Genomic DNA, 57,671 nt, shown 5'->3' on the forward strand with positions numbered 1-57,671 from the left:
TTTTAATATACCAGAGTTAAGGCATATTGTTCAAATCTTCTAGGGGGCTAAAAAGAAACCACAGAGGCACAGAGAACACTGAGAAAAGATAGATAAGGTAAAAGCCCTCCCAGTGTCCTCTGCCTACTCTGTGCTCTCTGTGTTCAACGTTCCCTCTAAAAATTATAAATTGCTCAGTATAGCAAAAAAAATGAAATATTTAAAAGCACGAAGGACACAAAGAGGGATGATAGTAAAAAATTCTTTGTGACCTTTGTGCTTCGTTTTATAATTCCTAAAACCAATAACTTTATTATCGATATTCTTTGTAATATTTTACAATTTCATCACTATAACTGCCATCAGGCTTATAAACGACAAGAGGCGGCAAGATTGTAAGACCCGGATTTGCCCCTTTAACCCCTTCTACTAATAACATGGTAGGCTTTTTGTCGATACTGCTGTATACTAACTGCAATAACTTAGGTTCAATACCAGCTTGACTCATCGCAGTTAAAATCTCAGCCATACGTTCCGGTAAGTGAACCATTGCGAAGCGCCCACGACGATATTTTAGCAAATACCGTGCAGCGTCGACCACATCTTTCAGAGTAGCTGTAACTTCATGCTTTGCTCTAGCCACATTGTCATTCGGACTCATATAACCAACACCTACTGGACGATAGGGAGGATTCGACACTACCAAATCATACCCTTCTGAGGGCAATATATCTTTTATCTTACACAAGTCTCCTTGTATAATCTTTACTTTCTCATCCAACTGATTCAAAAGAACACTGCGTGCTGCCATATCCGCCATAGCCTGACTTAATTCTAAGCCGGTTACATGATCCGCACCCCTTGCCGTTAGAAGAAGGGCGATCACACCTGTTCCTGTTCCCAAATCCACAGCCTTAGCACCTGGTCTCACGGTGACAAAATGAGATAACAATATTGCATCTAAGGAAAAACAAAATTCTTTTTCATGCTGAATCACTTTCAACTGACCAATCAGCAAATCATCGATACGTTCTTCCACGCCAATTACCACTTGATTACCCATTTATATCCTTTTCCACTACTTCTTCCCATGGAATAATAACAGTATTACCATTTGTCAGCAGAATCGTTGCATTCTTCTTCCCCTGATTTACAAATGTAACTTTTCCTTCTCCATCTACAGTTATGACTTCCCGCCCTACCACTGGTGCAGGAATTTTCTTGCAGCAAGGTGCATAGGAATCATTCTCATATTTTAAGCAGCACATTAATCGCCCGCATATGCCAGAAATTTTGGTAGGATTCAATGAAAGCTTCTGATCTTTAGCCATTCTAATAGACACTGGTTCAAAATCTCCGAGAAACGTCGAGCAGCATAAAGGTCTGCCGCAGCAACCAATTCCCCCCATCATTTTCGCTTCATCCCGAACCCCAATTTGCCTAAGCTCTATTCGAGTACGAAATACAGCTGCCAAATCTTTTACTAGATCCCTAAAATCAATACGACCTTCTGCCGTGAAATAAAAAATTATTTTATTAACATCAAAGGTATACTCTACATCCACTAACTTCATATTTAAGTTATGAGCTTTGATCTTCTGCTCACAAGTAGAGAAGGCTTCTTTTTGCTTTTCTCTATTTTCTTCCACTTTAGCGCCATCTTCGGCAGTGGCTTTACGCTGTACGGTTTTTAATGGTGCTACAATAGCATCCTCTCCTACCTGACGCGGTCCAATAACAACTTCTCCATATTCTAACCCTCTGGCAGTTTCAACAATTACAAAATCTCCTGCCACCAGGACAATTTCACCAGGTGCAAAATAATATACCTTGCCAGCTTTTTTAAAACGTACTCCGACTACTGTCTCCACCTTCAAACCTCCCTTGCTAAGTCATATATTCTTATCAATAACGCTTCACTCGTAAGCCTTGTATTTGCATTGGCCAGCAGAGCCCGTCTAGCTGTCTCCACTGCCCTAATGGCTGTTACTAGCCGTCTTTCACTCCACATGTCCGCTACTTCACACAATTCTTCTGCAACATCTATATTAAATAACAATCGCTTGCCCTGTCCAGTAACAAGCAATAGTATATCACGCAAGATATAAGTTACATACTTTATAAATTCCAAAATATCATTACGTTCCATTTTTTCCAATACTCCAGCTGAATGCCAGACTGCTTCCAGTTTGGAATCCATTAGTTTTTGGATCATCTCCAGAGCCTGATTACGCAGGGCAAGACCTTCAGGTTCCAAAAGAGCAAGAGCAATTCCCATTCGGCCGCCGCTTAAGCGGGCTGCTACTTCCGATGTTTCTGGCAAATAACCTTTAGCCATTAAATCCTGAGCCAATAGCTCGTCTGCTAAAGGCTGAAAAGCAATCACCATGCATCGAGATATAATCGTAGTAAGCAGCATTTGTTTATTCGCTGCTAATAAAAGAAAAACAATTTCTCCAGGAGGGTCTTCTAGAACTTTTAGCAAACTATTGGCAGCTTGAGTCGTCATGAGCTCAGCACCATCAATTATGCAGACGCGACGCTGTCCACTAAAAGATGCCATTGACAATTCCTGCTGCAACATTCGAATTTGTTCAATCTTAATATTGGTCCCATCAGGGGCAATGTGGAGAAAATCGGGATGACTGCCATAGGATATTTGCCGACAAGAATGGCAACGACCACAAGGGCGCTCTTCTTGATCGCTGCATAATAAAGCTGCCGCAACGACATTCGCCACCAGGTTTTTACCAATGCCTTTAGGTCCCGCAAATAAAACAGCATGAGGCATGCGTCTGCTGCTCTCCATATGACGCAGCATGGTTACCTGATCTTTATGCCCAATGATATCGGTCCACTTCATCGTTGCACCTCTATGTATACAGATCGACTAGCATGCCACGAATCGCATCTTGTTTCGCCAGAATATCCAATTGACGTTCTTCTCCCAGGCGTACATCTTCTGTCAGACTATCTAAGGTAGCATCTACCTTTTTGATGATTGTATACACCTTCTGCCTCCCATGGCGATCCCACCCTTGCTGCGATTGCAATGTATACATACGTCCTACAGCTTCACCGACAAATTGCCTTATGACTTCCCGATATTTCTTGAGTTCAGCATAGGTTGGCACTTCACCTAAACGCTTACCGCGTTTATCTATTTCCGCCAATAATTGATTTAACCTCTCACGGGATTGCCCATCTTGGCTTTTAAGTAAATCAGAGGAAAAATGACTTAAGGATTTTTCCGCCTTGCTCCCCCCATCCCGTTCCACTAGTGAAGGTATTTGGGTAGCTCCTAAATTATTTATTTTCATGTAGGTCACTGCCTTTCAAGCTATAATATACACTAGCTTTACTATAATACTCTCATAAAGAAAAGATCTGCTCTTTGCTGGAGTGCTAACTCTATTTGAGCAGTATCACCCGAGCTTACGAACTTCATCATTAGACAAACATAGGATTGCATCTAAATTATAATTGTTTTCCAGCAAATAATCAATTTATGCTTTTAACTTGAGAAATTATCTTTCCCATATTTACGTGACTCATCTTACTTCGGAGCCAAATATCCATCACTTTTGACTCAACTTACGAAGCTCGCGGAATAAGAATATGCCAGTTAACAAAGCAGCCGAGAAATCTGCTATCGGACTTGCCAGCCAAACCCCATGTAAACCGAGAAGCCTTGGCAATAGCAATATTAAGGGAATTAAGATAATTAATTGCCGCGACATACTAAGTACAATGGCATAACTGGCTTTACCTACTGCCTGAAAATAATTAGCACCAATAATTTGAAAACCAATGACCGGAAGCATAAACAAATTAATCCGCATTGCCTCAGACCCTAACAAAATCAGCTCAGGATTATCATTAAACAGCATAATAATCTGCTTATCAAAAATCTGAATGAGTAAGAAGCCGACTGTCGAAAATAAAGTTGCAACACCGATTGCTATTTTTAAAGCTTTCATAACCCGATCATAATTCCCTGCTCCATAATTATAACCAATGATTGGCTGAAGCCCTTGGCTAATCCCAAAAATGGGCATTAACATGAGCATGCCCATTCGATTGATAATTCCAATGGAAGCGACTGCCAATTCTCCACTATACCGTAATAACGTATAATTAAACAAAACCGTGGTTAAACTTGAAGCAATCTGCATTAAAAAAGGTGACATTCCAATCTCGAAAATACTACGAACAATCCTTTTATCTAAGGGAAAATTCTTTTTTCGGAGCCTTAATACACTTTTCCCCCGCAAAAAATAGACTAACACCCATATTGCTGATACCCCTTGGGATAGCACTGTTGCTAAGGCCGACCCACCAATTCCTAAGTGGAAAGTAAATATGAACAAAGGGTTTAACACAATATTTAATCCTGCAGAGATGAGTGTAGTAGACATGGCCATTTGAGGGTTGCCCTCAGCACGTACTATATTATTCAAACCAAAACCAATATACATAAATGGACTGCCAAGGACAATAATTCTTGTAAACTCTCTGGCATAAGGCAGCACATCTGGTTCTGCGCCTAACATCATTAAGATCGGATCTAGAAACAACAAGACCGATCCCGTAAAAGCTACCGATAATATCATGGAAAGAGTAAAGGCGTTCCCTAATATTTTTTCCGCTTGCTGCTGCTTCTTCTCTCCCATTCTCAAAGAAACAACTGCAGCAGCCCCTACTCCTACCAACATCCCAAAACCCATTAATACAATCATAATTGGAAAGGCTATAGTAACTGCCGTAAGACCAATTTCACCTACGCCACGCCCTACAAATATACTATCGATAACATTATAAAAAGCATTAACTACCATCCCGGTAATTGCCGGCAAGGAAAATCTCCACAATAGAGTTGATATCTTTTCTTCTCCTAAAGAATGCGCGCGGTCCATGGTACCTCCAAATTCTGTCATTCATCCTGTTCATTATAACACTAGCTTTCCCCATTATAAAATAATGGTCTCCATATTAAAAAATTTCTACCTTTTTTAACCGCAGAGATGCAGAGAGCACAGAGAAAAAATAAATAGGATTAGAAATTCCTCTCAGCGCGCTCTGTGCCTCTGCGGTTACGTCATTATTTTCTTCTTTTCGCTAAAACCGTACTTTCTATTTTTTGTAAAAAAGGTAGAAACTATATAATTTAATAGTTCCTACCTTTTATATTAACCATCCATTACTCTAATTAGTCGCGTTTTTTTTACTTTGACGACAAATTTCTAATAGTTGAGCACAAGCTTCATCCAATTGCCCATCATAATTCCTTACAATATAATCACAGTTGGCAGCGCATTTAGAATCTAATACTACCTGCGCCATAATTTTTTTGCGCTTTTCACTATCGATTTCAATTGGCAAGCGTTTTTCCAGCTGATACATGGGACAATCAATAAATACGGTAACTGCAAATGGAATGCGATGTTTAATTTGTTGAGCTCCATTCCAGTCGAGAGTAACTACACAATCTTTGGTTTTCGCAATTTCCACTTCTTCCCGACTCAGTCCAAAAAAGCTATTTTTATAAAGCACACTTTCCACTAAATCCACTTTTTTGAAATCTTCTTTTTTGACGAAATAATAGGCATCTTCAGACTCACCAGTTTTTTTAAGACGAGTAGTGTGGGACCTCAGCCTATGCATTCCACTCTGTCCCATTTTCTTTTCTATCGTGCTTTTTCCCGATCCAGTTGGACCAAGCAGAACAATCAGCATCCGAATTCCCCCCATGCAAAATCCATTATTTTCTAAATGTTTGATATAGTAATTACATTGTACATATATTATCGATAATCCTGCATGTTTTCATTAATATACGCAATTTTTAGAAAATTAGATAATAAAAAACTACGTGCCCTTTAAAACATATAAAACGAAAAGGAACCACAAAGGCGCAAAGTACACAAAGGGTTAAAGAATTCTATTTTATATTCTTTGTGTTCTCCTTTGTGTGCCGCATCAGCGGCATTGTGCCTTTGTGGTTCATAAATTTTATGTACTTGCTAGTATATTTTGTACCGATTGATAGACGTCTTCATGAATTTCGTCCACTGTCTTTAATCGTGTATGATGAATGCAGGATATCTTACACCAATTATACTTATCGGCGATCGCACAATAGTTACTATAGCAGTTCTCTAAATACTGCTCATCTCGTTCATGGATATCAGGAGTTTGCTGCCCGTTAATTTTAGCACGTTCTTCCCTAAGAATTTTGCTATACATTGGCGGCATATCTAGAAAAATCACACCATCTGGAATCGGTAAACCGAATTTTACAAACTCTAAGTCCCAGAGCCAATCTAAAAAAACATCCTTTTCTTCCTGTACATGAATTTTTACAGCTTGATGCACCATATTGGACGTAGTATAACGATCGGCAATGATAATTCCACCCTGTTTATAAAAATTACCCCAATCTTGCTTGTAGGATGCATAACGATCTACTGCATAGAAGCTGGAAGCAGCATAAGGGTTTACCGAATCAGGACTATTGCCAAAATCACCATTAAGATACATTTTTATTAGTGCTGACGAACTACTTTTATAGTCCGGAAAGCTCACTTTGCGTACTGTTCTTTTTTCTTCTTTCAAACGATTATATAGTTTTTCTGTCTGTGTTGCTTTGCCACTGCCATCTCCAGCTTCAATAATAATTAATTTACCATTCATTTAATCCACCACTTTAATTGTTTTTAATGTATAGTCTTCTGGTCCAGACACATGCATGCCACTTTGCTGAAGCAGTTGACAATAATCGATAATTTCTTGAGTTATCCGTTCTCCCGGACATACCACAGGGATACCAGGAGGATAAAAGGTGACAATTTCAGCACAAATCATTCCTGCAGAATGAGCAAAAGGTACCATGCAGGTGTTGCCGAATAAAGCCTCACGAGGAGATAAAACACCTTGAGGCGCTACTGGATAAGGTGCATTAATGCAGCGTTCTAGTAAGGAAAAGTCATAAGACTTTGCATATTTTTCTGCCATATCCCGAAGAGCTGCCACCAACAGATGCACTTCTTGTTCTCGATCCCCTAAGGTAATTAAAAAAAGAAGATTATATAAATCAGAAAGCTCAACTTGTATTTTATATTGATGACGCAAAATCCGCTCTGCCTCAGGGCCTGTTAATCCCAGCCCTTTAACCGTAACTGTAACTTTCGTTGGATCTAAATCAAATATTCCCGGATCACCCTTTTTCTCCGAACCAAAACAATATAAACCAGGTATTTTATTAATTTCCTGCCTTGTCCAATTGGCTAAGTCAATGGATCGTTCAATGAGTTTTGGCCCTTCTAAAGCCATTTGCATACGAGCTACATCTAAGGATACCAACATAATGTAGTTAGGGCTGGTAGACTGAGTCAACTGCAGCATTGCTTTTAGATGAGGTACACGAATACGCCCCTCCCGACAATGAACTAAGGAGCATTGGGTCAATGCGCCAATAATCTTATGAGTACTCTGCGCACAAATATCAGCCCCAGCATCCAAAGCTTGTATTGGCAGACGATTGCTAAAACACAGATGAGGACCATGAGCTTCATCTACCAGTACCACCATGTTATGTTTATGAACAAGATTTACAATCTTTTTTAAATCTACAGCAACCCCATAATAATTAGGATTAATAATGAGTACTCCTTTAGCATCTGGATGCTGCAGCACTGTATTCTCTACCGTTTCTGGCGTAACTCCCATAGCCAGCCCTAAGTCATTATCAACTTCTGGCTGCATGAAGATTGGAATCGCCCCACTTAAAATAATCCCACCAATAATAGAACGGTGAGCATTACGCGGCACAATAATTTTTTCTCCTGGACCCGCAACAGCTAATATCATTGCATAAATTCCGCCCGTTGTACCATTGATAACAAAAAAACTATGATCGGCACCATAAAGCTGTGCCGCCAGCTCCTGAGCATCCTTTATACAGCCATAGGGTTCGTGAAAATCATCTAATTCTTCCATTAAAGCCAAATCCAAGGCTAGGGTACCTCTGCCTATTATTCTTTCTAATGTATGATGCATTCCTTTACCTTGCTTATGCCCTGGAGTATGAAAAGGAATCACTTCCTCTTTTACATAATGCTGCATTGCAGCCAGTAAAGGTGTATCTGTTTGCCTCAAACGCAACCCTATCGCCTCCTTTTATAATAGGTAAAACCTGCCGCGAATCTTTACCTATTATGCCCTATTTAAAGAGAATCATAATACAAATACTACTATGTGGTTTTAACCGATCCTATGGAGCATTTTATCTTGATACATATTTTTATCAGCCTCTTTGAACAGCTCTTTACGATCTACATCTGGCCCAATATGCAGAGCCCAGCCTATAGATAAGCGTACAATGGTGCCATTTAAGTTCTTCCGGCAACGCTGTACTTTTTCGTTAATTCGTTGACATACGTCTTGCATAATTTCTTGATCCGCGCCAGGCAGCAATACTACGAATTCATCACCGCCAATCCGAGCAACCGTATCACCTGGACGACAAGCCTGCTTTAACGCCGTCGCTGCGGCGACAATCAATGCATCTCCAAAAGCATGTCCTAGGGTGTCATTCACAACCTTTAATTCATCAACGTCACAAACAATAACCCCGACAGACGGGTATGCTCCACTCGAAATTCTTTGAAATTCTTCTTCAAAATAGGTACGATTGTAAAGGCCAGTCAGGGAATCATGCATACTTACATATCTGAGCTTTTCCTCTACTAATTTACGCTCACCAATTTCTTCCTGTGCTAGTTTATATAAAATGGCATTATCATAAGCAATAGAAGCCAGACCAATAAAACGCTCTAATAAGAACTTTTGTTCCTGGCTACATCCCCAGGCCGAATCATCAAAATAAATATATACTACACCAACCACTTTTTTGTCAGAGAACAAAGGCATCCCAATAAATACTCCATAGTATACCATACCATGACTATTGATGCGCTTTGCCCAATTTTGATAATCATTCACTATCACGGTCTCACCCGTGCGAAATACTTCCCCAATAATTCCTTCGTCTTTGTGCTGAACCGCGCCGATATTATTTTCATCAAGCCCGATAGCAAATTTAAGTTCAACTTGAGAATTATTTTCTTTTAAAAGAAACAAGCTGCCACTGGCGTTAGGAAATAAACTTACCGCATGGGTAACAATCATGGCTAATACATCATCTAAATCTAAACGATTCAACAACTGCAACGAAACTTCATTCAAAGCCAATAAATATTGATTTTGTAAACTAATTTGCACATCCATTGCCTTGCGATCTGTAATATCAATCATGATGCCAAGAATCGAATTTACTTCATGATCTTCATCATATACAATTGCCGCAGACAATCTGGCCCAAAAGACAGTCCGGTCTTTACGAATACAACGTCTTTCCACATGATATTCAAGCTTTTCTTCATTGACCATTTTCCGCAGTCCTTCTGCACTTCTTAGCCAATCCTCAGGGTGTGTCACCTGCTTTAAACCAATTTTATGTAATTCTTCCAAAGAATAGCCGAGCATATCCACTAACCTCTGATTCCCATAAATGCAATTACCATGTTCATCTAGAATCCCAATACCGACTACCGCATTATTTAAAATGCCCCGCAGCTTTTCTTCACTTTTGCCCAAGGCAATTTCCGCCTGCCTTGCTTGCAGAATTCTTTTGATGCGATATTTCAAAACATTCCAATACACAGGCTTGGTTAAATACTCACCAGCACCTGCTGCAAAGGCTCGCTCCACCGCCTCTTCATTGTCGTAGGCAGTAATGAGGATAATCGGAGTCTTACTTCTTCTTTTCTGCTCCTGCAAATATTCACACACAGCATAGCCATCCATTTCTGGCATTATACCATCCAGAATGACTAAGTCAGGATTCACCTCATCAAACATCGCAATTGCCTCTTTGCCATTCACGGCTTCATAAACCTGATAGCCCCAAGACACAAGGTTATTGCGTAACATTCGGCGTTCTAATTTGCTATCCTCGGCAATAAGAATTTTAAATTGTTGATTCATTGCATCCATCCCTTGTGATAATATACTCCTCTACGGATATCTTTATTGACTCCCCGCTCTTATCATGCAATAACTCAATATACACAGCTTTTAATTGCTATAATATAACAAATCTCTATATAAATCCACTATAATCCTACAACAATGAGGATAAATTAATCTCTTTGAAAATTCTTTGAAAAATAAGATCCAAATACACCTTTTTCCTCAGCATCAGATCTGCAGCATTGCTAAAATAATAGAGATATACCCAAGAAAATTCCATTTCTTTTTTTGGAAACTTCAGGTATATCCTCTATTATTTAAATACTACTTTTATAATGACTTTTGTGCCTACCCCAATTTCGGACTTTATTGTTAGCTCACCATTTAACAGATGAATTCGCTCCCGCATCCCCAGTAAACCAAAACTTTCGTTACCAAAATTATCTGCTGTATTAAAACCCTTACCATCATCAGCAATGGTTGCTAAGAAGGTATCCCTACGAAATTCCATAGCAATAGATATCGTCTGAGCCTGGGCATGTTTCTCAATATTTGTAATTGCTTCTTGAAAAATTCTAAAGACACCAATTTCCACATAAGAATCTAAGCGCCGTTCTTCACCTAATATCCTAACATCGGAAATCATACCGCTGCGCTCTTTTACCGTATCTAAAAACCGCTTCACCGTAGGTACTAAACCCAAATCATCTAATGTCATTGGACGTAAATCAAAAATAATTTTTCTCGTTTCTTTCAAGCAAAGACGTACTTGTGCACGAAGATCTGTCAGTTCTTTTTTTGCACGCAGCACATCAATATCAATCAATCGCTCACAAACTTCCGCTCGAAACACAATATTTGCCATAGCTTGAGCTGGTCCATCATGAATTTCTCGTGACACTCTGCGGCGTTCTTCTTCCTGGGCTTTGATAATTTTGGCACCAAACACTTGACTCTGCTGCAAGGATTCAATTTTCACTACTACATTGCCCATTTCGTCGCCTAAATACCCTAGAACTGCTCCTACCTGTGTTGTTAATCCTTCTGCCTTAGACACCGTATCTTTTAAAGAGCGTAAACGAAGCTCTAACTCATCACGCTGCTGACGTAAACTTTGTTCCTGAGCGCGAGCTACCGCTAATTCAACTTGTAAGTTTCTCGCATCTTCATATACTGCTTTAATATCATCTTCTGAATATACGCTGAAATTACGGCTGACTTCCATTAACTTGATCCTAGAACGCCGCTCTTTCTTTTCTAAATCATCCACTGTAAAAATGATAGCAACTGTCTCCTGCTTTGTACGTTCTACATCCTTTTTTATATTTTCAACTTCATTACGAGCCGCCTCATAAATATCAAAAATTTGTGTCTTTCCTTGCTCTACAGCATCAATTGTAGTTTTGACAATCCTATCAAGATCACTAATATCAATATTTTTCATACAACCACCTTAACAATTCCTAAATAGTATGGATTAATCTACTTCGCCAATATAGAATTTTTTACCTGCAGATCATTGCCTAATATTTAAATTGATTTTATCAAAAAAAATGCTGATACTTCCTTTAAAACATAAAAAAATCGAACCACAAAGACGCAAAGGACACAAAGGGTTTATTTAAAACTTATTTTTGTGCTCTCCTTTGTGTGCCGCAGCAGCGGCATTGTGCCTTTGTGGTTCATAAAACCTTATGTTTTTTCACCTGCAAAACTTATATCTCCCTAATATTAAGAAAACTTGGCTTTCACCAAGTTTTTATAAAAACAAGTTCTAGTGTATTGCGCGTTTTTTTACTTTTCCACCCATTACATCATGAACCTCATTAATCGTTACAAAAGCATTTTCATCAATCTCTTGAATAATGATTTTCAGTTTGGCAATCTCCAAACGAGTAATAACAGAGTAAAGGACTTGCTTAGACTCACCCGTATAGGCACCCTGACCATGTAAAATGGTAACTCCACGCCCCAGCCGCGCCATCAGCACTTCGGCTATTTCATGGGGATGATCACTAACGATCATGACACCCTTTGACTCATCCAAACCCTCGATCGTAATATCTATTAATTTATAAGCAACAAAATAGGCAATTAAAGAGTACATGGCTTTATCCCAACTAAAAACTAGCCCTGCGCTTCCAATAATGAATATATTGAAGAACATAATAATTTCGCCTACAGAAAAACCTGTACGTTTATCTAATATAATGGCAACAATTTCAGTGCCATCTAAAGAACCGCCATAACGAATAATGAGTCCTACACCAATTCCAAGGATAATTCCCCCAAAGATGGCTGCTAAAAACACATCATTTGTAAAGCCTGGAATGGGCAGCAAAATACTTACCCAGATCGACAGAGAAGTCAAGGCAAACAAGGTTGATACCGCAAAGTTTTTTCCAATCTGCATATACCCTAAATAGATGAAGGGAAAATTCAATATGAAGATAAATAATCCTAACGGCCATCCCGTTAAATGACTTGCCATAATGGAGATACCAATTACTCCACCATCAATAATTTGATTGGGAACCAAAAAAACCTCTAACCCTACTGCTGCTAAAATGGAACCAATAAACATGAATACATACCTTCGAATATACTCTTTCGTTGAAATTTTCTTTCCCGGCATATAATTCCTCCCTTTTATGTATAAATTTATATCATTTTACTAAGAATATAATACTTTGTCAAATTTGAGAAAAAATGGATTTTCCTTAATTTTTATTTAACCGCGTTAAAAAATAACGCATTTTAAACCGCAAAGAAAATGAAAAACAGGTCGTTAAAACACATTAAAAGAATTGAACCACAAAGGGCGCAAAGGGATTTATTTTTTGTTCTTCTTTGTGTGCCGCCGGCAGCGGCATTGCGCCTTTGTGGTTCATAAAATCTTATACTTTCTATATATGATGCAAAGATGCAGAAAACCTTAGGTTTTCTGCATCTTTTGTATCATGTATTTACTTTTAGATTGTCTTTTACTTCTTCCCATACTAGGATTCGAGTCTTAGCAAAACCATTAAACTCAGTAGCCGACGCTGAGGTATAAGCCCCGCAAGTTGGCACTAATATCAGATCATCCATCTCTAAGCTAGGAATCCATTTATCCTGAAACAAAATGTCCAAGGAATCACAGCTTGGTCCTGCAAACGTAGCAGGTACCTTGTCACCACTTTTAAAGGTTTCTAATTCAAAATCCCAATGATCAAAAATAACTCCTGAAAAAGTGCCATATAATCCATCATCCAGGAAATACCATTGTTTCCCATTGCGCTTTTGGGTACCAATCACACGAGTAATTAAATTCGCAACTGTTCCGCAGATAAAACGCCCAGGTTCAGCCCAAATTTCCGTATCAGGAAAGTAGTGGGTAATGGCTTTATTAATCGTTTGCAGCATAGCAATAACATCAATTGTATTACTATCAATGACTGGGATAGGGAAACCGCCTCCGATGTCTAGGATGCGCAAATCAAAACCTGCTTCTTTTGCCTGATCATACAAACGGCGGAATATTTCTAATGACTCTACATAGGCATCGGCACTAGAAGATTGACTGCCCACATGAAAGCATAAGCCAGCCACATCAAGACCTTGCTGACGAGCCAAGGTAAGAAGAGGCAGTACTTCGTCAGGATGAGCACCAAATTTCTTATTTAGATCGACCAAGGCATTAGGATTGTCCACTCTAACCCGAAGCAGCACAGTTCCACCAGGTATTGCCTTGGCCATTTTACTTATTTCACTTTCACTATCAAAGGTAAATTTATATACACCGATTTGCTTGGCTACCTTAAGTCCGCTTGCCGTCTTCACTGGATTGGCATATACCATACGTTCTGCTGGAATGCCCATATCCGTTAAAAATTGCATTTCTCCATCTGACGCTACATCAAAATACGAACCCAGTTCAGCCAATTTCCGGATAATTGCTTCATGAGGATTGGCTTTTACCGCGTAATGCATTTTCACTCCCGGTAAATAACTCGCCAAAAAAGAATAATTACGTTCTACTTGTTCCGTTGACACCAATAACAACGGGGTATCATATTGTTGTGCCAAACTTTCAACAGCTGCTTGCGTTAATTTAAAATAACTATTCATATCCCTCTCCCATCCTATTTGTTATTTCGTTGAAACTCTTCTTGGCTAGTTGCAGCAAGAAAAGTAACTATATGATTGTACCATACAGTAGCAAAAGTGCAATAAGAAAATATACAAATTTACAAAATACTTATCCCGCTATCGTGAGCCTAAAAAAATAAAAACTTATGCCTTCTTTGAATTATAAAAACTCCCACATTTTTTGTGGAAGTTTATTTATCAGACATTAAACGATAGCCAACACCTGATTCTGTAATAATGTATTTAGGCTGGGACGGATTGGGTTCTACCTTACGCCTGAGCTGCCCAATATATACTCTAATATAATGCGTATCCTCATGATAGGCTGTACCCCAAACGGCTTTTAATAATTGTTTATGTGTCAGTACCCTGCCAATATTTTGAGCCAAGACTTTTAATATTTCATACTCTGTAGGTGTCAGTTTTATTTCTTTACCACCACAGGTTACACTACGCGACACCAAATCAATTTTTAAGTCACCGCAAAAAATTACGGAAGAAGCTTCAGTGGTTACCCCATGGCGCAGAGCGACGCGTAAGCGAGCAAGTAACTCTCCCATGCTGAAAGGTTTAGTGACATAATCATCTGCCCCTGCATCCAGGGCGGCAATTTTTTCATTTTCCTGATCCCGAGCACTTAAAATAATAATAGGTACCTTTGACCATTCGCGAATGATCTCAACCACAGCTTTTCCATCCATATCTGGCAATCCTAAATCCAAAAGAATCAAATCAGGTTTAAATACAGCCGTTCGATTAATCCCATCTTTTCCATTATGACATTCATCAATCTCATAGCCATAAGCAGATAAGGATACTTTTAGCAGCCTCCTAATCTGAGGTTCATCATCAATAACTAAAACTCGTGCCCCTTTTTCCACCCTTCTATCACCTGCCTTATGTAAACTAAGAAAATACTGACGCATCCTGTAAAATATAACATAATCGAACCACAAAGGCACAAAGGACACAAAGGGTTTTATTTATATTTTTGAGGGTTCTCCTTAGTGTGCCGCAGTAGCGGCATTGTGTCTTTGTGGTTCATAAATCTTTCACCTACAAAACTTATACTTTAAAAGTAAATCTATACCATATGCATTGGTGGCTGCTCTTCCCATGGGAGGATGAAGGTCATAACCGTACCGCCTCCTGGTCGATTCTCAGCTTGTATTGTCCCACCATGGGCTTCGATAATTCCCTTACATATTGACAAACCTAATCCTGTACCATTAACGGTCTTAAGTTGCTCTACTCGATAAAATTTATCAAAAATTCGCATTAAATTTTCTGTTGGAATGCCGATTCCCCGATCAGCTATTGATACCTGTATGACGCTTGTATCTTGACTGGCAGTAATAACAATTTCACTACCTTGTGCAGAATATTTACAAGCATTATCCAGCAAATTGACTACGACTTGTTCAAGAAGCACACAATCAGCTTTTATCATGGGTAAATCTGGTGCTATATTCACAAGTAACGCTCTTCCCTTAATGCATTCTCCGACTCGCCTAAGAGCCGATCCAGTAATATCTTCGATATCACACCAATCTTTTTTAAGCTGCATCATACCGCTTTCTAATCTGGCAGTATCCAAAAGATTGACGACCAAACGGTTCATGCGATCGGCTCCTTCTTTCACCGTTTCTAACAATTCTTTTTTATCATTCTCGGAGTAAACACCTTCTGTATCCATTAAACCAGATATAGCACCAATAATAGAGGACAAGGGTGTCCGCAATTCATGGGAGATGGAATTAAACAACGCAGTACGCAACTGATCTGATTCAGCCAGCAATGCTGCTTGCCTAGCTTGTTCCGCTAATTTTACTCTTTCAACGGCAATCGCTGCTAATCCTGCCCAAGCTTCCATTAATCGCTTTTGGGGAGAAGTGAGTATTTCCTCATGAATTTCAATACCTAAAACACCAACCGTATTTTGACTTGTTGTTAAGGGCAAATACATATACCTGCCCCCTGGCAATGTATCTGTACAATGTCCGGCAATCTCACCATGCTCAAATGCCCAGACCGCTACTGCTTTTTCGCCAGCATCCTCGCCGATTTTTCCAGGTCCAGCCTCCGCAGCTAGCACTAATTTTTCATCCTGGGGTAAAAATACGGCTACTGATTTATCTAAAGTTTGCCACACCTGCTCTGCTAAAATACCTACGATTACGCCAATATCTACAATGGCTGCAATTTCACGGCTAAAAGAGTACAATGCTCCCGTCGTTTTTTCTCGCTGCCTAGCTAAGGTTACTTCCACACGCAGTTTCTCAGTCTGTCCTCCAATGATAAAGGAAACCAAGAGAAAAAGAGGTAAACTCCACATATAAGGAAGGTCCGATATACTAAAAGTAAAAATTGGCGAAATAAAGAAAAAATCAAAGAAAAGCACACTGCATAAAGCCGTCACATAGGATGGACCTTTCCCCCACCATACTGCAGATAAGAGTACCGGCAACAAATACAGCAGCATAAAATGCATTGGTTCAAGATAATGGCGCCACCACCAATTCCCTGCCGTCATTAAGATAATCATCAATAACCCCGCTATATAATGCCACCAATGAATTGCTTTTGTTGGAGCTATGGTTTTAACTTTAGGCTCATCCTTTACCTCGGTATTCCCCTGGATAACATGTATGTTAATACCCCCGCTATAGCGAATAAGTTTATCAACCACTGCGCCACCATGTAACCACTCCCACAGACGCCCTCGCAATGGTTTGCCAACCACCAAATGAGTTACATTATGCTGGCGTGTCATCCTTAGAATTTCCTCTGTTAAGTCTTTGCCCGCTATACTGATGGTCTTTGCACCTAATTCTTCAGCTAAACGCATATTACGAAAAATGCGATCCCGTTCTCCTTCACTAGTGCTTGACCGTCTTGGTGTATCAATATGTACAGCTAGCAGCTCCGCCTGCAAACCACGAGCTAGTCGCCGAGCTGCCCGAATCAGTTGGGCAGAAAAGGGACTAGCGCTCACACAAACCATTACTCGCTCACCTGCTGGCCAAGGTCCAGGAATATCATGTTCCTGCATGTACTCATTTAATTCTTTATCCACCCTGTAGGCTGTAAAGCGCAAAGACAATTCTCGCAATGCATTAATATTTCCTGGACGGAAGAATTTATGCAATGCCAATTCTGCCTGATGAGGCATATATATTTTACCTTCCTTCAAGCGCTTAATAAGTTCATTGGGTGGAATATCAATCAATTGTACTTGGTCTGCCTGTTCGACAATACGATCAGGCACTGTTTCCCTTACTTTTACACCGGTAATTTGCGCTACAATATCATTTAGTGTTTCAATATGCTGAATATTTAGCGTTGTTGATACATCAATACCAGCGTTTAATATTTCTTCTACATCCTGAAATCTACGGACATGGCGAGAACCAGCCACATTGGTATGGGCTAGTTCATCCACTAACACTACTTTGGGTCTTCGTACCAAAATAGCATCAATATCCATTTCATGCAAATTCCTACCTCGATAATCAATTTCCTTTGCTGGCAAACGAGGTAAACCCTCCACCATTTTTTCCGTTTCTTGGCGTTTATGAGTCTCTACCCAGCCAATCACAACATCCACACCAGAGGCCAACATCTCATGGGCAGCCTCGAGCATGGTGTAGGTTTTACCAACACCTGCAGCCGCTCCTAAAAACACTGTTAGTTTACCTCTAGTTTCTTTATTTAGCTTCGCCAGCAATACATCCGGATCTGGACGTTTTTTTTCTTTACTTTCGTCAGGCATGTCATTGCCTCCATTATATTAATCACACTAAATTAATTGAACCACAAAGACACAAAGTACACAAAGAAAAATAAAGTGGTGCTAATAAATTAATACTTTATCTCCCCTTTGTGTGCGCATAGCGGCATTGCGTCTTGGTGGTTATTTCTTATTATTTACTTGCCAACCGATCCAGTGCCATATTAAGAGCTAAAACATTCACCCTTTCTGCACCTAAAAAACCTAACTGTCTTACCTGCACATGACTAGTCACAAGTCTTCTTACCTCATTTTCCGATATACCCCGTTCATTAGCAATACGATTAACCTGCAAATAGGCTGCTTCTGGTGATATATCTGGATCAAGACCACTAGCAGATGCCATAACCAGGTCAGAGGGTATAAAGACACTTTCCTCTAGTTGATTTTCACTACGTACTTTTTCAATATTATCTTTTACTGTATCCACTAACTTTTTACTCGTTGGTCCTAAGTTTGATCCTGATGATCCAGCAGCATCATATCCGTCTGTACCCGCTGAGGATGGACGGCTATGAAAATATTTTGCTGTTGTAAAGTTCTGCCCCAATAGTATCGAGCCAGTTGGTTTGTCATTAACATAAACCAATGAACCATTGGCCTGCTCAGGAAAAATGGCCTGTGCTACTCCTGTCATAGCCAAAGGATACGCTATACCAGTAACCACCGTCAATAGGATTAGTAAGCGCAAAGCACTTATTATTTGTTTCCACACAATACTTCAACTTCCTTTCGATATATTTCCTGTAATTCTTCACTTACCCGCCCTACTACCTTTATATGATTACCGCCTATATTACGGACAATTAACATTTCTCCTTTTTCAGTATATAAAATACTACATCCCTCAACTAGTTCTGTCAGACTCACTTTAAAAGCAGATGCCAAACGAACTAATACATCTGTACCAGGACGCCATTTATTTTCTTCATAATAATGAATCGCCATAGGGGAAATATCGATTGCCTCAGCTAAATCCTCAGGTGATAGATTTCTTTCTAGGCGGAACATGCGTATTGTATCTCCTAACATCTTTCCTCCTCCAATTCTATACTAAATGCAATGCAACCAGCAATATATCAATCAGCTTAATACCAAGGAAAGGTGCTACTAAGCCACCAAGACCGTAGATAATTAAGTTTCGACGTAAGATTATATCTGCACCTAAAGGTTGATACGCTACACCACGCAGTGCTAAAGGAACCAGAGCAATAATAATCAGAGCGTTAAAGATTACAGCGCTTAAAATAGCACTCTCTGGCGTAGATAATCTCATAATATTAAATACACCGAATGCTGGATAGGCAACAGAAAACAGTGCTGGAATGATGGCAAAATACTTAGCAACATCATTCGCAATACTAAACGTAGTCAAGGAACCTCTTGTCATCAATAGCTGCTTACCAATTTCCACTATTTCAATCAGCTTTGTGGGGTTACTATCAAGATCTACCATGTTACCAGCTTCTTTCGCTGCCTGTGTGCCGCTATTCATAGCCACTCCCACATCTGCTTGGGCCAAAGCCGGAGCATCATTAGTGCCATCGCCAGTCATAGCTACCAGCATGCCTTTCTCCTGATACTCTCGAATCAGAGCCAACTTCCCTTCAGGAGTAGCTTCAGCCATAAAATCATCCACACCAGCTTCCGCAGCAATAGCAGCAGCCGTTAAAGGATTATCCCCTGTAATCATGACGGTTTTAATACCCATTTGTCTAAGCTCTTTAAACCGTTCTTTAATGCCGCCTTTAATTACGTCTTTTAAGTGAATGGCCCCGAGCACCTTAGAACCTTCAGCTACTACTAAAGGCGTACCACCACTTTTAGCAATACCCTCGCAAGCAAACTTAACATTTTCAGGCAATTCACTCCCCTTTTCTCGTACATATTTTTGAATTGCATCTACAGAACCTTTACGTATTACCTTATCTTTTAGATTTACCCCACTCATACGTGTATGAGCACTAAAAGGAATAAATTCAGCTTCTAATTTTGTTAAATCACGTTCACGTAAATTATATTTTTGTTTAGCCAGCACCACGATACTGCGACCTTCTGGTGTTTCATCCGCTAAGGAAGCAATCTGCGCTACATCGGCTAACGCCTCCATAGAAACACCTGCTGCGGGAATAAATTCAGTCGCCATACGGTTACCCAAGGTAATCGTACCTGTTTTATCCAGCAATAGCACATCTACGTCTCCAGCCGCTTCTACCGCTCTTCCAGACATGGCTAATACATTACGTTTCAATAGACGATCCATACCAGCGATGCCAATAGCACTTAATAAACCGCCGATTGTAGTCGGAATCAAACATACAAGCAAAGCCACTAGAACAGTAATGGAGATACTGACTCCTGAGTAATTGGCATAAGGATATAATGTCGCCACAGCTACTAAGAAAACAATGGTTAAGCCAACCAATAAAATAGTTAAAGCAATTTCATTGGGAGTTTTCTGACGTTTTGCCCCTTCGACCAATGAAATCATACGATCTAGAAAGGTCTCCCCTGGATTAGCAGTTACTGCAACCTTAATCCAGTCCGATAATACTCGAGTGCCCCCTGTAACGGAGGATTTATCGCCCCCCGACTCACGAATGACAGGAGCGGATTCACCTGTTACCGCACTTTCATCCACTGTCGCCATTCCTTCAATAACCTCTCCGTCACTGGGAATCAGATCACCAGGCTCCACCAATACGATATCGCCTTTTCTTAAGCTGGCAGCCTCAACCACCTGGGGTTTGTCATGGATTATTTTTTTTGCCTGCGTCTGTGTACGAGTCTGCCTTAGCGCCTGAGCCTGAGCTTTCCCCCGACCTTCTGCGATCGCCTCGGCAAAATTGGCAAACAATACCGTAAACCAAAGCCATACTGTGATTTGCAAGGCAAAAGTTGTATTCCCTGCACTTCCCTGAAACGCATCTCGCAAAACAAATCCAGTTGTTAACAAAGAGCCAATCAATACAATAAACATGACTGGATTTCTCACCTGCACTTTGGGATTCAATTTATATAAGGCTTCCCAGCAGGCCGTTATCAGAATTTTTTTATTAAAACCATTTGAATTTGTACCCATAGCTTTTTCCTCCTTGTTAAAAAGTCATACCTTGCAGCATCAATAAATGTTCAATAATGGGTCCTAGGGACAGTGCGGGCAAAAAGGTCAGCGCTCCTACCATGACGATAATTCCAGCTAACAATAGAACAAACAATGGTCCTGTTGTTGGAAAAGTCCCAGGTCCGGGAGGTGATACTCTTTTTTCTGCCAAGCTACCAGCAATGGCTAAGACGGGTATAATCACGCCAAACCGTCCTATTAAAACACCCACGGCTATCATCAGATTGTAATATAAGGTATTGGCACTTAAACCTGCAAAAGCACTACCATTATTACCTGCAGCAGAAGCAAAGGCATATAATATCTCACTTAAACCATGAGGGCCAGTATTGTTAAGACCAGCAAGACCTGCATCAGTAATAACAGAAATAGCGCTGCCAAATAACACCGTTACCGCAGGGATCAAAATAGCGATGATTGCCATCTTCATTTCATTTGCTTCAATTTTTTTACCTAAATACTCAGGTGTACGACCAACCATCAATCCTACTACAAAGACAGTCAGCATAACAAACATCATCATGCCATAAAGACCTGCACCAACACCACCGATTACGACTTCCCCTAACATCATCTGCAACATTGGTACCATGCCACCTAGAGGTGTGAGGCTATCATGCATGGTATTTACTGCCCCACAAGAGGCTGCTGTTGTCACGGCAGCAAATAAGGCGGAACCGTTTGTGCCAAAGCGCATATCCTTGCCTTCCATGTTCGTTGGTTCACTCACTCCTACCTGACCTACTATTGGATTGCCATATATTTCGCTCACATAGAGTCCACCAAGAGTTACAACAAATAGCAATAGCATTGCTGCCAGTATTGCATATCCCTGACGCCGATCCTTAACCATATTCCCAAACATAAATACCAATCCTGTAGGAATAAGAAAAATGCTCAATGCCTGAACTAGATTCGTGAAAGGAGTCGGATTTTCAAAAGGATGAGCCGAATTAGTATTGAAAAATCCACCGCCATTAGTACCTAATTCTTTAATAGCTTCCTGGGAAGCTACAGGTCCCATAGCAATTGTCTGTTGTCCCCCTTCTAAGGTATCCACTGTTACATAAGGTGAAAGATTTTGTATTACGCCCTGCTGCATAAACACCATGCTAACTACAATGGATAAGGGCAGCAAAATCCAGAATATACTTCGTACCATATCAGACCAGAAATTACCGATATGTTTTGTATTCTTACGAGTTAAACCTCGTACTAGCGCAACTGCAACTGCCATACCTGTTGCTGCAGAAAGAAAATTTTGTACTGTCAGCGCTGCCATCTGTGTGAAATAACTCATTGTGGTTTCGCCACTATAAGCCTGCCAATTGGTATTTGTCATAAAGCTAGCTGCTGTATTAAAAGCTAAATCAAAAGGCACTGCAGCCAAACCTTCAGGATTCCATGGCAGTATAGCCTGCAATTCCTGTATAGCTACTACAGCAGCCATACCTAATATGTTAAAGATTAAGAGCCCGCCAGCATACTGCCTCCAATTCATCTCCTGGGCAGCATCAATTCCGGCTAAACGATATAACATATTCGCTACTGGCAAAAAGATTTTATCAAAAACGGTGCTCTCACCGCTATATACTTTTGCCATATACCTTCCCAAAGGCCAAGCCATGAGAAGCAGCAATGCAAAGAATACAATAAATAGTAATACATCTGTGATCATGTCTAAAACTCCTCCGGTTTCAATAATGCATAAATTAAATACACGAGTAGACCAATTGATGTTAAGCCAGCTACCCATAAATCTATCATCTGTACTAGCCTCCTACCTCCAAATTCCTTACACACCTATTGTAACTCCAATTATGGTAAATATGCCGTCAATAAAAGCCCCAGGAATGTAAAGAAAATGTAAAGATTCAATCTGATGATTTCTTAGAATTAAAATAACTTTAACCTTTCGATTTATGTTGTCTGTGATATGATATATCTATATTTTTCTATGAGGTGTACATGATGAACATAATGGAATGTAAAAATATTCAATTAATCAAGAATAACCAAACCATACTTCATGATATTTCTTTTTCTATAGAAGCTGGAGATAGCATCGGCATCATTGGGCCTTCTGGTTCGGGAAAGTCCTCTCTATTTCGCCTTTTGAATTTGCTAATAAGTCCAACCCAAGGTGAAATCCTCTATAAAAATAGAAATATCCGCGACTATGCGCCTATGGAACTGCGGCGTAGCGTTAGTTATATATTGCAAAAAACCTATTTATTTGGTACAACCGTACAAGAAAATTTGCTCTATCCTTACCAGCTGCTTAATCAAAAACCAGATTTTCATGTAATACGAAATTATTTAGACAAAGCAAACCTATCCATAAACACCTTAGAAAAGAAAAACACCGCCCTCTCGGGCGGTGAACAGCAACGTATTGCGCTAATTCGTTCCTTACTAATAAAACCGGAAATTATATTATTGGATGAAGTAACAGCAGCCCTCGATGAAGAAAATACTCTCCTAATTGAAAAACTAGTTACCGACGAGCAAGAGGCTCATCACCTAACCCTATTATTCGTTACCCACAATACCTCACAAGCTAAACGCCTAGCCAAAAAAATCCTTTATCTTGACGCAGGAGCAATTGATTTTTGGGGTACTGCAGCCGACTATTTTTCACTAAAAGGAGAACGAGATGAGTAATCTATCTCTTATATTAACCTTTAGTTTAGTACTACTATCCCTCGCCTTGTCCTACAAAGAAAAACTCGGTCTAGAAAAAGATATGCTAATTGCCAGCACACGAGCTGTTATCCAGCTCACCATTATTGGTTTTATTCTACACTTCGTTTTTGCTCTTGATAATTCACTAATCACAACAATTATTCTGCTAATTATGGTTTATAATGCCTCCACCGTAGCTGCAAAACGTGGGGAAGGAATTGAGCAAGCCACTCTTATTTCCTTTGCTGCCATCCTTAGCGGTCTTGTTATCACTTTAGGAGGATTAATTGGCTTTCAGGCTATTCCCTATGAACCTAGTCAAGTCATCCCCATCAGCGGAATGGTAGTAGGCAATTCCATGGTAGCAACTAGTCTTTTATTTAAAAGCCTACTGACCAATTTTCAAAACAAAAAAGAGGAAGTGGAAGTTAAGCTATGCCTAGGTGCTCCACCAAAAGAAGCTTCCATTAATCTAATACGAGACAGCATTAAGACAGCTATGTTGCCTACTTTTGATTCCATGAAAACCCTGGGTATCGTCCAATTACCAGGCATGATGACAGGACTTATACTAGCTGGCATAGCCCCTGAGTCTGCCATAAAGTATCAAATCATGGTAGCCTTTATGCTAGCGGGTGCAGTAAGTGTCTCTTCCTTCGTAGCCAGTTATTGGGCTTATCGTAGCTTCTTCAATAAACTAGCACAACTAAAAGAGATATAGTACTTCGAACTTTACTATCCTCTCGCATCAGAGGGGATAGTTTTATTTATGCCACAAAACATCTGGACGAATCTCCGTAATACTCTTACAGCCTGTTAATATCATAGCAGCCTTTAATTCACTAGTGTATTTCTCGATAATGGTTTTTACTCCTTCTGTACCCCCACCATAGGCACCCATAATCAATGGGCGGCCAACTAAAACTCCATCTGCCCCTAATGCCAACATTTTTAATACATCAGCACCCGAACGTACTCCGCCATCAGCTAATATTGTGATTTTACCCTTTACAGCCTTAGCAATTTCCGGCAATACGTCTGCCGCACCAGGTGTATGATCTAATACCCTGCCTCCATGATTCGAAACTACAATCGCCTTAGCCCCCACTTCCACGCATTTGATAGCTTCATCTACAGTCATAATACCCTTGACAATAAAGGGCAGCGCTGTAGATTGTATCAATTCCGTAAGTTGTTCTTTTGTTTTCGGTCCAACAGGTTGACCTTTCAAAGCCATGGTAATAAGACCTGCTCCGTCAAGATCCGTTCCTAATGCTATAGCACCAGCTTTCTCAGCTAATTTAAAAAGTTCAATAATTTCCTTATTATCTACACGAGGTTTTATAATTGCAATACCTTGACCAGCTTTACGAATGGATGCTAAACCATCCTCATACATACTAGGATTAGCCGGATCGCCAATCCAGCCGATAGTTCCTGCCAGATGACTGCCTTCTACAAGAGCAGAAACCATATCAAATTCCGCCAATGCCTCACCTGCATTAAGCACCGCACCGGTAATCGGTGCTCCCATGATAGGAGTTTTGAGCTGCTGACCAAACATTTCAACTGTTGTGTCAGGTTGCAAAGCATCATGTATGACCCGCATGTTCAATTTCAAACTAGCAAGAGCCCGCACATTTTCAGTAAAGGCCCCACCTGTACCTGTCCCCCCCATGCCGGGAACTTCTCCTGCACAAGCCCGTCCATTACAAACCGGACACACTCGGCATTTACCAATCATCTGTTTCCTTGCAGTTTCTCTTACTTCTCTCATATCCACAAAGATTCCCCCTACTTATAAATTATCTTACTTTATCCTATAAAAACTATAGTACATCAAATTTTTCGCAGAAACAAACATAAAATTAAAACAGGTGAACCGCGAAGATGCGAAGGTTATAGAGAATAAATATAATATTCCTTCGTGTATCTTTGCGACCTTCGCGGTTCATTGCTTTTTTATATAACGCTATACATTCATACCACAAAAATAGGAGGGTCGTCTCAAAGTGAAAATTTGAGACGGCCCTCCTTGCTGCTCATCTTAAGACAGATGCATTAACTTTTAAAGTGAGAAATAGAACGTTGCAGTTCTTCAGCTAACTTTGCCAATACCTGGCTGGAAGAAGCAATCTCTTCTATTGATGCGGATTGCTCCTCCGTTGCTGCCGATGCGGTTTGGGTTCGACTAGCATTTTCCTTGCTAATAGCAGCAATATTTCCTATGGAGACAACAATCTGCTGGCTCTTGTCAACAATTTGTTGGGTGAATGCTGAAATGTCCTGCATCTGGGAAGAAACTTGATCTACTGAACCAGCAATTTCGTTAAAAGACCGTCCTGCTAGATTGACCACTGTATTGCCTTTTTGCACTTCTTGTGCTCCAATCCGCATAGCCTGCACTGCTTCATTAGTATCTCCCTGAATTTCATGAATGAGATGCCCAATCTCTTTGGTAGCATGCTGGGACTGTTCAGCCAGTTTTCGTACTTCTTCGGCAACAACAGCAAAACCTCTGCCGTGTTCTCCTGCCCTTGCGGCTTCAATTGCAGCATTGAGAGCAAGAAGATTGGTTTGACCCGCAATACTGGCAATGGCATCGACAATCTGCCCAATTTCCTGGGAGTGCCCTCCTAATTTAGCAATAACTTCTGCCGATTTGCCCGTAGACTGTTCCACTTGCAGCATTTGATTAATAGCAGCCTCAATAGCTTCGCTCCCTGATTTCGCAGAAATAGCAGCCTGCTGGGCATTTAACGATACCTGATTCGTTTTAACAGCAACCTGCCCAATACTGGCAGCTAACTGCTCAATACCCGCTATGTTTTCATTCACAATCATGACTTGCTCATCCGATCCCTGGGCTACCTCCATAATAGAGGTGGCAACCTGATTAACGGCATGAGCAGATTCTTCAGCACTAGCCGTCAATTCTTCTGCCGAAGCAGCAACTTGCTCTGCATTCGATTGTACACCGGTAACCATAGAACGCAAAGTTGTTATCATCTTGTCAAAGGCCCGAATTAAATGACCAACTTCATCTGCAGACGTAACATTCGCAGCAAAATTCAAATCACCGCTTACCATATGCTCTGTCATTTGAATGATCGGTTTCGTTATGGTACGTGCCATATAAAGACCTAATAGAATACCAATACTAATTGCAATAGCTGAAGCGATTAGTATGCCAATCATAATGTTCTTCGCCAGCTCCTGAGCCTGCTGTTTTTGATCAGCTGCCTTTTCCAAAGTAAATGTTACCAACTGGTTAAAAGCGGTTTCCAATTCTTTGCGAGTCTTTCGACCATCTCCAAATGACATTTGCTTCGCTTCTTCTACATGTCCAGCTGAATAAAGATCCATTACAAAATAATTGCTTTGCGTAAAACGAGTGTGTGCTGCATCGATTTTACTTAATAACTCTCGTTGCTCTTTTGTCGTGATCAGTCCTTGCAGCAATACAATGCGTTTTTTTATATTGTCCGATTTTTCGCCGATTTCCTTGCGAAATTCCTGACTGCCAGTTAACAAGAATCCGCGTTCATCATTGGCTTGCCCAGTAAAATAATATTGTATCTCCCGCAAATGAATCACCGTAACGTCTGATTGGTTTGTAATTGTCTCATAGGCAGATTGTAAATTCTTAAATCCGTAAATGGAAGATATGGTTACGGCAATAACTAAACATGATAAAACAGTATATCCTATAATTAATTTTGTTTTGATCTTCACGGAATTCTCCTCTTATTAAGATTCTTACTTGCATGAATGACGTAATGTTCTTATAATAACTCATTCATTTTTAAGATTCAATGTGAAATGTACTTTTTTCATTCTATTTTAACAACACATTACAACATACCAGCTATACTTGAAATTTAATCAGAAGATAATCATCAAAATAAGTAAATCCTAAAGAAGTATAAGCTCGTACTGCGGAAAAATTATTTTTACGTACGATTAACGTAGGTGTCTTTCCGCGCAATATAATATTTTGACATAATTTAGATACAAGTGCCTTGCAATATCCTTTTCCCCGTTCTTCCTCTACGGTATAAACACCACCAATCTGATTAATTTCATCCGTAGCCGCTTGGATATATGCCTGGGCAACCATCTTATCTTTTGCCATAAGAAATAAAAATTCTTCCTCAATGGCACGCTGCTCCACAAACGCTTCGACTTCTTTCAGACTATATTGTTGATGAAAACCTTGCCAGTAGGCATCCTTTACAAAATCTACTACACGGTGATGATCGAGCTCATTTACTTCGGCAAAACTGCTATCTCCTAACTGAAAAGGCGTTAAGCTCTTATTTACAAAATAACTGCTCTCCTGATACATTAACGTGTTTTTATCTCCGGAAATGATATCATACAAAGGCTTGACAAACTTCTTCATACCGATTAAAACCTCTAGGGGACGCTGTATCATAATCTGGGCAAAGGGCTCAATCACTTCCTCCTCATGAAATAAAGGTATACAGCTGCCCATGTTATAAAAAGGCAATATCCCTACTAAATGACCCTTTGAAAAATAGCCGTAATAATCGCCGCATCTTCTCTGGTCTTTACGATTGTCCAAGCCAAATTCCATCACATTTCCTATGATAAAAGCAGCCGCTATACTATCTTGCTTTAAAAATTGAATTACCTCATCTGTATCCTTTTCCCTAAGTAATGAAATCATCATAATACCTCCTTAATAGGCTATCCCTTTAAGAAAATTCCGTAATAGAATTTTATATTCCTGCTAACGTTACATGATCAGCTCATAAAACAAAAGGTTTTCCTTTGGTTACGTTTTGAGGACCCATGGATTCTTTATTTACCTTTATCCGGAGTCAAGAAAAATGCTGCCACCTTATGGTGACAGCAAAATATCCAGGATTATCGAAAGTCTCGCTATTTTACGATACCGATCTCTTCGTCTGTCAAATAACAGGCTGGATCTGATTCCCAAAAATCACCTGTGGCAGCTTCCGCGCGGGCACGGAAATTGCCATTACAGACATTTAGCCATTTACAAATACCACAGCGGCCTTTTAATAATGCTTTGCGATCCTTTAACCCTGCAAGAATAGGATTGGACTCATCTGTCCAGATATCGCCAATTGCTCGATCACGAACATTTCCAAAGGTATAATTCTGGGTAAATTGATCCGAATGAACATTGCCTAAAGGATCTACATTGCCAAAGGCTATGCCTGAGCGATTGCCGCCATTGCGCATCATCAAATTCCATACCTTCTCGGCACGCACAGGGTCCTTCTTAAGAGACTGCAAATACAAATATACAATATCCGCATGGTTATCAACTGTAAGTATTTCACAGGTTTTATCGAATTCTTGAGCCTTAGCCATGATAAGGTCCATAGCCTGACGAGACTCCTCATGAGTAACATCATGCTCCATCATCTGAGAAGCTCTTCCTGAATAAACCAAATGATAAAAACAGACCCGAGGAATTTTTTCTTCCTTTATCAGTCGAAAAATATTTTCTAAGTCATGAAAATTATAGCGGTTAATGGTAAAACGCAAACCAACGCGTTGTCCCACATCCAGACAGTTGCGAATGCCTTCCAGGGCTTTCTCAAAAGCCCCTTGCTTACCACGGAATTTATCATTGGCCTCACCCAAACCATCAAGGCTAATACCCACATAACCTACATTTAGTGCCTTAATATCTTTTGCCAATTGTTTATCAATTAATGTGCCATTGGTAGAAAAAGTAGAACGTATGCCATATTTCTTCGCATGCTCCACCAATTCAAAAACGTCAGGACGAATGAGTGGCTCTCCTCCTGACAACAACAAAACAGGGACCTTAAAGGCGGCACAATCATCAATAAATTTTTTAGCTTCTTTCGTTGTCAGCTCACCATCATATTTTTTCCCATCTGAATCAGAGTAGCAATGTACACATTTCAAATTACAGGTTCGTGTAATATTCCAAGAAAGTACTGGTCCCATACCTTGCGCAGCACCATGACGTTGTCCGTGGACACCGGGAGCATAACGCAATGAATCCCCAAAATTTTCCGTATCGCAAAGCAATTTGCTTACACCAATCATATTTTTCACTCTTTTCTCAATATTTTTCATTAGTAGAATCGCCAAAAATGACCTACTAACATATACGTTCTTAGCATATTGTAACAGTCTTATATAGGAAATGTCTATACTTAGTCCTTTTTAAATTACATCCTTTTTTGTACTTAGTACCACTTGACTGCTAAAATACCTACGTATTCTTTCAACGCCAAACTTGTATTTAGCAAAGCACCTGCCGAAGGCCACAATTGATGAAGCTCAAATTGATTTTTTATATTACTTTGATAATCCGTTGGATAAGGCAAAACAGTTACCTGTGTCTTTTCAAATTGCAATACAGACCGTTTCATATGAAAAGCCGAGGTCACTAAAACAGGCTGTTTAAATCCATACTTCTCCAGTAGTACTTTCGTATACATCGCATTTTCCGTAGTATTTAGACTTTTATCCTCAATAATAATTTTCTCTTCTGGAACCCCTAATCCGAGCAAAATAAGCTTGCTGATCTCAGCTTCACACCCTGTAGTCTCTAAGACTTTTCCCCCTGATAAGATAATAGGAATATGCAGCTTTTGGTACAGTTGAGCCGAAGTTAAAAGACGGTTGGCAGCAAAGCCTGACAGATGGCCTAATCCGTTGACATTCGGTGTATCAAGCGTTGCTCCACCTCCCAGCATGATAATAACATCTCCTTCTACTGACCTTGGAACCTGGTACTCTTTTTCCAAAGCTCCTATTAACCGATCACTTAGCACTGAAATGGTGCATAAATAAAATACCAATGTAAATACCCCTATTATTTTTGCTAATTTCCGATGATTCTGGAAGGCATACAAACATAAAAAAAATAAGCCCACTATAATAATTCCCGGGGGGAATAAGAAGGTGCTATATAAAAACTTAATAAAATATACCAATATTTTCACCTCCATGCTCAATAAGTGACATTCTGATCTTTTAGCCTCATTATAACTCGCCCTCTTGCAATATGCAAAAAATCATGAAAAATGTTTTGTGTCCTCTGCGTTTAATGTTTTCTTAAACTTATCTACTCCATAGATATAGGACAAAAATCTTATTATTCAGTACTTTTTCGAAAATATTTTGAGATATTTAGCCATACCATGTATAATCTTACTATTAGCACTTATTTTCTTTTGCATATAATTCGATCTTATTTATATATAGTCATTAAAGGAGTTGGTTCTTATCGCTACTAAAATGGTCGCAGTTAAAAATCTAAGCCCTGGTTTGATACTCAGTGATGCTGTCATCACTCCCGCTGGAAAAACGTTGCTAAATGCAGGGGGAGTTTTAAGTCAGCGGGCCATCTCGCTCCTTAGTATGTGGGATGTCAATTATGTCTATATAAATGCGGAGGATGACCACGAGCCATCGGAAAGCCAAGCTATACTACCGCCTCCATCCTCTTCTTTTGATATATCTGCGGAATGCATGCAGTTCTTTCAAGAATATGATTCCATCCTAACCTCTACTGACAGCTCCTTTGAATTTGTACGCAACCAAAATAAGGTTCCTGTTCTGGCTCTGAAGAGCACCTCTTTTGCAATCTATTCTTCGATACTGACAACAGGTCCAGCTCTTATGGACTACCTGTTGATTAGCGATTATCAACTAGCCAGCAAGATTGCACGGCACACTGCCATGGTAGCCTATATCTGTGGATTAATCGGCAGACAGCTCAATTATAATGAAACGGAGCTTAAAGCACTCACCTTAGCGGGACTGCTCCATGATATAGGAAAAATGGTTATTAGTCACGAAAACAGTTCCACTTCGGAAAAGGATCATGTTATCAATGGAGCCCGGTTGATTAAGAATGTAAAAGGCATTTCCGACGAAGTAACCTTAAGCGTTTTACAACATCACGAGTATTTGGACGGTACTGGTTTCCCGATGGGTATTTCCAGTCCAAAAATTCACCCCTATGCTAAAATTATTGCCATTGCCGATATCTTTCATTACCATTCCTATCTAGAAGACTATTGTAATCCTTTCAATGCTCTTAATGTAATAACAAAGGATATGTTTGGCAAACTTGACCCTACCATCTGTCAAATGTTTACGAAACAGGTTCGTGATTCTTTATTAAATAGTAATGTCATCTTAAGCGATGGACAAGAAGCAACGATTATTTTCTTTTCGCCTAACTCCAATGATCCAATTGTTAAAACTCTCGATCAAAAGCTGATTGATCTATCTACCGATAAAACCCGCAGTATCAATCGAATGTGTACTCCCGATTACCCACTATCATAATAAAAACAGGCTTTGTCTTTGCACAAAGCCTGTTTTTATTATGATAGTTTTTTAAAATTACCCTCTTCGAATTTTAAATGATTCTCTGCTCTAAAGAATGGGAGATATTTATATCAATTCTACAACTGTTGCTACACCCTGTCCGCCGCCAATGCACAAAGTTGCCAATCCCACTTTTGCATCCTTTTGCTTCATTCCATGTAAAAGCGTTACCAATATACGCGCTCCACTAGCTCCTATCGGATGTCCAAGAGCAATTGCACCACCGCGGATATTCACCTTTTCTTTAGCAAAGCCAAGCTCTTTGCCTACTGCTAAAAACTGAGCTGCAAAAGCCTCGTTGGCTTCAATTAAGTCCAAATCAGCTACAGTTAAACCTGCTTTAGCCAAGGCTTTCCGAGTGGCTGGAACAGGACCGACCCCCATAACACTTGGATCAACACCTGCTGAACCGAAGGAGCGGATACGAGCCAAAGGCGTAATCCCTAATTCTTTAGCTTTATCGGCAGACATTAATACAATAGCTGCCGCCCCATCATTAATACCCGAAGCATTACCTGCAGTTACTGTACCATCTTTCTTAAAGGCAGGTTTTAAGCCCTTTAGGGTTTCAGCAGTCGTTCCTGCTCTAGGGTATTCATCTGTATCAAAAACAATCTCACCTTTCTTATTCTTTATAATAACGGGCACAATTTCCTCTTTGAATACACCATCAGCAATTGCCTGGATCGCCTTTTGCTGTGACTCAGACGCTAACTGATCTTGTTCTTCACGACTAATACCATAGACCTCAGCCACATTTTCAGCGGTAATTCCCATATGGTAATCATTAAATGCGCACCACAAACCGTCCTGAATCATCGTATCAACAACCTTTGAATGTCCCATACGCAATCCCCAGCGTGCCTTACTATCTAAAACATAAGGAGCATTGGTCATGCTTTCCATACCACCTGCTATTACAATATCCGCATCACCTGTCATAATCGTCTGGGCTGCTATATTTACAGACTTCAGTCCAGAGCCACACACCTTATTGATGGTATAAGCCGACGCCTCAGCAGGAATACCTGCTTTGATTGCCGCTTGACGAGCAGGATTTTGTCCCAGACCAGCTTGTAATACATTACCAAAAATAGCTTCTTCAACCTGCTCTGCACGAATGCCACTGCGAATAATTGCTTCTTTAATCACAATGGCTCCTAAGTCAACGGCTGTAAAAGGCGACAAGGCACCATTGAAACTACCTACAGGAGTACGTACAGCACTTACAATTACTACTTCTTTCATATTTCATCTACCTCCATTTATATGTAATTACTTCACCCATTAGCTAGGCTTAGAAAAAATGTAATCCCACAACAAAAATAATCCCAGAAAACAGCAGAGCCGTTACACAATATCCCATAATATCTCTAACACCTAAACCAGCAATCGCCAATGCAGGCAATGCCCAAAATGGCTGAGCCATATTCATCCACGCTTCACCATAAGCAATCGCCATAGCCGCTTTCCCCAAATCGGAACCTAAGGCCTGAGCTGCTGGCATAACAAACGGCCCTTGTATTACCCAGTGTCCACCACCTGATGGGACTGCAAAATTTATTAATGCCGAGCTAAAGAAGGCCATAATCGGAAATGTTTCCTTAGTGGCTATGTGCACAAACCAGTTTGTAATAATGCCGCCCAAGCCAGAATGTTCCATCATAATCTGAATGCCGGCGTAAAAAGGAAATTGAATTAAAATCCCAGAGGTGCCACGAGTTGCCGCGGTAATCGCCCTGGCATAGGCCATAGGAGTTTTGTGCAGCAAAATGCCCACCGTTAAAAATATCAGATTGACAGTATTAACGTTAATATCAAAACCTTTTTGAAGAAAGTACATACCTAGATACACAATACCAAAGCCTCCTACGACAAAGGCCAACAAACGACTTTCCTCAATTCTTTCCGCCCAAGTGGCATCTTTCCCTACCACCTTGGTAACTGCCACCTCATCTTGCAAAAGGGCAGGATCAACTGCAACGACTTCACTTTCCTTTGGCATCATCATGCGAGTCAAAAAGGGTAAAGTGATAATTAAGGCCACTGTAATAAAAATATTATATGGCGTAAAAATCGTGCTCGAAATTGGAATGAGACCGCATATTTTTTCCATAGGATTGCCTTTTGTAGCAGCCACCAAAGGAATTGAAGCAGATAAACCGCCATGCCATGTCAAAAACCCAATATAGGCTGATGCAATGAGCAATCGATAATCCGATTTTGGAATTCGACGAGCCACTTCCCGGGCAAACATAGCACCAACAACCAAGCCAAATCCCCAATTAATAATGCAAGCAACAGCAGACATAAATGTCACTAACATAACTCCTTGAGCCGGTGTCTTGGCAATGGATGCGAGTTTAGTCATTCCCTTCTTAATGGGTGCCGAGCTGGCTAAAGCATGTCCAGTAACCAATACTAAAGCCATCTGCATGGCAAAATCCAATAGATTCCAGAATCCATCCCCCCATAGCTTAACCATATCTAGTGGGCTGTTGGGGGTCATGGCAATGCCCAGCACAAAAGTGATAATCGTAAGTAAGATGGCAAAAACTAACGGGTCCGGTAAAAAACGATTTACTAAGTTGGTAAAAAATTTTGCGATTGCATTTACCATTTCTGATTCTCCTTTTATAATTTGATTTGTGATGCAAGATTCTGCATAACTTTAAGATTTGGACTAATGATGAGTGCAGCCTCTGTTCTAGCTGCCACAGTCTCAACATCTACACCAGGAGCAATTTCTTCCAGCAAAAGACCTTCTGGAATTACACGAAATACGCCTAATTCCGTCACAAGAAGATTGACTTTCCCTTTACCAGTAAGGGGCAGAGTGCATTCTTTTAAAATTTTTGAAGAACCATCTTTCGCAGAATGTTCCATAGCCACAATAACCTTTTTTGCACCTGACACTAAATCCATTGCCCCTCCCATGCCAGGAACCATCTTCCCCGGAACCATCCAGTTAGCCAAATTACCGTATTGGTCGACCTGTAATCCGCCCAGCACAGTGACATCCACATGACCGCCGCGAATTAGACAAAAGGACATGGCACTATCAAATACCGCACCGCCAGGATTAATACCACAATGCTGTCCACCTGCATTAACTAAATTATTGTCAGGAACTTCACCCACACTGCTTAGACCAACGAAACCATTTTCCGACTGCAAAACCACATTTATGCCCTCTGGCAGGTAATTTGCCACCATTGTAGGCAGACCAATGCCTAGATTTACAACATCTCCATCTTGCATTTCCACTGCTACCCGTCTAGCAATTATTTCTTTTGCATTCATTACCTAGCCCCTCCGATACATATAATTTGATCTACAAGTACGCCTGGCGTCATGACCTCATCAGGATCAATTTCACCAATTTCCACAATTTCATCCACTTGCACAATAACAAGATCAGCCGCTAAGGCCATTACCGGATTAAAATTGCGAGCAGATTTGTCATACACCAAATTTCCAGCCTTATCTGCTTTTTTAGCTTTTAGCAGTGCAAGATCAGCCCTTAAAGCCTTCTCTATTAAATACTCCACACCGTCAACCCAGATTTTTTCTTTATTTGCCTCTACAATCGTACCAATGCCAGTTGAAGTAAGGACACCGCCCAGACCTGATCCACCACAACGTATTCTTTCTGCTAGTGTCCCTTGAGGTACTAACTCCACAGATAGTTGCTCCTGAATCATTTGTTTACCGGTTTCAACGTTGGTACCAATATGGGAGGCAATTACGTGCTTAACCAAGCGCTTAACGATTAAAGGCCCCACTCCTTTATCAATAAAACCAGTGTCAGTCACGATCAAGGTAAGGTCTTTAATTTCTCTATCTAGAATCGCTTGCACTAATACTTCAGGTGTTCCAACACCTAAAAAACCACCAACCATTACAGTCATACCATCTTTAAATGATTGGCCTACTTCTTCGATGGTCACATGTTTGTTCATCATAACAAACCTCCCTGCTTTATTTTTTAACATCCTTATCTAACGCAAGATACATGCCAAAAAAATAAAGCTGCCTTATCTTTTTTGATAAGGCAGCCCACATAGCATAAACACTGCTAGTAATCCTACGACTCGTTTACTAAGCTTATTTATTTTTTTAATGGAAGTGTGAATTTTCTTTCACACTTTTACACTAATTTTCACACTATTCAATCTCATACTCTTGCGTCTTATAAATTAAAGCACGCCTGCTGATTCCCAGTTCTTTCGCAGTCTTCATCTTGTTACCCTGATTGCGAAGCAGTGCTTGTTTTATCAGTTTACATTCTTCTTCCTTAATCATTTCTTTGAGAGTATGGCCTGTATATCTGTCTTTTTCAGTTTCATTCTGTGAAATGACGCTCTTATCCCGCAAGGCCAAAGGCAAATCTTCAATAAAAATTACACTGCCAGTACTCATGATCACTGCCCGTTCAGCGACATTCGCTAACTCCCGTACATTACCTGGCCAATCATATTTTTCTAATGCAGCCATTGCTCCATCATCAAATCTAAGAATTCCTCGATCATTTTCGTAAGAAAACTTGTGCAAAAAATGATCCGCTAATAATCTGATATCTTCTTTGCGCTCACGTAAAGGCACAGAATTGAGACAGACTACGTTCATACGATAGTATAAGTCTTGACGAAAGCGTCCCTCTTTCACCATTTTTTCTAGATTTTGATTCGTTGCAGCAATGACACGAATGTCAATTTTGATCGTCGCATTGCCGCCTACCCGCTCAAGCTCCCGTTCTTGAAGTACACGTAATAGTTTAACCTGTAACTTCGTAGATATTTCCCCAATTTCATCCAAGAAGAGAGTCCCTTTGTCAGCCTGCTCAAATCGCCCTGCTCTGCGCATCATCGCTCCAGTAAAAGCGCCCTTTTCATGTCCAAATAACTCGCTTTCTAGTAACCCTTCTGGCAATGCGCTACAATTGATTTTAATAAACGGTCCCTTACGGCGAGGGCTATTATAATGAATGGTGTTTGCAATTAATTCCTTACCGGTACCACTTTCTCCTGTTATCAAAACACTTGCATTGCTTTGGGCGACCCTATCGATAATTCTATATAATTCCTCCACTTTGGGACTGTTTGTCAATATTTTATCTAAACGATACGAATCATTAAGTTCGCGATGCAGTACTGTAATTTCATTTTCCATACGTTGTATCTGGATTGCACGATTGACCAATAAGGTAACTTCATCAATATCAAAAGGCTTAATGAGATAATCAAAAGCTCCAAGCTTTATCGCCTCTATCGCTGTTTCAACTGCAGCAAAAGCTGTCATTAATATGACTGTCACACCGCGATGAATCTTTTTCATTTCTTTAAATGCAGCGATCCCATCCATGACAGGCATTCGAATATCCATCAAAATCGCATGAGGCTTAACTGTAGCACATTTTTCTATGGCATCTTGTCCATCTACGGCACTCTCTACATGGTAACCTTCCCGCTTAAGCACAGCTGTTAATAATTTTCGTACACTATCTTCATCATCAACTACCAATATGGTGTAGTTATGATTCATCATGCTTGCCTCCTTGATGAACAACAGGAAGCTTCAAGGTCACTGCTGTCCATTCGTTGACTTGACTCTCAATCTCCACCTGTCCATAATGGGCACTGATAATACGTTGGACTACTGCCAGTCCTAAGCCAGTTCCTGCTGACTTCGTCGTAAAAAAAGGGTCAAATATTTTTTTTCGATTTTCTTCTGCAATACCGTTTCCCGTATCGGTGATTCTGACACAAACAAAGGATGGATCAGGCTGCCATGTATCGATTATCACAGATCCTTTATCCGTGATAGCCTGCATCGCATTTATGAGAAGATTCAGTAGTACCTGCCTAATTTGTTCTGCATCTGCCTCTACCTGGGGTAAACTGTCCGCAAGAAATAAACGGAATTCCACCTTATGTCTAGTCGTTTTGTTTTGAACCAGCACTAAAGTACTTTCAATTAATTCATTGATATTAACCCACATATAGTGGGTTTTATAAGGTCTTGCAAAATATAATAATTGTTCAATGACACGATTGACCCGATCCACTTCTTTAATGATAATCGGCATATATTCTTGTCGTTCCTCATCACTATCCACATTTTGCAAATATTGCACGAACCCTTTAATCGCCGTCAACGGATTGCGTATTTCATGAGCAATGCTCGCCATAAGTTCGCCTAAGGCAGCTAACCGCTCTGCTCTATATACTTGCTCCTGCAAACTATGCTGCTGGGTTAAATCCTTAAAAACAACAACCGCACCAATCGTTTTATTATGACTATCGATGAGTATACTCGTACTAATGCTAATATAAATATACTTTTCCTTGACTGGATAATTAATTTCAATGCCAATATGATTTGTTCCTGATACCAATGTGTCTAACAATAAACTGTGAAACTGATCATTTTCACGAAATATCTCTTTATATCGTCTTCCAATCACTTCTTCTAGAGTAAAACCAGTTATTTGCTGAGCCGCCTGATTCATTGTCGTAATCATACCTTCTGTATCCACAGTAACAACGCCATCAGCAATACTATACATAATATTCTCATTCAGAGAACGAGCGTCAATCAGAGATTGGGCCATATGATTAATCTCATCAACAATTTCACCGATTTCACCCTCCATAGATACAATCGGTTTCTTCAAGTTAAATCGTAGACGTTGTAACCCTCTTTTAATCTCTTCTACATCTTTTACGAAACGGTTTGTCAGGCCCACCGTCAACATCATGCCAACCAAAATGCCAATTAAAACAGACCAAACTATATTTTTGTCCATGACTTTTAACTGAGCCTGAACATCATCTGTCAATTCATTGGCCCATATATATCCTACTATTTGTCCATTTCGCTCAATGGGAAGCATAACGTTCATAATATTGCCCCGAACCAACTTACCAAATTGCACCATACTCTGCCCTGTCTCCATTACTTTTCGCCCTGGATGCAGCTTTTCAATGGAAATACCGACTTTATTGGCATATGTATCACTAGGTCCATAAGTAATAATAGCATCTAGTTCTTTACTATAATAGCCCACACCAACTCCCACATTAACAGCTGCAACGATGTCTGTATAGCTGGCTAATCTTTCGTTCAATGCTTTTATCTTATCAAAGCGTTTCTCATCCAGCATATGTCTTTCTGATAAAATTGTATCAAAACCATTGCCAAGATGATGATCAAGCAGCCTGGCAATACCAAACAGCTTTATCTGCTTTTCTTGCAGCAACGCTTTTTCAGCCTGTATTTTAACCGTATATCCGATCAGCAGGATGGGTACACTGACAATCATTAATATCAATAATAACATTTGATAACGTAATGTTTTCGGGAAAAAATTCCTCATCATTCTCATCCTCACTGCTTACTGCTTGTACATGGTAAAGCTAGAATCGCTCCTGGTATTTAGGGCAGTACATTCTTAATCCTGTCTTTAATCTCATCCGGTAAATCCACAGCTGTTGTGAAGTTGACAAATCCCTTTTCCGGTACAGCCTCTTTAATGATTACAGCATCCAACGGTTTATACCCCAAGACATCAATCGTGCCTATATTAGAGTTATATAAAGCCTGATGAAAATCAATGGTTACCTCATTGCCCACGATTTTAACTCCCAAGCCATAACCTGGATCAACATGACCTACGAATTTTGTAACCATAGCCAAACTGACTTTAGAAAAAATCCATGAAACAATCGGTTTATCGGGTAATTTCTTATCTACGATTTTTAATTTCATAACAGAACTATCTTTATTATGTTCAAACTGCTTTACATGGCATATAAAAACCATACGCCCAGCTTTCTTTGTTAAAGCAGTAATTTTCAGCTTATGATCCTTTAAGGACGTAATGGACAATTCTCTTATTTCTTCACTATCTTCTATCGTTGAAGCTAAATACTCATTCATCACATCATCAGGAACTGCTACTTTCCCTCGTTCTAAATTTTTAAATGTCTGTAAATCCCAAGTTTCTTTCAACACTGCAATAACACGGGATAAATTCGGTATCGACTCTTCGATGCTCCATCCCTTCACACTATCCATTACATGATCTGAAATAATAACCGGTATATCCATCATCTTGATATTCCCCCTTAGAAGCGACCATCCTTTTTCCAACTCATTATATATAAATCACATCGGCTATGCAATATAAGATACTCTGATGCATCTTTTTAAAAATAAAACATTTTGAACCGCGAAGACGCGAAGATTACGAAGAACAGGCCGGCTAAAATATAAAAACGAATTGAACCACAAAGACGCAAAGGACACAAAGGGGTTTTTATTTATATTTTTTTTGTGCATTCCTTTTTTCCCCTATAACAAAAAATAAGCCCCGAGCCAGCGGAGCTTATTTTTTCTTTTATATTTTCTCTAATTGATTATGGATTTGGGTGCGGGTGCTTCGCTATAATCTGGTGGAACCGTTCGTGACAGATGCACCCAGCGAATGATAGAGTCAACGAGAACAATGATTACTAGTATAAACATGATACCGCTTACACCAGCTAGCAGGTAGTTTTTTGCTGGTAAATATGTATTGAAAATATTCATATAATCAGCGGTGAATGTAACTGTTGCTAAAAACATCATGGGCATAATGGTGATCCAGGCATAACGCCCTCGTCCCATACGGAAGAGCATGGTAGTACCGATTGCTAACGTCAAGGTGCCTAATAGCTGATTCGAAACACCAAATAAAGGCCAAATCGTAGAAATATTCCCCTGAAGTACCAGATAGCCCCAAGCAAAACAAATTAAAGCACTAGTAAAGATGATACCGGGCCACCAGTGAGTGTTTTTGAGTGGTTTATAGATCACGCCACCCATTTCTTGTAATAGATAACGGCCAACGCGAGTACCAGCATCAATCAACGTCAAAATGAATAAGGCTTCAAACATGATACAAAAATGGTACCAAAAGGACATGAGTGATTCCATTCCTGGTATTTTGGAGAAAATATGAGCCATACCGACAGCCAAAGAAACGGCACCACCGGGACGCCCTGTTATATTTTCGCCAACCATTTCTGACAAATGGGGTAATTGGTCTACGACTAATCCTAATTTTGCAAATGCTGCCGGAGTAGAGTTGATGGCAAAATAATCAGCCGGATTCAAACTGGTAGCAGCAATCAATGCCATTAAAGCAACAAAACTTTCAACTAACATAGCACCGTAGCCGATAGGAAGAATCTCTCTTTCATTCATGATCATTTTCGGCGTCGTACCGGTACTGATTAAGGAGTGAAAACCAGATAACGCACCACAGGCAATGGTAATAAAGACAAACGGCCAAGCTGGACCGCCAATAACGGGTCCACCGCCATTCACAAATTGACTGAATGCAGGCATTTGGATTTCAGGTCTAACTACAATAATACCAATAGTCAAAGCAGCAATGGTACCAATTTTCATATAGGTACTCAAGTAATCTCGTGGTGCCAGTAGCAGCCACACTGGCAATGCAGCGGCAAAGAAACCGTAAAAGGCTAGCATAATTGATAATTGCCTCACGTCAAATGTAAAATACGGTGCCAATGAAGAATGCTGGATCCATGGACCGACAAAAACAGCAGACAAAACCAATAGTACACCAATGATAGAAGCTTCCTGGATTTTCCCAGGGCGCAGCCAGCGCAGGTAAATACCAATAAAAATGGCAATCGGAATGGTGGCAGCAACCGTGAATGTACCCCAAGGGCTATTGTACAAAGCATTTGCTACTACCACTGCCATACCAGCCAGGGTAATCACCAGCAAAAATAAAACTGCAATCGAAGTACAAAAACCAGATATATTACTGACTTCCTTCTTTGCTATTTGTGCCACTGATAAACCATTGTGGCGAACTGAGGCGAACAGGATTACCATATCGTGGACAGCCCCAGCAAAAACAGCACCAATTAATAACCACAGCGTTCCTGGCAGATAACCAAACTGGGCAGCAATAACCGGACCTACTAATGGACCAGCACCAGCTATGGCTGCAAAATGATGACCAAAGGTAACCCATTTGTTTGTGGGAACGTAATCCCGCCCATCGTCCATACTTACCGCAGGAGTAACCCGTTCTGAATTCAGCGTAAGCACTTTGGCAGCTATAAAGGAACCATAAATGCGATACGCAAGGGTTAACCAAAGCGCGGCAATAATAACAAGATAAATACCGTTCACAATAAACCTCCTCCTTGTTTTCTGAATTATCTTTAAGATTCCACCTATACCATACCCCAAGTACTACCATTGGGAAACAAAAAATAGCTCAATGGAATAAATTAATCGATAATCAGAAAGGAATCAGGGTTCATTGGAAATAACACAAAACTCTAAAATAAGAACAGCACTGACACGTTTTTTTGTCATTGCGAACATAGCGAAGCAATCCCCTCCTTGTTAAGAGATTGCTTCGCTATGCTCGCAATGACAGATTCATGTTACTTTCATCTTCCAAAGAACTTATACATTCTACAATAAAAAACTAGCAGCAAACAGTATAATTTCTGTTTGCTGCTAGTTTTTATTGTCGCTGCCGAGTAATAATGCGCACGACTCTTTCATATACAAGATAGTCCCACATCCATTTTACAAATACAACGGCACGATTACGAAAATCAATGAGTCGTAAAATGTGTACAAAGGACCAGATAGCCCAAGCAATAAATCCATGAGTCTTAAAGTTTCCCATATGCACAACCGCTGCATTACGTCCAATGGTTGCCATGTTTCCCACATCTCTATATGTGAATTTTTTAAGTTCCTTGCCGCGTATTAAGCTGCGTATATTCTTTGCCGCGACTTCAGCCTGTTGTATCGCTACAGGCGCCACCATCGGCAAAGGTCTTTCCCCTTGTATAAATTGAGCTGAATCGCCAATCACAAATACTTCGGGACGGTTAGGCAGCTGCAAAAATTCATTTACAATCGCCCGCCTCATACTGGCCTGCTCAACCTTTAATGTATCTAGCAAGGAATTGGCTTTTACCCCTGCTGCCCAAACTACAGTATAGGTTGGAATCACTTCGCCGCCCTTTAGACTCATTTTTTCCCCATTATAGTCTGTGACCTGTACACACAAACGTACTTCTACATGTTTGCGGATTAAAGTTTCTACAGTAGCATCACGCAATTCTTTTGGCATGGTTGCAAATAATTTGTCCGAAGCCTCGACTAACATAATGCGTACTTCTTTAAAATTCATGTTATGGTATTCCTTTACCATAACATGGTAAATCAATTCCGATAAAGCACCCGCAGATTCCACACCAGTAGGACCACCGCCTACAATTACAAAGGTTAATAACGCTCGACGCTTATCAGCATCTTTCTCATGAGCTGCCAATTCAAACATACGCAGTACATGATTACGTATCATAACGGATTCATCTAAGGTTTTCATGCCAAAACCGTTTTTCTCCATAGACTCCATACCAAAATAATTTGTCGAACCACCTGCTGCGATCACCAAATAGTCATAACCAATTTCACCAGTATTCATGGTAACGACTTTATTATCAAAATCCACATCCGATACTTCTGCTAAACGAAAATCTACATTTTTCTGATTTCTAAATATAGCACGAACAGGATACGCAATATCATCTACAGATAATCCAGCCGTTGCCACTTGATATAGTAACGGTTGAAATAAATGATAGTTATACTTATCGATAAGGGTAATTTTCACCTCATGCTTTGCCAGTGCACGAGCTGTACGAATCCCGCCAAAACCAGCCCCAATGATTACAATATGAGGTGGTTTTACCGCTGTTTCATTTTGCATTTTTATGTCCTCCGTCTCTTTCTTTCACTTCTCTATAACAATAACATATTCATAAGTAACATTCACACTCTCTGACAGGCTGTCTAATCTATTTTTACTCCCTAAATCTCAATTAATCGTCTTTTTTCTCTTTTTTTCGCTATAACAAAAAGCTATCTATCTTATAGTTTTTTTCAATGAATTCTGTCTATTTTTTCACGTAACCTTGCAAGACTTGGATTCAGCTTGTGAAAACGAATCGAACCACAAAGACGCAAAGGACACAAAGGGCTTTGTGTGCTGCGACAGCGGCATTGGGCCTTTGTGGTTCATCATTTCTTATTTGTTTCACTTGCAAAACTTATAAACGCTGATACTACTATAAGAAAAATGAAGACATGTCCTTTTAAAATATTTTGAACCGCGAAGATGTAATTCTTCGCGGTTCATTGTTTTTTTATAAATGCTACACATTTTAATGAAACTTATGCTTTCTTTATTGGTGATTATTATATATCTTTTTGCATTCTCTGGTGAATCACTCTAGCAACATGTATGCCGCTAGCACTGGCCTGAGATAGACCGCGTGTGATACCTGCTCCATCTCCAATACCAAACATATTCGGGATCTGAGTCTCTAGCTGCTCTGTCAACTTTAAGCGAGAACTATAAAACTTTACTTCTACACCATATAGCAGAGTATCATCATTTGCCATCCCAGGTGCAATTTTATCCAAGGCATAAATCATTTCAATTAAATTATCTAGATGACGTTTTGGCAAAACCAAACTCAAATCTCCTGGGGTCGCAGCAAGAGTTGGCTTGGTAAAGCTTTGGTCTAATCGATGTTCATTGGTTCTGCGCCCTTTTATCAAATCACCAAAACGTTGTACTAGCACTCCGCCACCTAACATATTAGAGAAAGAAGCAATTCGCTTACCATATTGTTGAGGTTCGTTAAAAGGCTCTGTGAAACGATTACTAACTAATAAAGCAAAGTTCGTATTTTTACTATGAAGTTTTTCGTCACGATAGCTATGGCCATTCACTGTAATAATACCATCTGTATTTTCTGCTACCACATATCCTTTGGGATTCATACAAAAGGTACGAACCAAATCTCCATATTGCTTCGTACGATACACTAACTTCGCTTCGTATACTTCATCTGTAATATGCTGAAACACTTCTGCTGGAATTTCCACTCGCACACCAACATCCACTTGATTGCTGGAAATCGTCAGTCCCATCTTTAGGCATTTTTCAGAAAACCATTCTGAACCGGCGCGACCAGGAGCTGCAATTAAATAGTCACAGCAAATCTCTTCCTGGCTATTTTCCATTTTTACAATAAAGCCTTCTTCTTGCTTTTGAAAATCTTCTACGTGTTTATTAAACACGATCGTCATTTTATCTTTTAAAAATTCATAAATACACTTTAAAATATGCAAATTATTTTCCGTACCTAAATGACGAACTTTTGCTTGCAGCAGATGTAAATCATGAGCAATTGCACTCTTGCGAATGCTGCTGTTCTTGGTCGTGAAGAATTCCTTAGGTGCTCCATATTTCATATTAATCGAATCTACATAATCAATTAACTCTTCCACTTGCGCATCTGTAAGATACTCATTTAGCCAGCCTCCAAATTCGCTGGTAAAATTATACTTACCATCAGAGAAGGCTCCTGCCCCACCAAATCCACGCATAATACTGCATGGTTTGCAGTTTATGCAATGCTTCACTTTCTTTTCTGCTATGGGACATGTCCTATGATAAATATCATGGCCTTCTTCAATCATAGCTAAAGAAATAGCTGGATTGCTGGACACTAGTTCATAGGCGGCAAAAATTGCCGACGGACCTCCGCCAATAATCACTACATCATATTTGCTTTGCATTATCTTGCTCCTTCTCATCCATATTTACGTTAGAAAAACGCTACGCGCCCTTTAAAAAAAACGATAAAACGAATCAACCACAAAGACGCAAAGGACACAAAGGGTTTTTATTTATTTATTTTTTCGTGCACTCCTTTGTGTGCCGCGTTAGCGGCATTGTGCCTTTGTGGTTCATAAACTCTTTATGATTAAGCTTCTATATATAATACAACATTAAAAATAGACTTGTACTTTTACGCTTTTTACAAATCCAGAAATTATTATAACCTATTTTTATCGAATTTTATATAGAAATATATTATTTTTGTTCGGATTTTTATTTTGGGTTTCTTTATTGACATGGCTATAAAACACTGATATAATTCATTTATAATTTTATACGAAAATAGGCAATGACGCCTTCGCAAAGTACTCGCGGAGGTTTTTTCTGTCTATTAGGGACAATGGCGTCCTAAAGGTCTCACCACCTTTAGACGCTTTTTTATTTGCCCAAAAGTATAAAATACTATATCTTACGATCTAATTAATCATGGGAGGTTTTAACATGAAACAGCTATTAACTATTATGAGCACTTCTGTCCTTATGATGCTGCTTAGTCTCGGAACAGCCTTCGCAGAAGGCGTAGAAGCAGCTACCGAGGTTGCTACCATCGACACAGGTGATACTACTTTTATTCTGTTAAGTGCTGCACTGGTAATGCTTATGACACCTGGTTTAGCCTTATTTTATGGTGGTATGGTGAGAACTAAAAACGTACTGAGCACTCTTATGCAAAGTTTTTTTATCATCGGACTTATTACTGTACAATGGGTACTATGGGGCTACTCTCTCTCTTTTGGACCTGATATCAACCATATCATCGGCAGCTTAGCCTGGTTCGGCTTAAACGATGTAGGTCAATTACCAAATGCCGACTATGCTGCGACGATACCCCATCTGCTTTTTATGGTTTTTCAATGTATGTTCGCCATTATTACAGCTGCTTTAATTACAGGTTCCTTTGCTGAACGTATGAGGTTCTCCGCTTTCGCTGTATTTATTGTCATTTGGGCCACCGTTGTGTATGACCCTCTTGCACACTGGGTATGGGGTGTCGGTGGCTGGATGCGGGAAATGGGCATCTTGGATTTCGCCGGCGGAACGGTTGTTCATATTTCCTCAGGTATTTCTGGTTTAGTAGTTGCTTTATTTATTGGCAAACGCAAGGGATACGGCACGGAAATTATGCTGCCTCACCATTTGCCTATGACCCTTATCGGTGCTTCTCTTCTCTGGTTTGGCTGGTTCGGCTTTAATGCCGGAAGTGCATTGTCAGCCAATGGCTTAGCAGTCAGCGCTTTCGTTGTTACTCACGTAGCTGCAGCTGCCGCTACACTCGCTTGGGTTTTAACCGAATGGCTCTACCATGGCAAACCCACTATACTAGGCGCAGCGAGCGGTTGTGTGGCCGGTCTTGTGGCAATCACTCCTGCTGCAGGTTTTGTTAGTGTAATACCTGCTATTGTGATCGGTTTAGCTGGCGGTGCAATTTGTTTCTTTGCTGTTAGTATTTTAAAAGCAAAACTTGGTTATGATGATGCTCTTGATGCTTTTGGCGTTCACGGAATTGGCGGTACTTGGGGTGCAATCGCCACAGGTCTATTCGCCTCTACAGCTGTAAATCCAGCTGGTGCTGATGGATTATTTTTTGGCAATCCTGATCTTGTTTTCACTCAATTATTCGGCGTTGCAGTTACCTGGGTTTTTGCAGCTGTTATGACCTTTGTGATATTAAAAGTAATTAGTGTATTCATGCAAGTACGCTCTGATGAAAACCATGAAGACATTGGTCTAGATATTGCAGAACACGGTGAACGGGGTTATAGTTATCAAGATATAACTGCCGGTTCTCCTCTAACCTTTTCTCATGTTGTCAGTCAATCAGAACCAATCAATAGTTCAATTTTACAAGCCTCACATTCTAAATCTCACTAAATCAGAAAGGTGGTAATCCTTCATGCGAAAAATAACCAAAATTGATGTAGTGACTCGCCCCGGTAAATTGGAAGAGTTAAAAGAAGCCTTGGCTGACATTGGTGTAATGGGCATGACAGTAAGCCAGGTATTTGGCTGCGGCTTGCAAAAAGGTCATACTGAAGTATACCGTGGTAAAGAATATAATATTAATCTTTTAGCTGGCATAAAAGTGGAAATCGTAGTATGCGAAGTTCCTGTCACAACCGTAATTGAAACGGTGAAAAAAGTATGTCGCACCGGTAAAATCGGCGATGGTAAGATATTTGTTTATCCCATTGAAAATGCCGTTAGAATTCGCACTGGCGAAGAAGGCGACATTGCCATTATGGATCGTCAAGAAGATAACTCCTAATACATGTTTACTAACATTCCCTCTTTTCGATAATCCTCCTTTTGAACCTGGCAGTTTCTACTGTCAGGTTCTTTCTTGCATACTAAAATGTATAGCGTAAAAAAAGCAATGCGTGATCAGTTCTTACTAACCTAGAAAGTATAAATTTCGAAGATGAAAAATATACTTTCTTATGAACCACAAAGGCGCAATGCCGCCCGCGGCACACAAAGGAATGTACAAAAAGCTCTAAATTAAACCCTTTGTGTCCTTTGCGTCTTTGTGGTTCGATTCGTTTTATATTAGTTAAATTAATTCAGATGTTAAACTCTAATATATGTTCACTAACATATGGAATCTATCTTAGAGTCTTGCCTGAATGTCCCTCACTTTATGCATTATATTGAATTTTCCCATACATTATTACCAATGGTCAGGAGGAATCTAACCGTAAATAGCTAATTATCAGTATATGCAGCATCTTCACTTCGTTGCTTCTTACATTATGATGAAAGGCGGTAGTCACCATGTCGATCATGACCAAAATCGATATTATCACCCGTCCTGGCAAGCTGGAGGAATTGAAAGAAGCATTAAATGCAATCGGAGTTACAGGTATGACCGTAAGTCAAGTATTTGGCTGCGGGCTACAAAAAGGTCATACTGAAATATACCGAGGTAAAGAATATAACATCAATCTTTTAGCTGGAATCAAGATAGAAATTGTTGTATGCAAAGTTCCCGTAGAAAAAGTAGTGGCAGCTGTAAAGAAAGTCTGCTCCACGGGAAAAATCGGCGACGGTAAGATTTTTATTTATCCTATTGAAAACGCAGTGCGAATTCGCACGGGAGAAGAAGGACCTGGCGCTATCCTTGATCCTAAAGATATCCCATAACACACCTTGACGCAGCAGCAGTGGAAAATGTATAATAAGTCAACCAAAAATTACATATATTTATATCATTGATAAAGACAGGGGAATTATATGAACGAAGAAATACTAAACAAAATATTAGTTTCGATGGAGAATATCAACAAGCGCCTTGACAGCTTAGAAGAATTAACTTCAGGAGAATTGCAAAAATTACACGCAAACATTGATCTGTTATCAGAGGATCAGCAAGATGATATTGTCACCACTTTATATCGAATGGATGCGAAAATTACTGCAATATTAGAAACCCAAAGACTTAACTTTGAAATTCTTAAAGTTTTTTCAAATGATTCCGTACATCACTAAAATGCTACGCGTTCTAAAATTAATGAACCACACCAGACAGAGAAAACACATACTTTTAAAATATAGTGAATGAAAAAATACACGGCCCTGCCGTGTATTTTTTCATTCTTTTGTATTGGGTAATTCTCGCCATGCCTGCTGCAGCCCATCTTCCAATTCTTTGACAGCTACTTGCAATTTGACAAAAACCTGCTCAATATCAATAAGCTGACCTACATCTCCCATATGCTCTAGTTGAGCTGCATATTCCACAACTGTCTGATTTCCGAAATACGTTGCTGCACCTTTTAAGCGATGAGCACTGAGCTTCAAATGGCTGGCATTTTTTTCGCTTACAGCCTGCTCTATATTTCGCATATATTGCGTACCATTGTCCAAAAAGCAGCTAATAACAGCCTTCACTGTATCCACATCACCCTGACAAATGCTCAAAAGCTGATCCAAGTAGGGATTGGCTGCCACTTCCCTCGGCTCCTCATCCATTTCTCCTTGCTCCTTAGGATTCACATACCGCTCATAAAATAGTTTTCTTACTACATTATTTAATACCTCAGCATCCAGAGGTTTACTAATATATTCATCCATCCCGCAAGACATCAAACGTTCCCTGTCCCCCTTCATCGCATAAGCTGTCATTGCCACAATCGGAATATGCCGTTCATCCGCCCACTGTTCTTCTAGATCACGAATCGCAGCTGTCGTTTGTACCCCATCCATCTCAGGCATTTGTATGTCCATAAAAATAATATCAAATTGCTCTTTATTAAAGAATTCTATCGCCTGTTTTCCATTGGAGGCTAATGTAACATTGTGACCTTGATTGGTCAGCATTTTAACAGCTACCTTTTGATTGATAAATTCATCCTCCACTAATAAAACTTGCAGCTTCTCAATACGTTCCAATTCTTTGCTACTTTCGGGCTGTTTGGGTTGCTCTAATGGATGATTGCCCAAAGGCATTTGGCAAACCTCGAAGGCAACGGTAAAATAAAAAGAACTGCCTTTGTCTATGCTGCTTTCTACCCATACTCTACCACCCATGATTTCTACCAAGTGCTTCACAATACTAAGTCCTAAGCCCGTCCCGCCATATTTTCTCGTGGTAGAAGAGTCGACTTGGGTAAATTTATGAAAAATAATATTAATTTTTTCTGGGGGAATCCCGATTCCCGTATCCCGTACAACAAATAATAAATTCACCTGATTATCAAGGTATTGCTTAACATTCACTGCAATTGAAACTAAGCCGGTCTTCGTGAACTTTACCGCATTATCTGCTAAATTCATTACAATTTGCTGCAGACGCCGAGGATCACCACACAATCCATCGGGTACATCATGGGCGATATGAATCACACACTGCAAACCCTTTTTCTTTGCTTTCATTCTTAAGATACGATGAAATTCGCTCATTACATCCCGCAGGGAGAAACAAATACTCTCTAATTCCAGTTTTCCATCCCGAACTTTTGAAAAATCAAGTAAGTCATTTAATAAAACCAGCAGTTTTTCCCCTGAAACCTGTACCAATTCTAAGCACTCCCGCTGGTCTGGCTGCAATTTTGTCCCTAGCGCCAGTTTCGCCATTCCTAAAATACCATTCATCGGCGTGCGAAGCTCATGGCTAATAATTGCTAAAAAATCATCCTTTGCCCGATTTGCTTTTTCAGCTTTCTCTTTTGCTTCCCGCAGTGCTTTTTCCAGTTGCATCTTTTCGGTAAAATCTTCTAAAATCAAAAAAGATAATACCATTTCGCCAATTACTTTCGTTGTAAGATTCACAGATAAATCTTTTACTTCTCCTGAAGCTAAGGCGTACCTTGCCATAAACTGATACTCTCCAACATTTGCATATTGACTGCTATTCTTTTCTCCACGTTTATCAGGGTACTCAATAAATTCTTGTATCAGACAACCAATTAAGGGGGATTCATAGAAATTTTCTGCTGCTGCATTGGCTTCTAATATATGACCCGTCTTGCTTTCAATTATCATCATCATGGCTTGATGGTGATTAAACATCATATGAGCTAAGGCTTCCGTTTGCAGTAATTTTTCTTCTGACTGCAATAATTGCTGAAAGCGTTGTTCCGCCAACATACGGCTGGTAACATCACAGAGCACAATCACCCTGCCAAAATTTTTTCCCCGATGCTGCAAAGGCGTAGAGTTGACTTCATAATAGCTCTCATCTTGCTGAAGCATCGTCGTGTATTTTTGAAACTTTTCGCCTTGTATAGCTTGCACTAGCCACGTTGCTGCGATTCTTTCTACAACGGCCCCTACAACATTGCTTTTCTTAATGCCTAAGATTTTCTCCAACTGGGCATTCATATCCAATATTCGGTCCTTGGTATCAAGTACGAGAATACCATCCTCCATATTCTCAACAGCTAAGCTTTTTGCGGCTGGAACAATCTCAAAGAACTTAAATGCAATAAAGCTAACTACAATACATAAAAAGGCGATACTAGCACTTATCATTGCAATATCTAAACCTTCATATAATAAGAAACCGACAATTTGTAATGTAATACCAATAAAAGCTACACTCCAAAAAAGCCATAATCCGTATATAAAACGATATCGCCAAGTATAAAAGGACATCGCATATGATATGCCGACTATAATTAACAATAGAATCAATGACACATTTATATGTTCCATGAAAATCACCTTCTCAAATACGATTACCACTTATTCATAATATAGATGATTTACTTCTAAACCACATCTGCCAAAAGATATAGTTTTGCAATAACTTGAAATATATTGTTTCACCAAAATTGTTCGAATGTGAAATAAAATAGGAATATCTTTCTTAGATATTCCACGAACCTTATGTTATCTTGATATAAGTCCTATACTTTTTGCTTTCGCCACTGCCTTAATACGGTTGTTCACTGCTAATTTACCAAAAATATGGTGCACATGAGTTTTAACGGTACCAATTGTAATCCCCATAGCCAAGGCAATTTCTCCACTGGTAAAACCAATGCCTAATAAGCGCAGAACCTCTCTTTCTCTTTCTGTTAATGGTTCTGTCAATGCAGTCTCCTCTTGGAACGTCTCGCCTATAGATTGTCGATATTTTTCAAGGCCAGCAGCAAGGGCCAGCACTAAGTCCTCTTGACAGCAAGGCTTAACCAAGAACCGAAATACATTTCCCAAGTTCACCGCTTGCATGGCAACGTCTAAATCTGCAAAACCAGTAATCATGATCCGAACCATATTCGGTACCATTACACCTACAATTTGTAATAGTTCGGCCCCATTCATATCCGGCATATATTGATCCGATATAATGACAGCAAATGCCTTATCTTTCTTTATAATTTCCAAAGCCTCATTCGCATTTGCCGCAGTAACAATTTCAGCATGCTGTTCCAGCATTTTACTGTGCACCAATAGAGCTATACCATCATCATCAACCAATAATACTCTTTCTTTTCTCATATGTGAACCTCCCTATATAACTAGATGTACGAATCCGCTATATAGTAAAAAAGTTTTTTGGAAATCTATGAATCAAATCACTGCCTTTAACCCTAGTTATTTACCCCGTATTTCTTCGAAATCTGCTGTAGAAAGAATAATCGATTGAGGTCCTGGTGCTTTTAAAAGGATCTCCAGCGTATTTTTCTTGGCATCTACGCCTCGTTTTGTAGAGTAACGAGTTTCTTTTACAGTCTCATTATTATTTTGTAATTCAAGAGCAATCTTTAATCGGTAGTTCTTAGGTACATCAAATTCAACCCTTTCACCGCTTGAATTTGGCTGTATAAAAAAACTTTGCCCCATGCCATAAATTCGAATACCATCAATTTCTTTTCCTAAAAAAGGATACTTCCAGAAATAATCCGGATTCTCAATGGTTATATTTACGGTTACCTTTATGAGGTCACTATTTTGTATAGGTGCAGCCTGAACGACAGGCAGCCATATCCCTAAACCCAAGAAGGATATCATCAGTATAACAGCCTTTTTCTGAAACCACTTCATCTGTTTACCTCCTTATGCCAATAAGAAAATAATACCATATGAGAATCAAAAATGGTAGTATTCTTTGAAAATCGTTTGTATTCGACTATTATTTTCTCAAATCGAGTCTTTTTATAGCTGAGGCTGTCCATCTTTGTCATTACAAGTACCCCGGCACTCCGGAAAACGGGAGCATCCCCAAAAGGCTCCATTCTTGCCATTGCGCAGTTTTAATACACCCTGCTTACATCTTGGACACTTTACTACATTCGCATCTTTATTTTCAATTTGAACTTCTTTGGCCTTTAAACATAAGCTAGTAATAAATTCGGTCTGCTGACCAATAAAACTATTGAGCTCAGCCTTTCCTTCCACCATACGATTAAAGATAATCTCCCATATGGCTGTGGAATCAGGATAGGTTAATTCTTCCGGCAATGCATCAATGAGAAGATAAGCCGACTCCGTAGGATACAGGTATTTTTTCTTTTCTTCTAAAAAAGACCGTACTGTCAGTTCTTTTATAATAGAAGCCCGAGTGGCCTCTGTCCCAATTCCAGAAACATCTTTAAGATGTTTTTTCAATTCAGGATTCTTAACATATTTATGTATTTCCTTCATAGCCTGCAGCAGTGTACTAGAGGTAAAACGTACTGGCGGCTTTGTTGTCTTTTTTTCTAACGTAGCACTGATAAAATCAGCCTTATCACCTTTTTGCATATTAGGCAAAGTCTTACTATCTTCATCCTCTTCTTCTTTGACTTCACCGCCATAAAGTTCTTTCCAGCCCATTGTCACGATGACTCTGCCATTAGCAACAAAATCTTCACCTGCATATTCAAGCTCCGCGCGAGTCTGGTTATACACGTGAACAGGATAAAATTGCGCTACATAGGCCTGAGCAATTAAGAAGTATAAATTTCTTTCGATTTCTGGTAACGCGTTAATTTTACAGGGCACTTCCGTAGGAATGATCGCATGATGAGCCGTAATCTTTTTATCATTCCAGGCACGGCTCTTAATTTTTATATCAGCCTTTCCTGACCAGACCGCTAACTCTTCCTGGTGACTATTACGTAAATTAGCCAGAATGACAGTGGCATCCGCTTTTTGAGACTCAGGCAAAAAATCACAATCTGAACGGGGATAGGATGTAAGTTTCTTTTCATATAAATTCTGAACCCCCGTCAAAACAGCCTGGGGATCATATCCGTACTTTTTTCCAGCCAGAACCTGTAGAGCCGACAAAGAAAAGGGGAGGCGCTGGGGTTCTTTTTTTTCATTGGTATCACAAGATACGATAGAAACGTCTTCTTGTGCTTTTTCCAATTTCTCAATCAATGCTTGTGCAATAACAGGATCAACTAAACGTCCTTCTGAATCCCTGCCTAGCTGTTCTTCTTTTGCTTTCCACGATGCTTTAAATGGTCCATTCTCATGTTTTATGTCTGCCTTAATTAAAAAGTAATCTGCTGCTTTAAAGTTTTTTATTTCTCGCTCCCGTCTTACTACCAACGCAAGAGTAGGAGTCTTAACCCGACCGATGGGTAATGTAATGTCGTGACCAGCGCTTTGGGCGGCTAACGTAAACGCACGAGACAGGTTCATCCCAACAAGCCAATCAGCCCGCGAACGAGCTAAAGCCGACTGATTTAAATTAAAAAAATCCTGATTACTGCGCAGATTCGTAAGTGCTTTTTTTATACTTTTTTCATCCAGTGCATTTACAAGAATGCGCATGACTGGTTTTTCATTATGAGTATAGCCTAATACTTCATCCACCAGCAATTGACCCTCCCGATCCGGGTCACCTGCATGAACAATTTCTGCGGCTTTACCAATGAGAGTCTTAATAATATTAAATTGCTTCATGCAAGAATCAGCCACTAACAGCTTCCACTCTGCAGGAATAATGGGTAAATCTGCAGCCCGCCATTTTTTATACTTTTCATCATATTCTCCCGGTTCTGCTTGGCGAAGAATGTGACCAAATACCCAAGTCACGACCCCGCCGCCGGTTTCAATATATCCATCTTTGCGAACGAGAGGGCCAGGCAGGCATTTTGCAAGTTCTGCTGCCATACTCGGTTTCTCTGCAATAAATAATTTCATGCGACTCTCCCTGTCATCTATTTTAAACCTGTGATTAAGTTTGATTCGATCTAGCTCCAGATTAAATTGTCCTGAACCCTTATTTTACACGATTCTTTCTAGTTACCGCAATGATTTTCTGCCAAGAAGAAAGAACATTGACAAGATATCAACAGCTACACTACATAATTATAAAAAAGAGTAGCCTTCTAAGGGAAAACGATTTGCTATTCTGAAGAAAATAGTATATAATGCATATAGGAAATTTCATTGGGGCGTCGCCAAGCTGGTAAGGCACGGGATTCTGATTCCCGCATCCGCAGGTTCGAGTCCTGCCGCCCTAGCCATGTAATTTCAAAATCAATACATCATTATGTAAAATCACCCTGCATTCATTGCAGGGTTTTTATTATTTAAAAATGAAGAAATAGGCGTTTTTGAACCACAAAGACACAAAGGACACAAAGTGGGATTCTATTTATATTTTTTTGTGCACTCCTTTGTGTGCCGCAGAGCGGCATTGTGCCTTTGTGGTTCACATCTTATATTTTTTCACCCTCAAAACTTATAAATTCTGATTCTAGAACGAAATCCTCTCGAGACTTCTTCTCTTAGGAAGACTTTTCTTTACCGATTGGTAAACCATTTTATAAAATCATCACTGGGCAAAGGTTTCGAAAAATAATATCCTTGTATCTCATCGCATTCAAGCTTTCGCAGAAAATCTAATTCTTGTTTCGTTTCAACGCCCTCCGCAATGGTTTTTATCTTCAAACTCTTTCCTAAAGCCACTACCGCCTCAATGATTGCTTCATTAACCGAGTCCGTCGACAAACCACGTACAAACGATTGGTCAATTTTCAACCGATCCAGAGGAAAATAGCGCAAATAACTCAGACTGGAAAACCCGGTTCCAAAATCATCTAAGGATAAATTGATTCCCATCTCTTTAATAAACTCTAGCTGCTTGATAACAAATTCCGGCTGTCGCATGACAACGCTCTCTGTTAGCTCCAGATCTAGATATCCTGGTTCAATACCACTTTCTTTTATAATATTAGAAAGCATCGGCAAGAATTCCTTTTCCTGAAATTGAATGGCAGAAATGTTTACAGAGATAGGAATTGGCGGTAAGCCCTTTCGAATCCACTCTTTATGCTGCCGGCACGCTTCTGCCAAAACCCATTTACCAATGGGAATAATAAGGCCTGTCTCTTCTAAAATTGGAATAAACTCTCCTGGCGATACGATTTCAGTATTAGGACGCATCCAGCGGATCAGAGCTTCCACTCCAATGAGAGCTTCTGTTTTACTGTCCACTTGAGGTTGATAAAATAAAACAAATTCTTCTCTTGCCAGCGCACGTCGCAAATTATTTTCAAGCATAAGACGTTCCGATGCATATTCATTCATATTGGCTTCAAAGAACTCATAAAAATTACGTCCATTATCCTTCACCTTATGCATGGCTGTATCAGCATTGCGAATTAGCACTTCTGCCGTATCTCCATCATCAGGATATACGCTGACACCAATACTTGCAGTAATGATTAACTCGAATCCACCATGCAAGAGAGGTCTTTCCAAAGCACTCATGACCTCATGAATTACTTTTATAATCTCTTCTTTCTGAGAAATTTTTGGTACAATAAAATTAAAGGTATCACCACCAAAACGCGCTGTTAGACTTGTTCTCTTAGAGCAGGTCTCCAGCCGATCGGCAAGCTCCTTTAAGACTTCATCCCCCACTTTATGCCCTAAAGAATCATTGATATTTTTAAACCGATCCAAATTAAGAGAAATAACTCCTACGCCGCTGCCGCTATGACGAGCCCTTTCTATATCTTTTGCTAATTGTTTGCCTAACACTTCCCGATTGGCTAGCCCTGTTAATGCATCATGCCTTGCCAAATAATGAATCCGCTCTTCGGCGGCCTTTTTCTCACTCATATCGGTAAATCGTGCCAGGTAATTAATCAAATTGCCTTCTTCATCTTTAATCTGATCAATTCGTAACCATTTTAAATAAATTACACCATCTTTTCGCTTCTCCCAAATCTCTCCTTCCCAAGAACCTGTTTGAATAATTGCCGCCCACATGTTTTGGTAAAAGATCTTATCATGGTAACCAGACTTTAAAAGACTAGGCTCTCTACCAATGACCTCATCAGAGGAATAGCCTGTAGTTA

46 protein-coding genes and 1 tRNA gene (1 of these 47 running past the window's edge) are annotated in these 57,671 nt (G+C 39.9%); 8 read left to right on the plus strand and 39 right to left on the minus strand.

Features of this window, described 5'->3' with window-relative positions; genetic code table 11:
• Nucleotides 1-292: 292 nt before the first annotated feature.
• The 19 genes from LMF89_RS14435 to kdpF form a co-directional block, all read right to left on the minus strand.
• Entirely contained in the window at nucleotides 293-1,042 is a 750-nt protein-coding gene (locus LMF89_RS14435) for a tRNA1(Val) (adenine(37)-N6)-methyltransferase (RefSeq protein ID WP_229535705.1), read from the minus strand.
• The gene (locus LMF89_RS14440) at nucleotides 1,035-1,850 is read right to left on the minus strand and encodes a PSP1 domain-containing protein (RefSeq protein WP_007958752.1); all 816 of its coding nucleotides are present in this window, start codon (nucleotides 1,848-1,850) and stop codon (nucleotides 1,035-1,037) included. Before LMF89_RS14440 ends, LMF89_RS14435 begins: the two co-directional genes overlap by 8 nt.
• Before the next feature lie 2 nt (nucleotides 1,851-1,852).
• Nucleotides 1,853-2,842: a DNA polymerase III subunit delta' gene (holB, locus tag LMF89_RS14445; protein WP_229535706.1), complete on the minus strand. Its 990-nt coding sequence runs from the start codon at nucleotides 2,840-2,842 to the stop codon at nucleotides 1,853-1,855.
• A 10-nt stretch (nucleotides 2,843-2,852) separates the two neighbouring features.
• On the minus strand, nucleotides 2,853-3,299 hold the full coding sequence (locus tag LMF89_RS14450; protein WP_007958749.1) for a YaaR family protein: 447 nt from the start codon (nucleotides 3,297-3,299) through the stop codon (nucleotides 2,853-2,855).
• 258 nt (nucleotides 3,300-3,557) lie between these two features.
• Entirely contained in the window at nucleotides 3,558-4,916 is a 1,359-nt protein-coding gene (locus LMF89_RS14455; protein ID WP_229535707.1) for an MATE family efflux transporter, read from the minus strand.
• Between the two features lie 268 nt (nucleotides 4,917-5,184).
• Entirely contained in the window at nucleotides 5,185-5,715 is a 531-nt protein-coding gene (locus tag LMF89_RS14460; protein ID WP_229535708.1) for a guanylate kinase, read from the minus strand.
• A 276-nt stretch (nucleotides 5,716-5,991) separates the two neighbouring features.
• Nucleotides 5,992-6,672, minus strand: coding sequence for a dTMP kinase (locus LMF89_RS14465; protein ID WP_229535709.1), 681 nt, complete (start codon nucleotides 6,670-6,672; stop codon nucleotides 5,992-5,994).
• Nucleotides 6,673-8,142 (minus strand): aminotransferase class I/II-fold pyridoxal phosphate-dependent enzyme, encoded by a 1,470-nt coding sequence (locus LMF89_RS14470; protein WP_229535710.1) that lies wholly within the window; start codon nucleotides 8,140-8,142, stop codon nucleotides 6,673-6,675.
• Between the two features lie 99 nt (nucleotides 8,143-8,241).
• A complete protein-coding gene (locus LMF89_RS14475; RefSeq protein ID WP_229535711.1) occupies nucleotides 8,242-10,026 on the minus strand; it encodes a diguanylate cyclase domain-containing protein in 1,785 nt (594 codons plus the stop codon).
• A 298-nt stretch (nucleotides 10,027-10,324) separates the two neighbouring features.
• Nucleotides 10,325-11,455, minus strand: a complete 1,131-nt coding sequence (locus tag LMF89_RS14480) for a sensor histidine kinase (RefSeq protein WP_229535712.1) — start codon at nucleotides 11,453-11,455, stop codon at nucleotides 10,325-10,327.
• 330 nt (nucleotides 11,456-11,785) lie between these two features.
• A complete protein-coding gene (locus tag LMF89_RS14485; protein ID WP_229535713.1) occupies nucleotides 11,786-12,646 on the minus strand; it encodes a YitT family protein in 861 nt (286 codons plus the stop codon).
• Nucleotides 12,647-12,969: 323 nt separating this feature from the next.
• Complete coding sequence (locus LMF89_RS14490) at nucleotides 12,970-14,121, minus strand: type III PLP-dependent enzyme (RefSeq protein WP_229535714.1); 1,152 nt, start codon at nucleotides 14,119-14,121, stop codon at nucleotides 12,970-12,972.
• 212 nt (nucleotides 14,122-14,333) lie between these two features.
• Complete coding sequence (locus LMF89_RS14495) at nucleotides 14,334-15,023, minus strand: response regulator (protein WP_229535715.1); 690 nt, start codon at nucleotides 15,021-15,023, stop codon at nucleotides 14,334-14,336.
• 203 nt (nucleotides 15,024-15,226) lie between these two features.
• A complete protein-coding gene (locus LMF89_RS14500) occupies nucleotides 15,227-17,914 on the minus strand; it encodes an ATP-binding protein (protein WP_229535716.1) in 2,688 nt (895 codons plus the stop codon).
• A gap of 151 nt (nucleotides 17,915-18,065) precedes the next feature.
• Nucleotides 18,066-18,647 carry a potassium-transporting ATPase subunit KdpC gene (kdpC, locus tag LMF89_RS14505; protein WP_229535717.1) on the minus strand — a complete coding sequence of 194 codons (582 nt, stop codon included), beginning with the start codon at nucleotides 18,645-18,647 and terminating at the stop codon, nucleotides 18,066-18,068.
• Nucleotides 18,632-18,964, minus strand: a complete 333-nt coding sequence (locus tag LMF89_RS14510) for a helix-turn-helix domain-containing protein (protein ID WP_229535718.1) — start codon at nucleotides 18,962-18,964, stop codon at nucleotides 18,632-18,634. The genes kdpC and LMF89_RS14510 overlap by 16 nt, the downstream gene beginning before the upstream one ends.
• Before the next feature lie 16 nt (nucleotides 18,965-18,980).
• Complete coding sequence (kdpB, locus tag LMF89_RS14515) at nucleotides 18,981-21,014, minus strand: potassium-transporting ATPase subunit KdpB (RefSeq protein ID WP_229535719.1); 2,034 nt, start codon at nucleotides 21,012-21,014, stop codon at nucleotides 18,981-18,983.
• 16 nt (nucleotides 21,015-21,030) lie between these two features.
• Nucleotides 21,031-22,734: a potassium-transporting ATPase subunit KdpA gene (kdpA, locus tag LMF89_RS14520; RefSeq protein ID WP_229535720.1), complete on the minus strand. Its 1,704-nt coding sequence runs from the start codon at nucleotides 22,732-22,734 to the stop codon at nucleotides 21,031-21,033.
• Nucleotides 22,735-22,736: 2 nt separating this feature from the next.
• The gene (gene kdpF / locus LMF89_RS26240; RefSeq protein ID WP_369412611.1) at nucleotides 22,737-22,823 is read right to left on the minus strand and encodes a K(+)-transporting ATPase subunit F; all 87 of its coding nucleotides are present in this window, start codon (nucleotides 22,821-22,823) and stop codon (nucleotides 22,737-22,739) included.
• 201 nt (nucleotides 22,824-23,024) lie between these two features.
• Here kdpF and LMF89_RS14525 point away from each other — a divergent pair, with 201 nt between their 5' ends.
• Nucleotides 23,025-23,720, plus strand: a complete 696-nt coding sequence (locus LMF89_RS14525; RefSeq protein WP_229535721.1) for an ABC transporter ATP-binding protein — start codon at nucleotides 23,025-23,027, stop codon at nucleotides 23,718-23,720.
• Entirely contained in the window at nucleotides 23,713-24,462 is a 750-nt protein-coding gene (locus tag LMF89_RS14530) for an ABC transporter permease (protein ID WP_229535722.1), read from the plus strand. Before LMF89_RS14525 ends, LMF89_RS14530 begins: the two co-directional genes overlap by 8 nt.
• Nucleotides 24,463-24,504: 42 nt before the next feature.
• Here the strand turns inward: LMF89_RS14530 and LMF89_RS14535 are convergent, their stop codons facing one another.
• From LMF89_RS14535 to LMF89_RS14555, 5 genes are all read right to left on the minus strand, one after another.
• Entirely contained in the window at nucleotides 24,505-25,518 is a 1,014-nt protein-coding gene (locus LMF89_RS14535; protein WP_229535763.1) for an alpha-hydroxy-acid oxidizing protein, read from the minus strand.
• 284 nt (nucleotides 25,519-25,802) lie between these two features.
• Nucleotides 25,803-27,476, minus strand: coding sequence for a methyl-accepting chemotaxis protein (locus LMF89_RS26245; RefSeq protein ID WP_229535723.1), 1,674 nt, complete (start codon nucleotides 27,474-27,476; stop codon nucleotides 25,803-25,805).
• A gap of 133 nt (nucleotides 27,477-27,609) precedes the next feature.
• Nucleotides 27,610-28,437: a GNAT family N-acetyltransferase gene (locus LMF89_RS14545; protein WP_229535724.1), complete on the minus strand. Its 828-nt coding sequence runs from the start codon at nucleotides 28,435-28,437 to the stop codon at nucleotides 27,610-27,612.
• A gap of 212 nt (nucleotides 28,438-28,649) precedes the next feature.
• Nucleotides 28,650-29,819, minus strand: coding sequence for a putative heme d1 biosynthesis radical SAM protein NirJ1 (gene nirJ1 / locus LMF89_RS14550; protein ID WP_229535764.1), 1,170 nt, complete (start codon nucleotides 29,817-29,819; stop codon nucleotides 28,650-28,652).
• A 143-nt stretch (nucleotides 29,820-29,962) separates the two neighbouring features.
• Entirely contained in the window at nucleotides 29,963-30,580 is a 618-nt protein-coding gene (locus LMF89_RS14555) for a YdcF family protein (RefSeq protein WP_229535725.1), read from the minus strand.
• Between the two features lie 439 nt (nucleotides 30,581-31,019).
• Here LMF89_RS14555 and LMF89_RS14560 point away from each other — a divergent pair, with 439 nt between their 5' ends.
• Nucleotides 31,020-32,078, plus strand: coding sequence for an HD-GYP domain-containing protein (locus LMF89_RS14560; RefSeq protein ID WP_229535726.1), 1,059 nt, complete (start codon nucleotides 31,020-31,022; stop codon nucleotides 32,076-32,078).
• 108 nt (nucleotides 32,079-32,186) lie between these two features.
• Here LMF89_RS14560 and LMF89_RS14565 read toward each other — a convergent pair whose 3' ends face one another.
• The 10 genes from LMF89_RS14565 to LMF89_RS14610 all read right to left on the minus strand — a co-directional run bounded on the left by LMF89_RS14565 (nucleotide 32,187) and on the right by LMF89_RS14610 (nucleotide 45,821).
• Entirely contained in the window at nucleotides 32,187-33,368 is a 1,182-nt protein-coding gene (locus LMF89_RS14565) for an acetyl-CoA C-acetyltransferase (RefSeq protein WP_229535727.1), read from the minus strand.
• 49 nt (nucleotides 33,369-33,417) lie between these two features.
• On the minus strand, nucleotides 33,418-34,740 hold the full coding sequence (locus LMF89_RS14570; protein WP_229535728.1) for a TIGR00366 family protein: 1,323 nt from the start codon (nucleotides 34,738-34,740) through the stop codon (nucleotides 33,418-33,420).
• 14 nt (nucleotides 34,741-34,754) lie between these two features.
• Complete coding sequence (locus tag LMF89_RS14575) at nucleotides 34,755-35,423, minus strand: 3-oxoacid CoA-transferase subunit B (RefSeq protein ID WP_229535729.1); 669 nt, start codon at nucleotides 35,421-35,423, stop codon at nucleotides 34,755-34,757.
• Nucleotides 35,423-36,082 carry an acetate CoA-transferase subunit alpha gene (gene atoD / locus LMF89_RS14580; RefSeq protein ID WP_007958700.1) on the minus strand — a complete coding sequence of 220 codons (660 nt, stop codon included), beginning with the start codon at nucleotides 36,080-36,082 and terminating at the stop codon, nucleotides 35,423-35,425. The genes LMF89_RS14575 and atoD overlap by 1 nt, the downstream gene beginning before the upstream one ends.
• A gap of 205 nt (nucleotides 36,083-36,287) precedes the next feature.
• Complete coding sequence (locus LMF89_RS14585) at nucleotides 36,288-37,667, minus strand: sigma 54-interacting transcriptional regulator (protein ID WP_229535731.1); 1,380 nt, start codon at nucleotides 37,665-37,667, stop codon at nucleotides 36,288-36,290.
• Entirely contained in the window at nucleotides 37,654-39,501 is a 1,848-nt protein-coding gene (gene atoS / locus LMF89_RS14590) for a two-component system sensor histidine kinase AtoS (RefSeq protein ID WP_229535732.1), read from the minus strand. Before atoS ends, LMF89_RS14585 begins: the two co-directional genes overlap by 14 nt.
• Before the next feature lie 56 nt (nucleotides 39,502-39,557).
• Nucleotides 39,558-40,235 (minus strand): hypothetical protein, encoded by a 678-nt coding sequence (locus LMF89_RS14595; RefSeq protein WP_229535733.1) that lies wholly within the window; start codon nucleotides 40,233-40,235, stop codon nucleotides 39,558-39,560.
• Between the two features lie 297 nt (nucleotides 40,236-40,532).
• The gene (locus LMF89_RS14600; protein ID WP_229535734.1) at nucleotides 40,533-42,335 is read right to left on the minus strand and encodes a carbon starvation CstA family protein; all 1,803 of its coding nucleotides are present in this window, start codon (nucleotides 42,333-42,335) and stop codon (nucleotides 40,533-40,535) included.
• Between the two features lie 343 nt (nucleotides 42,336-42,678).
• On the minus strand, nucleotides 42,679-43,941 hold the full coding sequence (locus tag LMF89_RS14605) for an NAD(P)/FAD-dependent oxidoreductase (protein WP_229535735.1): 1,263 nt from the start codon (nucleotides 43,939-43,941) through the stop codon (nucleotides 42,679-42,681).
• A 488-nt stretch (nucleotides 43,942-44,429) separates the two neighbouring features.
• A complete protein-coding gene (locus LMF89_RS14610; protein WP_007958690.1) occupies nucleotides 44,430-45,821 on the minus strand; it encodes an NAD(P)/FAD-dependent oxidoreductase in 1,392 nt (463 codons plus the stop codon).
• Between the two features lie 544 nt (nucleotides 45,822-46,365).
• On the opposite strand from LMF89_RS14610, the gene LMF89_RS14615 reads away from it, so the two are divergent.
• The 4 genes from LMF89_RS14615 to LMF89_RS14630 all read left to right on the plus strand — a co-directional run bounded on the left by LMF89_RS14615 (nucleotide 46,366) and on the right by LMF89_RS14630 (nucleotide 49,410).
• Nucleotides 46,366-47,796 (plus strand): ammonium transporter, encoded by a 1,431-nt coding sequence (locus LMF89_RS14615; protein WP_255711383.1) that lies wholly within the window; start codon nucleotides 46,366-46,368, stop codon nucleotides 47,794-47,796.
• 22 nt (nucleotides 47,797-47,818) lie between these two features.
• Entirely contained in the window at nucleotides 47,819-48,190 is a 372-nt protein-coding gene (locus LMF89_RS14620; RefSeq protein WP_007958688.1) for a P-II family nitrogen regulator, read from the plus strand.
• A gap of 506 nt (nucleotides 48,191-48,696) precedes the next feature.
• Nucleotides 48,697-49,065 (plus strand): P-II family nitrogen regulator, encoded by a 369-nt coding sequence (locus LMF89_RS14625; RefSeq protein ID WP_007958687.1) that lies wholly within the window; start codon nucleotides 48,697-48,699, stop codon nucleotides 49,063-49,065.
• Nucleotides 49,066-49,155: 90 nt separating this feature from the next.
• Nucleotides 49,156-49,410 carry a hypothetical protein gene (locus tag LMF89_RS14630; protein ID WP_007958686.1) on the plus strand — a complete coding sequence of 85 codons (255 nt, stop codon included), beginning with the start codon at nucleotides 49,156-49,158 and terminating at the stop codon, nucleotides 49,408-49,410.
• Between the two features lie 102 nt (nucleotides 49,411-49,512).
• Here LMF89_RS14630 and LMF89_RS14635 read toward each other — a convergent pair whose 3' ends face one another.
• From LMF89_RS14635 to LMF89_RS14650, 4 genes are all read right to left on the minus strand, one after another.
• A complete protein-coding gene (locus LMF89_RS14635; RefSeq protein WP_229535736.1) occupies nucleotides 49,513-52,077 on the minus strand; it encodes a hybrid sensor histidine kinase/response regulator in 2,565 nt (854 codons plus the stop codon).
• Nucleotides 52,078-52,254: 177 nt separating this feature from the next.
• Nucleotides 52,255-52,866: a response regulator transcription factor gene (locus LMF89_RS14640; RefSeq protein ID WP_229535737.1), complete on the minus strand. Its 612-nt coding sequence runs from the start codon at nucleotides 52,864-52,866 to the stop codon at nucleotides 52,255-52,257.
• A gap of 96 nt (nucleotides 52,867-52,962) precedes the next feature.
• Entirely contained in the window at nucleotides 52,963-53,412 is a 450-nt protein-coding gene (locus LMF89_RS14645; protein WP_229535738.1) for a hypothetical protein, read from the minus strand.
• 111 nt (nucleotides 53,413-53,523) lie between these two features.
• Complete coding sequence (locus LMF89_RS14650; RefSeq protein ID WP_229535739.1) at nucleotides 53,524-55,503, minus strand: DNA topoisomerase 3; 1,980 nt, start codon at nucleotides 55,501-55,503, stop codon at nucleotides 53,524-53,526.
• 250 nt (nucleotides 55,504-55,753) lie between these two features.
• Between LMF89_RS14650 and LMF89_RS14655 the strand changes: the two genes are divergently transcribed.
• Nucleotides 55,754-55,829: transfer RNA gene (locus tag LMF89_RS14655), tRNA-Gln, on the plus strand.
• Between the two features lie 280 nt (nucleotides 55,830-56,109).
• Here the strand turns inward: LMF89_RS14655 and LMF89_RS14660 are convergent.
• Nucleotides 56,110-57,671, minus strand: the 3' portion of a protein-coding gene (locus LMF89_RS14660; RefSeq protein WP_229535740.1) for a sensor domain-containing protein. 814 nt of this gene lie beyond the right edge of the window; only the last 1,562 of its 2,376 coding nucleotides appear in the window; its start codon lies beyond the right edge, outside the window; the stop codon is at nucleotides 56,110-56,112.

This window comes from Pelosinus baikalensis, assembly GCF_020819555.1.
GTDB lineage: Bacteria > Bacillota > Negativicutes > DSM-13327 > DSM-13327 > Pelosinus > Pelosinus baikalensis.

Bases quoted from the DNA above. Each gene is read 5' to 3' on its own strand.
- LMF89_RS14435 (WP_229535705.1), bottom strand. From the start codon at position 1,042: ATGGGTAATCAAGTGGTAATTGGCGTGGAAGAACGTATCGATGATTTG.
- holB (WP_229535706.1), bottom strand. From the start codon at position 2,842: ATGAAGTGGACCGATATCATTGGGCATAAAGATCAGGTAACCATGCTG.
- LMF89_RS14450 (WP_007958749.1), bottom strand. From the start codon at position 3,299: ATGAAAATAAATAATTTAGGAGCTACCCAAATACCTTCACTAGTGGAA.
- LMF89_RS14455 (WP_229535707.1), bottom strand. From the start codon at position 4,916: ATGACAGAATTTGGAGGTACCATGGACCGCGCGCATTCTTTAGGAGAA.
- LMF89_RS14460 (WP_229535708.1), bottom strand. From the start codon at position 5,715: ATGCTGATTGTTCTGCTTGGTCCAACTGGATCGGGAAAAAGCACGATA.
- LMF89_RS14465 (WP_229535709.1), bottom strand. From the start codon at position 6,672: ATGAATGGTAAATTAATTATTATTGAAGCTGGAGATGGCAGTGGCAAA.
- LMF89_RS14475 (WP_229535711.1), bottom strand. From the start codon at position 10,026: ATGAATCAACAATTTAAAATTCTTATTGCCGAGGATAGCAAATTAGAA.
- LMF89_RS14480 (WP_229535712.1), bottom strand. From the start codon at position 11,455: ATGAAAAATATTGATATTAGTGATCTTGATAGGATTGTCAAAACTACA.
- LMF89_RS14485 (WP_229535713.1), bottom strand. From the start codon at position 12,646: ATGCCGGGAAAGAAAATTTCAACGAAAGAGTATATTCGAAGGTATGTA.
- LMF89_RS14490 (WP_229535714.1), bottom strand. From the start codon at position 14,121: ATGAATAGTTATTTTAAATTAACGCAAGCAGCTGTTGAAAGTTTGGCA.
- LMF89_RS14500 (WP_229535716.1), bottom strand. From the start codon at position 17,914: ATGCCTGACGAAAGTAAAGAAAAAAAACGTCCAGATCCGGATGTATTG.
- LMF89_RS14510 (WP_229535718.1), bottom strand. From the start codon at position 18,964: ATGTTAGGAGATACAATACGCATGTTCCGCCTAGAAAGAAATCTATCA.
- kdpB (WP_229535719.1), bottom strand. From the start codon at position 21,014: ATGGGTACAAATTCAAATGGTTTTAATAAAAAAATTCTGATAACGGCC.
- kdpA (WP_229535720.1), bottom strand. From the start codon at position 22,734: ATGATCACAGATGTATTACTATTTATTGTATTCTTTGCATTGCTGCTT.
- kdpF (WP_369412611.1), bottom strand. From the start codon at position 22,823: ATGATAGATTTATGGGTAGCTGGCTTAACATCAATTGGTCTACTCGTG.
- LMF89_RS14525 (WP_229535721.1), top strand. From the start codon at position 23,025: ATGATGAACATAATGGAATGTAAAAATATTCAATTAATCAAGAATAAC.
- LMF89_RS14530 (WP_229535722.1), top strand. From the start codon at position 23,713: ATGAGTAATCTATCTCTTATATTAACCTTTAGTTTAGTACTACTATCC.
- LMF89_RS14535 (WP_229535763.1), bottom strand. From the start codon at position 25,518: ATGAGAGAAGTAAGAGAAACTGCAAGGAAACAGATGATTGGTAAATGC.
- LMF89_RS14545 (WP_229535724.1), bottom strand. From the start codon at position 28,437: ATGATGATTTCATTACTTAGGGAAAAGGATACAGATGAGGTAATTCAA.
- nirJ1 (WP_229535764.1), bottom strand. From the start codon at position 29,819: ATGATTGGTGTAAGCAAATTGCTTTGCGATACGGAAAATTTTGGGGAT.
- LMF89_RS14560 (WP_229535726.1), top strand. From the start codon at position 31,020: ATGGTCGCAGTTAAAAATCTAAGCCCTGGTTTGATACTCAGTGATGCT.
- LMF89_RS14565 (WP_229535727.1), bottom strand. From the start codon at position 33,368: ATGAAAGAAGTAGTAATTGTAAGTGCTGTACGTACTCCTGTAGGTAGT.
- LMF89_RS14570 (WP_229535728.1), bottom strand. From the start codon at position 34,740: ATGGTAAATGCAATCGCAAAATTTTTTACCAACTTAGTAAATCGTTTT.
- LMF89_RS14575 (WP_229535729.1), bottom strand. From the start codon at position 35,423: ATGAATGCAAAAGAAATAATTGCTAGACGGGTAGCAGTGGAAATGCAA.
- atoD (WP_007958700.1), bottom strand. From the start codon at position 36,082: ATGAACAAACATGTGACCATCGAAGAAGTAGGCCAATCATTTAAAGAT.
- LMF89_RS14585 (WP_229535731.1), bottom strand. From the start codon at position 37,667: ATGATGAATCATAACTACACCATATTGGTAGTTGATGATGAAGATAGT.
- atoS (WP_229535732.1), bottom strand. From the start codon at position 39,501: ATGATGAGGAATTTTTTCCCGAAAACATTACGTTATCAAATGTTATTA.
- LMF89_RS14595 (WP_229535733.1), bottom strand. From the start codon at position 40,235: ATGATGGATATACCGGTTATTATTTCAGATCATGTAATGGATAGTGTG.
- LMF89_RS14605 (WP_229535735.1), bottom strand. From the start codon at position 43,941: ATGCAAAATGAAACAGCGGTAAAACCACCTCATATTGTAATCATTGGG.
- LMF89_RS14610 (WP_007958690.1), bottom strand. From the start codon at position 45,821: ATGCAAAGCAAATATGATGTAGTGATTATTGGCGGAGGTCCGTCGGCA.
- LMF89_RS14615 (WP_255711383.1), top strand. From the start codon at position 46,366: ATGAAACAGCTATTAACTATTATGAGCACTTCTGTCCTTATGATGCTG.
- LMF89_RS14620 (WP_007958688.1), top strand. From the start codon at position 47,819: ATGCGAAAAATAACCAAAATTGATGTAGTGACTCGCCCCGGTAAATTG.
- LMF89_RS14625 (WP_007958687.1), top strand. From the start codon at position 48,697: ATGTCGATCATGACCAAAATCGATATTATCACCCGTCCTGGCAAGCTG.
- LMF89_RS14630 (WP_007958686.1), top strand. From the start codon at position 49,156: ATGAACGAAGAAATACTAAACAAAATATTAGTTTCGATGGAGAATATC.
- LMF89_RS14635 (WP_229535736.1), bottom strand. From the start codon at position 52,077: ATGGAACATATAAATGTGTCATTGATTCTATTGTTAATTATAGTCGGC.
- LMF89_RS14640 (WP_229535737.1), bottom strand. From the start codon at position 52,866: ATGAGAAAAGAAAGAGTATTATTGGTTGATGATGATGGTATAGCTCTA.
- LMF89_RS14645 (WP_229535738.1), bottom strand. From the start codon at position 53,412: ATGAAGTGGTTTCAGAAAAAGGCTGTTATACTGATGATATCCTTCTTG.
- LMF89_RS14650 (WP_229535739.1), bottom strand. From the start codon at position 55,503: ATGAAATTATTTATTGCAGAGAAACCGAGTATGGCAGCAGAACTTGCA.